58 protein-coding genes (2 of these 58 only partly in view) are annotated in these 55,969 nt (G+C 51.3%); 27 read left to right on the top strand and 31 right to left on the bottom strand.

Annotation, left to right across the window (positions count from 1 at the left end; translation table 11 throughout):
* The 4 genes from DZC79_RS08790 to sppA form a co-directional block, all read right to left on the bottom strand.
* A protein-coding gene (locus tag DZC79_RS08790; protein ID WP_118951189.1) for a RelA/SpoT family protein crosses the window boundary here: on the bottom strand, positions 1–240 show its 5' portion. It extends 2,007 nt beyond the left edge of the window; only the first 240 of its 2,247 coding nucleotides appear in the window; it begins with the start codon at positions 238–240; the stop codon falls past the left edge of the window.
* A 109-nt stretch (positions 241–349) separates the two neighbouring features.
* A complete protein-coding gene (locus tag DZC79_RS08785; protein WP_118951188.1) occupies positions 350–724 on the bottom strand; it encodes a T9SS type A sorting domain-containing protein in 375 nt (124 codons plus the stop codon).
* 352 nt (positions 725–1,076) lie between these two features.
* Positions 1,077–2,240, bottom strand: coding sequence for a tetratricopeptide repeat protein (locus tag DZC79_RS08780; protein WP_118951489.1), 1,164 nt, complete (start codon positions 2,238–2,240; stop codon positions 1,077–1,079).
* A 194-nt stretch (positions 2,241–2,434) separates the two neighbouring features.
* On the bottom strand, positions 2,435–4,228 hold the full coding sequence (gene sppA / locus DZC79_RS08775; protein ID WP_118951187.1) for a signal peptide peptidase SppA: 1,794 nt from the start codon (positions 4,226–4,228) through the stop codon (positions 2,435–2,437).
* 105 nt (positions 4,229–4,333) lie between these two features.
* Here sppA and DZC79_RS08770 point away from each other — a divergent pair, with 105 nt between their 5' ends.
* Together DZC79_RS08770 and DZC79_RS08765 are read left to right on the top strand one after the other, a co-directional pair.
* Positions 4,334–4,831 (top strand): cytidine deaminase, encoded by a 498-nt coding sequence (locus DZC79_RS08770; RefSeq protein WP_118951186.1) that lies wholly within the window; start codon positions 4,334–4,336, stop codon positions 4,829–4,831.
* Positions 4,832–5,032: 201 nt separating this feature from the next.
* Complete coding sequence (locus DZC79_RS08765; protein WP_118951185.1) at positions 5,033–6,130, top strand: fatty acid desaturase family protein; 1,098 nt, start codon at positions 5,033–5,035, stop codon at positions 6,128–6,130.
* A 125-nt stretch (positions 6,131–6,255) separates the two neighbouring features.
* On the opposite strand, the gene DZC79_RS08760 is transcribed toward DZC79_RS08765, so the two are convergent.
* Positions 6,256–7,557, bottom strand: coding sequence for an ABC transporter substrate-binding protein (locus tag DZC79_RS08760; RefSeq protein WP_157977021.1), 1,302 nt, complete (start codon positions 7,555–7,557; stop codon positions 6,256–6,258).
* Positions 7,558–7,819: 262 nt separating this feature from the next.
* Here DZC79_RS08760 and DZC79_RS08755 point away from each other — a divergent pair, with 262 nt between their 5' ends.
* The 3 genes from DZC79_RS08755 to DZC79_RS08745 all read left to right on the top strand — a co-directional run bounded on the left by DZC79_RS08755 (position 7,820) and on the right by DZC79_RS08745 (position 10,380).
* A complete protein-coding gene (locus DZC79_RS08755; protein WP_118951183.1) occupies positions 7,820–8,497 on the top strand; it encodes a metal-dependent transcriptional regulator in 678 nt (225 codons plus the stop codon).
* A 19-nt stretch (positions 8,498–8,516) separates the two neighbouring features.
* The gene (locus tag DZC79_RS08750) at positions 8,517–9,191 is read left to right on the top strand and encodes a YggS family pyridoxal phosphate-dependent enzyme (protein WP_118951182.1); all 675 of its coding nucleotides are present in this window, start codon (positions 8,517–8,519) and stop codon (positions 9,189–9,191) included.
* A gap of 79 nt (positions 9,192–9,270) precedes the next feature.
* Positions 9,271–10,380: an efflux RND transporter periplasmic adaptor subunit gene (locus DZC79_RS08745; protein WP_118951181.1), complete on the top strand. Its 1,110-nt coding sequence runs from the start codon at positions 9,271–9,273 to the stop codon at positions 10,378–10,380.
* A 70-nt stretch (positions 10,381–10,450) separates the two neighbouring features.
* Here the strand turns inward: DZC79_RS08745 and thiL are convergent, their stop codons facing one another.
* Complete coding sequence (thiL, locus tag DZC79_RS08740; RefSeq protein WP_118951180.1) at positions 10,451–11,482, bottom strand: thiamine-phosphate kinase; 1,032 nt, start codon at positions 11,480–11,482, stop codon at positions 10,451–10,453.
* 77 nt (positions 11,483–11,559) lie between these two features.
* On the opposite strand from thiL, the gene DZC79_RS08735 reads away from it, so the two are divergent.
* From DZC79_RS08735 to DZC79_RS08720, 4 genes are read left to right on the top strand one after another with little or no spacing between them, the layout of a single operon-like run.
* A complete protein-coding gene (locus DZC79_RS08735; protein ID WP_157977020.1) occupies positions 11,560–12,174 on the top strand; it encodes a hypothetical protein in 615 nt (204 codons plus the stop codon).
* A 4-nt stretch (positions 12,175–12,178) separates the two neighbouring features.
* The gene (locus tag DZC79_RS08730; protein WP_118951178.1) at positions 12,179–12,889 is read left to right on the top strand and encodes an RsmE family RNA methyltransferase; all 711 of its coding nucleotides are present in this window, start codon (positions 12,179–12,181) and stop codon (positions 12,887–12,889) included.
* Positions 12,882–13,544 (top strand): DUF4159 domain-containing protein, encoded by a 663-nt coding sequence (locus DZC79_RS08725; RefSeq protein ID WP_118951177.1) that lies wholly within the window; start codon positions 12,882–12,884, stop codon positions 13,542–13,544. Before DZC79_RS08730 ends, DZC79_RS08725 begins: the two co-directional genes overlap by 8 nt.
* A 37-nt stretch (positions 13,545–13,581) precedes the next feature.
* On the top strand, positions 13,582–13,938 hold the full coding sequence (locus DZC79_RS08720; RefSeq protein WP_157977019.1) for a YraN family protein: 357 nt from the start codon (positions 13,582–13,584) through the stop codon (positions 13,936–13,938).
* On the opposite strand, the gene DZC79_RS08715 is transcribed toward DZC79_RS08720, so the two are convergent.
* From DZC79_RS08715 to DZC79_RS08705, 3 genes are all read right to left on the bottom strand, one after another.
* Positions 13,901–14,599, bottom strand: a complete 699-nt coding sequence (locus DZC79_RS08715) for a phosphatase PAP2 family protein (RefSeq protein WP_118951175.1) — start codon at positions 14,597–14,599, stop codon at positions 13,901–13,903. The two genes, DZC79_RS08720 and DZC79_RS08715, sit on opposite strands and share 38 nt — an antisense overlap.
* A 4-nt stretch (positions 14,600–14,603) precedes the next feature.
* Positions 14,604–16,082: an LptF/LptG family permease gene (locus DZC79_RS08710; protein WP_157977018.1), complete on the bottom strand. Its 1,479-nt coding sequence runs from the start codon at positions 16,080–16,082 to the stop codon at positions 14,604–14,606.
* Between the two features lie 185 nt (positions 16,083–16,267).
* Complete coding sequence (locus tag DZC79_RS08705) at positions 16,268–16,651, bottom strand: START-like domain-containing protein (RefSeq protein ID WP_118951173.1); 384 nt, start codon at positions 16,649–16,651, stop codon at positions 16,268–16,270.
* A 251-nt stretch (positions 16,652–16,902) separates the two neighbouring features.
* Here DZC79_RS08705 and DZC79_RS08700 point away from each other — a divergent pair, with 251 nt between their 5' ends.
* Positions 16,903–17,769: a sigma-70 family RNA polymerase sigma factor gene (locus DZC79_RS08700; protein WP_118951172.1), complete on the top strand. Its 867-nt coding sequence runs from the start codon at positions 16,903–16,905 to the stop codon at positions 17,767–17,769.
* A 170-nt stretch (positions 17,770–17,939) separates the two neighbouring features.
* Here DZC79_RS08700 and DZC79_RS08695 read toward each other — a convergent pair whose 3' ends face one another.
* Together DZC79_RS08695 and DZC79_RS08690 are read right to left on the bottom strand one after the other, a co-directional pair.
* A complete protein-coding gene (locus DZC79_RS08695; RefSeq protein WP_157977017.1) occupies positions 17,940–18,608 on the bottom strand; it encodes a spermidine synthase in 669 nt (222 codons plus the stop codon).
* A 4-nt stretch (positions 18,609–18,612) separates the two neighbouring features.
* Positions 18,613–19,425, bottom strand: coding sequence for a M48 family metallopeptidase (locus DZC79_RS08690; protein WP_118951170.1), 813 nt, complete (start codon positions 19,423–19,425; stop codon positions 18,613–18,615).
* Between the two features lie 213 nt (positions 19,426–19,638).
* On the opposite strand from DZC79_RS08690, the gene DZC79_RS08685 reads away from it, so the two are divergent.
* Positions 19,639–19,986 carry a heavy-metal-associated domain-containing protein gene (locus DZC79_RS08685; protein ID WP_118951169.1) on the top strand — a complete coding sequence of 116 codons (348 nt, stop codon included), beginning with the start codon at positions 19,639–19,641 and terminating at the stop codon, positions 19,984–19,986.
* Between the two features lie 88 nt (positions 19,987–20,074).
* Here DZC79_RS08685 and plsY read toward each other — a convergent pair whose 3' ends face one another.
* Positions 20,075–20,704 carry a glycerol-3-phosphate 1-O-acyltransferase PlsY gene (gene plsY / locus DZC79_RS08680; protein ID WP_118951168.1) on the bottom strand — a complete coding sequence of 210 codons (630 nt, stop codon included), beginning with the start codon at positions 20,702–20,704 and terminating at the stop codon, positions 20,075–20,077.
* Positions 20,705–20,802: 98 nt separating this feature from the next.
* Here plsY and DZC79_RS08675 point away from each other — a divergent pair, with 98 nt between their 5' ends.
* The gene (locus DZC79_RS08675) at positions 20,803–21,465 is read left to right on the top strand and encodes a DUF1345 domain-containing protein (RefSeq protein WP_118951167.1); all 663 of its coding nucleotides are present in this window, start codon (positions 20,803–20,805) and stop codon (positions 21,463–21,465) included.
* Between the two features lie 65 nt (positions 21,466–21,530).
* Here the strand turns inward: DZC79_RS08675 and DZC79_RS08670 are convergent, their stop codons facing one another.
* The 12 genes from DZC79_RS08670 to DZC79_RS08615 form a co-directional block, all read right to left on the bottom strand.
* Positions 21,531–22,238 carry a hypothetical protein gene (locus DZC79_RS08670; RefSeq protein WP_118951166.1) on the bottom strand — a complete coding sequence of 236 codons (708 nt, stop codon included), beginning with the start codon at positions 22,236–22,238 and terminating at the stop codon, positions 21,531–21,533.
* Positions 22,239–22,545: 307 nt separating this feature from the next.
* Positions 22,546–23,724, bottom strand: a complete 1,179-nt coding sequence (locus tag DZC79_RS08665) for an acetyl-CoA C-acyltransferase (RefSeq protein ID WP_118951165.1) — start codon at positions 23,722–23,724, stop codon at positions 22,546–22,548.
* 156 nt (positions 23,725–23,880) lie between these two features.
* Positions 23,881–24,885, bottom strand: coding sequence for a T9SS type A sorting domain-containing protein (locus tag DZC79_RS08660; RefSeq protein WP_118951164.1), 1,005 nt, complete (start codon positions 24,883–24,885; stop codon positions 23,881–23,883).
* 392 nt (positions 24,886–25,277) lie between these two features.
* Positions 25,278–26,624 carry a signal recognition particle protein gene (ffh, locus tag DZC79_RS08655; RefSeq protein WP_118951163.1) on the bottom strand — a complete coding sequence of 449 codons (1,347 nt, stop codon included), beginning with the start codon at positions 26,622–26,624 and terminating at the stop codon, positions 25,278–25,280.
* Positions 26,625–26,726: 102 nt separating this feature from the next.
* Positions 26,727–27,164 carry a hypothetical protein gene (locus DZC79_RS08650; RefSeq protein ID WP_118951162.1) on the bottom strand — a complete coding sequence of 146 codons (438 nt, stop codon included), beginning with the start codon at positions 27,162–27,164 and terminating at the stop codon, positions 26,727–26,729.
* A gap of 34 nt (positions 27,165–27,198) precedes the next feature.
* Positions 27,199–27,642 (bottom strand): hypothetical protein, encoded by a 444-nt coding sequence (locus DZC79_RS08645; RefSeq protein ID WP_118951161.1) that lies wholly within the window; start codon positions 27,640–27,642, stop codon positions 27,199–27,201.
* 73 nt (positions 27,643–27,715) lie between these two features.
* A complete protein-coding gene (locus DZC79_RS08640; protein ID WP_118951160.1) occupies positions 27,716–28,426 on the bottom strand; it encodes a hypothetical protein in 711 nt (236 codons plus the stop codon).
* Entirely contained in the window at positions 28,416–29,309 is an 894-nt protein-coding gene (locus tag DZC79_RS08635) for a DUF692 domain-containing protein (RefSeq protein WP_118951159.1), read from the bottom strand. The genes DZC79_RS08640 and DZC79_RS08635 overlap by 11 nt, the downstream gene beginning before the upstream one ends.
* A gap of 127 nt (positions 29,310–29,436) precedes the next feature.
* Positions 29,437–29,730: a hypothetical protein gene (locus tag DZC79_RS08630; protein WP_118951158.1), complete on the bottom strand. Its 294-nt coding sequence runs from the start codon at positions 29,728–29,730 to the stop codon at positions 29,437–29,439.
* Positions 29,731–29,800: 70 nt separating this feature from the next.
* Complete coding sequence (locus DZC79_RS08625; RefSeq protein ID WP_118951157.1) at positions 29,801–30,079, bottom strand: hypothetical protein; 279 nt, start codon at positions 30,077–30,079, stop codon at positions 29,801–29,803.
* Between the two features lie 320 nt (positions 30,080–30,399).
* Positions 30,400–30,954: a hypothetical protein gene (locus DZC79_RS08620; RefSeq protein ID WP_118951156.1), complete on the bottom strand. Its 555-nt coding sequence runs from the start codon at positions 30,952–30,954 to the stop codon at positions 30,400–30,402.
* Between the two features lie 88 nt (positions 30,955–31,042).
* Positions 31,043–31,468, bottom strand: coding sequence for a Fur family transcriptional regulator (locus DZC79_RS08615; RefSeq protein ID WP_118951155.1), 426 nt, complete (start codon positions 31,466–31,468; stop codon positions 31,043–31,045).
* 50 nt (positions 31,469–31,518) lie between these two features.
* Here DZC79_RS08615 and tsaE point away from each other — a divergent pair, with 50 nt between their 5' ends.
* The 8 genes from tsaE (at position 31,519) to DZC79_RS21150 (ending at position 41,360) form a co-directional block, all read left to right on the top strand.
* A complete protein-coding gene (tsaE, locus tag DZC79_RS08610; RefSeq protein ID WP_198666830.1) occupies positions 31,519–31,950 on the top strand; it encodes a tRNA (adenosine(37)-N6)-threonylcarbamoyltransferase complex ATPase subunit type 1 TsaE in 432 nt (143 codons plus the stop codon).
* 106 nt (positions 31,951–32,056) lie between these two features.
* Positions 32,057–32,977: an ABC transporter ATP-binding protein gene (locus DZC79_RS08605; protein ID WP_198666829.1), complete on the top strand. Its 921-nt coding sequence runs from the start codon at positions 32,057–32,059 to the stop codon at positions 32,975–32,977.
* Positions 32,978–33,019: 42 nt separating this feature from the next.
* On the top strand, positions 33,020–34,321 hold the full coding sequence (locus DZC79_RS08600; protein WP_118951154.1) for an ABC transporter permease: 1,302 nt from the start codon (positions 33,020–33,022) through the stop codon (positions 34,319–34,321).
* Positions 34,322–34,602: 281 nt separating this feature from the next.
* Positions 34,603–35,487 carry a hypothetical protein gene (locus tag DZC79_RS08595; RefSeq protein WP_118951153.1) on the top strand — a complete coding sequence of 295 codons (885 nt, stop codon included), beginning with the start codon at positions 34,603–34,605 and terminating at the stop codon, positions 35,485–35,487.
* A 44-nt stretch (positions 35,488–35,531) separates the two neighbouring features.
* Positions 35,532–36,533 carry a fumarylacetoacetate hydrolase family protein gene (locus DZC79_RS08590; RefSeq protein ID WP_118951152.1) on the top strand — a complete coding sequence of 334 codons (1,002 nt, stop codon included), beginning with the start codon at positions 35,532–35,534 and terminating at the stop codon, positions 36,531–36,533.
* Between the two features lie 73 nt (positions 36,534–36,606).
* Positions 36,607–38,052, top strand: a complete 1,446-nt coding sequence (locus tag DZC79_RS08585; RefSeq protein ID WP_118951151.1) for an MATE family efflux transporter — start codon at positions 36,607–36,609, stop codon at positions 38,050–38,052.
* 142 nt (positions 38,053–38,194) lie between these two features.
* On the top strand, positions 38,195–40,813 hold the full coding sequence (gene topA, locus DZC79_RS08580; protein ID WP_118951486.1) for a type I DNA topoisomerase: 2,619 nt from the start codon (positions 38,195–38,197) through the stop codon (positions 40,811–40,813).
* A 226-nt stretch (positions 40,814–41,039) separates the two neighbouring features.
* The gene (locus DZC79_RS21150) at positions 41,040–41,360 is read left to right on the top strand and encodes a class I lanthipeptide (protein ID WP_157977016.1); all 321 of its coding nucleotides are present in this window, start codon (positions 41,040–41,042) and stop codon (positions 41,358–41,360) included.
* Between the two features lie 144 nt (positions 41,361–41,504).
* Here DZC79_RS21150 and DZC79_RS08570 read toward each other — a convergent pair whose 3' ends face one another.
* The 5 genes from DZC79_RS08570 to DZC79_RS08550 all read right to left on the bottom strand — a co-directional run bounded on the left by DZC79_RS08570 (position 41,505) and on the right by DZC79_RS08550 (position 45,603).
* Positions 41,505–42,146 (bottom strand): response regulator transcription factor, encoded by a 642-nt coding sequence (locus tag DZC79_RS08570; protein WP_118951149.1) that lies wholly within the window; start codon positions 42,144–42,146, stop codon positions 41,505–41,507.
* Between the two features lie 18 nt (positions 42,147–42,164).
* A complete protein-coding gene (locus tag DZC79_RS08565; RefSeq protein ID WP_118951148.1) occupies positions 42,165–42,959 on the bottom strand; it encodes a sensor histidine kinase in 795 nt (264 codons plus the stop codon).
* Positions 42,960–42,994: 35 nt separating this feature from the next.
* Positions 42,995–43,657, bottom strand: a complete 663-nt coding sequence (locus DZC79_RS08560) for a hypothetical protein (protein ID WP_157977015.1) — start codon at positions 43,655–43,657, stop codon at positions 42,995–42,997.
* Between the two features lie 17 nt (positions 43,658–43,674).
* Positions 43,675–44,151: a hypothetical protein gene (locus tag DZC79_RS08555; RefSeq protein ID WP_118951146.1), complete on the bottom strand. Its 477-nt coding sequence runs from the start codon at positions 44,149–44,151 to the stop codon at positions 43,675–43,677.
* A 531-nt stretch (positions 44,152–44,682) separates the two neighbouring features.
* Positions 44,683–45,603, bottom strand: coding sequence for a DMT family transporter (locus DZC79_RS08550; RefSeq protein ID WP_118951145.1), 921 nt, complete (start codon positions 45,601–45,603; stop codon positions 44,683–44,685).
* A 191-nt stretch (positions 45,604–45,794) separates the two neighbouring features.
* Between DZC79_RS08550 and DZC79_RS08545 the strand changes: the two genes are divergently transcribed.
* The 4 genes from DZC79_RS08545 (at position 45,795) to DZC79_RS08530 (ending at position 51,010) form a co-directional block, all read left to right on the top strand.
* On the top strand, positions 45,795–46,322 hold the full coding sequence (locus DZC79_RS08545) for an OmpA family protein (protein WP_118951144.1): 528 nt from the start codon (positions 45,795–45,797) through the stop codon (positions 46,320–46,322).
* A 166-nt stretch (positions 46,323–46,488) separates the two neighbouring features.
* Positions 46,489–47,901, top strand: coding sequence for a type III PLP-dependent enzyme domain-containing protein (locus tag DZC79_RS08540; protein WP_118951143.1), 1,413 nt, complete (start codon positions 46,489–46,491; stop codon positions 47,899–47,901).
* Between the two features lie 143 nt (positions 47,902–48,044).
* The gene (locus tag DZC79_RS08535) at positions 48,045–50,267 is read left to right on the top strand and encodes a gliding motility-associated C-terminal domain-containing protein (RefSeq protein ID WP_118951142.1); all 2,223 of its coding nucleotides are present in this window, start codon (positions 48,045–48,047) and stop codon (positions 50,265–50,267) included.
* A 95-nt stretch (positions 50,268–50,362) separates the two neighbouring features.
* A complete protein-coding gene (locus DZC79_RS08530; protein ID WP_118951141.1) occupies positions 50,363–51,010 on the top strand; it encodes a toxin-antitoxin system YwqK family antitoxin in 648 nt (215 codons plus the stop codon).
* A gap of 149 nt (positions 51,011–51,159) precedes the next feature.
* On the opposite strand, the gene DZC79_RS08525 is transcribed toward DZC79_RS08530, so the two are convergent.
* Positions 51,160–52,482 carry a citrate (Si)-synthase, eukaryotic gene (locus DZC79_RS08525; protein WP_118951140.1) on the bottom strand — a complete coding sequence of 441 codons (1,323 nt, stop codon included), beginning with the start codon at positions 52,480–52,482 and terminating at the stop codon, positions 51,160–51,162.
* Positions 52,483–52,672: 190 nt separating this feature from the next.
* On the opposite strand from DZC79_RS08525, the gene DZC79_RS08520 reads away from it, so the two are divergent.
* The 3 genes from DZC79_RS08520 to DZC79_RS08510 are packed head-to-tail and all read left to right on the top strand — an operon-like array spanning position 52,673 to position 54,199.
* Positions 52,673–53,140, top strand: a complete 468-nt coding sequence (locus DZC79_RS08520; RefSeq protein ID WP_118951139.1) for a GNAT family N-acetyltransferase — start codon at positions 52,673–52,675, stop codon at positions 53,138–53,140.
* Between the two features lie 12 nt (positions 53,141–53,152).
* Positions 53,153–53,623 (top strand): OsmC family protein, encoded by a 471-nt coding sequence (locus DZC79_RS08515; protein ID WP_118951138.1) that lies wholly within the window; start codon positions 53,153–53,155, stop codon positions 53,621–53,623.
* Between the two features lie 3 nt (positions 53,624–53,626).
* Positions 53,627–54,199, top strand: coding sequence for a DUF1572 family protein (locus tag DZC79_RS08510; RefSeq protein WP_118951137.1), 573 nt, complete (start codon positions 53,627–53,629; stop codon positions 54,197–54,199).
* Here DZC79_RS08510 and DZC79_RS08505 read toward each other — a convergent pair whose 3' ends face one another.
* Positions 54,200–55,969: the 3' portion of a hypothetical protein gene (locus DZC79_RS08505; RefSeq protein WP_157977014.1), read on the bottom strand. The gene runs 348 nt beyond the window's last position; the window shows 1,770 of its 2,118 coding nt (coding positions 349–2,118); its start codon lies off the right edge, out of view; it ends in the stop codon at positions 54,200–54,202.

Below are 55,969 nucleotides of genomic sequence, written 5' to 3'. Positions count from 1 at the left end.
GATCTCTTCCACCACGATGCGGGCCACGGCCAATGGGTGCAGGATATAGGGCTCGCCCGACTTGCGCCGGGTCTCTTTATGCGCATCGGCCGCCAGCTCAAAAGCGCGGCGCACGATCTTACGGTCGCCTTTTTTGAGCCTTTGTTTCAGGGCGCGCAGCAAGGCGCGGTATTCTCTGAGGATCAGTTTCTTTTCCTGCTCTTCATCTATAGCTTTGGTATATAAAAGCGGTGTACTCATAAAGAGGGGTATCTATAATTCTAATATACAAATAAAAACGGAAACCTGAATCGGCTTCCGTTCTAAAAATACGTTATTATGATCTTGTGTATGCCCGGAGGCATGCGTATTAGCGGTTAATGATCATTTTAGCTGACTGAATGATCTTGCCACCTTTATCCCGGGCAACAACCATGTAAATACCCTGGGGCATTTCGCTCAGGTTGTTGAAGGTGATGTCGGTGGTGCTTTTATCAATAATCGTCTGCTCGGTCAGCTTACGGCCGATCAGGTTAATGATCTCTACTTTCTCAACATCAGTCTTCAGGGAAGCGGAGAGGCGTACATTCACGCTCGTGTTGGCGGGAATGGGATATACGGTGATCGTCCTGTCCTGGTTGGTGATGATTGTCTTTTCATTTCCTTGTGCTGCAGCATCTGTAGCATGCAGGCCAACAAAGGCGATCAGGGTGAGTAAAAAAGACAGCTTGTATACAAATTTCATAGTAATAACTATTGATAATGTTTAGGGTTCAGATGGATTTTTGGCAATCAAAACATCGATCTTATTTGCAAATATAATATACCGTTTTAAAATTTCAGCATTTTCACCGGAAAAATTATAAAAAACCCTCATAGAGGTAATCTATATCTGTAAACCGGCGCTATTGTCAAAGATGATCTCCTTTACCAGATATAGACAAAAGCCGTGCCAAAGTGTTTAAACCGATATTGTGTCAGGAAGGTGAAAAAGCGTTAAACTGCTATTTTCACCTTCCTGTCCCATCTATAAGATGATCATAAGCGCTTTTACCCCTAGTTCCCGGACTAAAAAGTGGTTGTCGGCGCTGCTATTTTTACAGCTTGCTGCGCATTCTGCCAATCGCGGTGTTATAAACCGGATTTTCTTTCAGGGATTTTGCCTGCTGGTACTGGCGCAACGCCTCGGCATACTTGCCCCGCTCTTCATAAATGCGACCGATATTGTAATAGGAACCTGCCTTTACGGTGTTGGCTGTGGCGCCGCTGGCCAGTGCAATTGCTTTCCGGTTGGCCCATATGGCCTCCGCATTACGGCCCATTTTTTTGTAAGCCAACCCTAGGTTACCGTAGGCCTGGCCATAGCCAGGATCTTCCTGGATGGCTGCCGTGTAGTAGCTTACCGCCGATTCGTAGTTTCGGCTGTGGTAAGCCATTTCACCGCTGGCATTGAGCGATTCGGCGGCAGATGCATCGTAATTGCCGTTGATGTTGACCGCATCGCGGGGATGGAACATGATCCTGTTGACATCTTCCGAGGAGCAATTGACCCGGCTCAGGGTATTGACGTCCTGCATCTCGCCATCACCGTTTATTTTGAATACTGTCCATAAATTGCCGGCCTGGCCGTTGGCGGGTAAATAATAGGTCCGCACCAGCGACTGGCCGATATAGACGAATACCTTGGCCTGGCTGCCGCTCAAACGGGTAGTGTTGGGGTTGTCCCGGTCGGAATAGTCGTGTATCGCGTACACATATTCTTCCCCATTGTTGCGCTGGTTAATGGTAATGGTCTCGGGGCCGTAGCTGTCCGTATCGTCCACATCCAGGTCGGCATTGCTGCCCTGCTTATGGTTGTAGAAAATATGGTTGCTGCCATAGGCCAGGTGGGCGTCCAGGTCAGAAGGCGTAGCGCCCCAGCTCAGTACGATGCGCATCCCGTCCAGGTTTTCCATCACCGGGCTAATGGCATAGGTCAGCTTATCGCAGGCGCAGCGGGCCACCAGGGTAGAATAGCCTTCCTTCTTGATGATAACCGAAGTGCCGGGATCGTCGGCAAAGCCTGCATTGACGGTAACATTACCTTGCGCATCGGTGCGGCCGCTCACCGAGCGTTCGCCGTTTTTTTGAAAGATAACTTCAGCACCTTCTATCTTTTTGTCTTTTATGGTCGCGCTCAATACCTGTACGGTGCGTTGTTGGGCGACAATATTCCCGGTAACAGCAATAAGCAGCGCGGCTGTAAGCGTAATCGTCTTCATATTCAGGTTGATGGTTTTGCAGATCAACGACGCCGAAATTAAAGGAATAAAAAACAGCTTGTTCCGGTAATTAAAATTTGTTCTGCCCGCTCCAACATCTGTATGTTCCGGAGCGGTATTCGCAATGCAGGGAACGGATATAAAGACAGCAGGCTGCCCCGATCGGGGCAGCCTGCTGTCTTTATATTATCGTCTTAATAAATCTCCGGAACAAAGGGCATCATCATCCACACATGGTTCTTTTGCTGCTGCATGGTGCGCAGGATACGGAACCAGCGGTATTCTTTACCCATCTCCTGCTCCAGGAGCTGCTCGGCCATTGCTTTCCCGCTAACGCTGCCCTGGGAGAACATACGCATCAGGCGTTCCATCTTGTCTTCCGGCGCGGGATAAGTAACCGTACGGTAGTCTTTCAGCCTGGCAATGGCGGCGGCGCTCCGGATGGCGCGATCCAGGTTGCCCAATGCATCTACCAAGCCGTTCTTCAGGCCGGCAGTACCGGTCCACACGCGGCCCTGGCCGATGCTGTCGACATAAGCGATATCCATTTTGCGCCCGGCCGCTACGCGGCTTTTGAAGGTCATATAGATCGTGTCTACACCGTTCTGGATAAATTTCTTTTCCTGTTCGGTCATAGGGCGGTTCATATTGGGGAAATCGGCGTAAGGGGCGTTCTTTTCGCCATCGAAGGTTACGCCCAGCTTCTGGTTAAAGAAGGCCTGGGTATTGAACATCATGCCAAAGACACCGATGCTGCCGGTAATGGTATTGGGCAGCGCAAAGATGCTATCGGCCTGGCAGGAAATATAATAGCCGCCACTGGCTGCTAAATCGCCCATCGATACCACCAGCGGTTTTTTCTTTTTGAGCAATTGCAGCTCGCGCAGGATCACTTCGGAAGCCAGGGCGCTGCCGCCGGGCGAGTTGACCCGCATCACCACAGCTTTTACCTTTTCATTGTCCCTCACTTTCCTGATCTCTTTGATAAAGGTTTCGGACGCGATCTGGTAAGAAGAGCCTTGCTTTTCACCGTCGACGATCTCGCCTTCGGCTACCAGTATGGCGACCTGGTCGTCGCCGGTGCCACCCTTCACATTGCTGACATAATCGTTGATGGTAATAAAGCTGATCTTGTCTTTCTCGTTTTTACCGGTCTTGCGGCGGAGCAGGGTTTCCACTTCGTCTTTATAGCGGGTGCCATCGGCCAGCTTGTAATTGACCGCATCATTTGCTGTTTGTATCGCGCCGGTCCTGGCCCAGGTATTGATCGAAGCCGTATCGGCATGTGTATGCTCGCTGACGGCATTCAGCATCTCTTTCCAGATATCGCTTTGCAAAGCTGCGATCTGCTTGCGGTTGGGCTCGCTCATCTTGTCCATACGGAAGGGCTCGGTAGCGCTCTTGAACTGGCCGCAGTAAAAGATCTCGGGCTGAACGTTCAGCTTGTCCAGCGCGCCTTTGAAAAAGACCAGGTTGGAGGCCAGCCCTTTCAGCTCTACCGATCCCAGAGGATTGATGAAGATGCTGTCGGCAACAGAGGCAATGAAGTAATCGGACTGCGGGATGAAGTCGCCGTAGGCATAGATAAATTTACCGCTTTGCTTGAAATCCTTCAGCGCCTCGCGGATCTGCTGGGCAGTGGCCTGGCCGTTGGGCGAGCCGCCGGTCTTGAGGTAAATACCTTTGATCTTTTCATCGGTCTTGGCATAGGCCACGCTTTTCATCAGGTCGTGCAGGCCGGCAGTTTGCGAGGAGCCGCCGGTAAACAGGGCCAGGGTATTGCTTTCACCCAGCTCGTGGTAGTCGTCTGTAAGGTCGATATAAAGGATGGAATTGTCTTTTACCAGCGATTCGGCTTCTTTGGCTGCGGCGCCGGATACTGAGCGCGATATGGAGCCGATCACGATAAAGAAAACGGCAAAAAAGAGGATCCCGGCGACAACCAGCGCCAGAAAGGAGGCAAAGAAGAACTTAAAGAATTGTTTCATCTCGGGGATTCATTTTGGGCAAAGATAAAACTATGGTGCATATATTTTTTACCCCCCTTGAAGGTGGTTTATGGAAGGCTTGTCTTAATTTGCGTTATTTAAACAATGGACTCTTCTTTCTCTTTTTCCTATCATAAGTTCGCAAAGCCCGGCGATCTGGCGCCTGAAGATGCAGCACTGCTGGAAGCCGCGCAGGAAGCCACACAGCTTGCCTATGCCCCTTATTCCGGCTTTGAAGTGGGTGCGGCGCTGCTGCTGGACAACGGTGTCATTGTCAGGGGCGGTAACCAGGAAAATGCTTCTTACCCGGCCGGTATCTGCGCCGAAAGGGCGGCCTTGGCTACGCTGTCGTCCCTTTATCCCCGCATGGGCATAAAGGCCGTCGCTATTGCCTATCGCAACAGAAAGCAGCCCGGTCGCAATGAGCTGATCCTTTCTCCCTGCGGCATCTGCCGGCAAAGCCTGCTGGAAGTGTCCGGGCTGCAGGATCATCCCATAAAGCTGATCATGAGCAATCCGGCGGGGGAGGGTATCATTGTTGACAGTATTACCAATATGTTGCCTTTTGCTTTTTCCGGCGACCACCTGCACCCGGAAGGCTAATGATGCAAAAGGCTGTGGCGGCCGGCTTTCGTGTATATTTCTTTTCATTAAGCATAGGGGATAATCGATCGTTAATTGTCACAATATTGCAAGGAATCGGCATTTAATTGATAGTGTCATCAATTTATAGTTTATCTTTACCGCGATGAGGGTCTTTCCCAAGTAAAAACGATTCAATTATTATTTTATAAAAGCTCTTTAATGGCATTATTTGATTATGTGTTGGAGCCGCCCAGTTACGGATGGCGCGATGAACAAGGCAACCTGGTAAAACCTGCTCCGAAAGAGATCTTTAAAGAATTTTTTTCAAGGTTGAATATTTTTAAGTCGAGAAAGAATTGGATGACCTTCACCAGCTGGGTGCAGCTGTTCTGCCTGCTTCCCTTCCTGCTCTATTTCTTTTTCTTCGCCTTCAACTGGTGGTTTGTGCTGGCCGGCTTTGTCTACAGCATGATCTTTATGGGTACGCATGGCACCATCTGGTACCACCGCTATTGCACACACGGCGCTTATACCTTCAAGAATAAATTCTGGCGCTTTGTCACGCAGCACCTGGTGATCAAGACCGTATTTGAAGAGATCTATGCCGTGTCGCACCATGTGCACCATGCTAAATCCGATGAACCCGGCGATCCCTACAATGCCAGCGCAGGCTTCCTGTACTGCTTCCTGGCCGATGCTAATCATCAGCCCATCAACCGCAACCTTTCTGAAGAAGATTATCAGCGTGTTGTGCACCTGATGCGCCATACCGGTGTGAAGCCCAATACTTATGAGCAATATCGCAAATGGGGCAGCATCGACAGTCCCGGCCGGGTGCTGCTGAGCTGGGCGCTCAATTGGGGTTTCTGGTTTGCTGTTCTTTACCTTATCGGCCAGTACCTGCTGGGTGGGCAGGGGCTTGGCTTCGCTTCTGCAATCTTCGGCTCTGCTTTCGTATGGACCGCCGGTGTGCGTACCTTCAACTATGAGGGACATGGCAAAGGAAAGGACAAGCGGGTCGACGGTATCGACTTTAACCGTAAAGATCTTTCTATTAACCAGATATGGCCGGGCTATGTAGCCGGCGAATGGCACAACAATCACCACCTTTACCCCGCCAGCGCCCGCTCCGGGTTTCTGAATTACCAGGTAGACATGGCTTATGTCTATGTCCGCTTCCTGAGCCTGATCGGTGGGGTGGATACCTATCGCGATTCGAAGAAGCAATTCCTGGAACAATACCACTATCCTTACGTAGCCCAGAAGAAGGCCATGGCAGAAGCCAAAAAGCTGAAGCTGGAAGAGCGGAATGCCTGATCAGCAATGCACACATGTTTCTTCCTTCAGGAGTGTCAAAAGATACACATCAAAAGAAATCCCGGCGAACTCAGTCGCCGGGATTTCTTTTGTATCAACGCCCGAAGCGGAAAGCATATTAATTATTACTGCTGCTCTACCACATAGCCGCCATTCTGGTAGTGGAGAATGTAGAGCTTATTGTTTTCCAGGTAAAGGAAATCATTTTCTTTGGACCAGGCAGGTTCAATTTCGTAACGGGTAAAGGGTGCAGCGCTCACATCGCCGATATCTTTATTGAACACCACGCCATGCTGCTCGAGCAGGCTGCTCAGCCAGTACAGGGATTCATAGCCCCGGTACACCATTTCGGAGGGTGTGCCGCCATAGGTGGCTGTATACTGTGTGGATACATACCGGCCTGCAGCTGTCGTAGGGTCATAATAAAAGGGCGTCGTGTAGTGAATGCTTAACCCCATATACGCGCTCGATTGGCTCAGGCCCCTCAGCGATTTCCAGGAAGGCATGCCGAATATCTGGAAACGATAGCTGTGCGGCATGGCCGCAAGAGTATTCAGGATCTGCTCGGCATTACCGATATCGAGCACACTGACGAACACCACATTGACCTTGTTGCTGTCGAAGAGCCGCGATAAGGTGTCCGTGGTCAGCTTCAGGCGCGAGCAGTCGATAATGCTGAGGTCCTTTTCTTCGATCAGGGCGTCGCGCAGCTGGTTGTAGGCCTCTTTCTCACCGCTGGTATTGTTGGTGTGAAAAATGTATTTGGGATTCCTGCCGTACTTTTTATCCGCATAGGCAATCAGCTTGTTGATATGGGTCTTCAATGTAGGCTGGATCAGGATAAAATAAGGATTGTCTTTCGTGTTGGCATCGGCAGGGGAGAGGGCAGAAACGAAATTGATCTTCTTCTTCTGGGCATAAGCAGCCAGCGCCGGGATATCGCTCGACTGTACGCAGCCGATGACCAGGTCGGTGCCTTCCATCTTTTTGCCGGTGGTCAGCTGTGTTATGTTATCGGCAGGGTCGGTAATGTCGTGCACATACCATTCCAGCTTCACATCCTTATTTTGCAGCGCCTGCGCCGCAATGCTGAGCCCTTCATAAAAGTTGATCGCAGCCTGCAGGTGGTCCGGGGTCTTTTTATAAATGGGCTTGCCGTTCTGCACCAGGGCATTGAGGTTTAGCGGTAGCAGCACATCTACACGGTACACCGCTTTCTTTGCCGAAGAAGGATATTCGGGAGGCACCCTTTTTTTCAGCTTGGGCTCTTCTTTTTTGGTGACCGGCTTATTTTTCTCCGGTGTTTTCTTTACCGGCTTTTTGGTCTCCTTTTTAAAAATCTTTTTCCAGAATTGCGCAGGGGAAACAACAGGTGTCAGCAAGCAGCAGGCCACCACAAGAAAAAGGATCTTATAGCATTTCTTCATAGGCAAACGAAACAAAAACATGCGATATGGTTAGGATATCTTCCCGGAAAGGATATTGTATGTGCGTGATCGTGAATTGCAAATCTAATTAAATCTGAAGGAAGGACTTCCTTTTAGCATTTTTTTAAACTTGTCACACTGTGGTTATCTGTGGTTAACACTATGTTCCCAAACCCACACTTTATGATGATTGTCCTGTTACGGATGGAATAGCAGCAGCGCCTCTTTTGGATATGCCTGCGATTCTTGGTACTTTCGCCCTATGCCCGAATTCAGCTTTACAGAGGAGAACTACCTTAAAGCCATCTACTACCTGCAGCAGGATAGCCCCAGCAAAGATGTATCGGTAAACGATATTGCGGAAAAGATGAATACCCGCCCGGCTACGGTAACCGATATGCTGCGCAAGCTCTCCGATAAAAAGCTGATCCACTACGAAAAATACAAGAAAACACAGCTGAGCAAAACGGGGATGGCCGTTGCCCTGCAAATTGTACGCAAGCACCGCCTCTGGGAAGTATTTCTTCATGAGAAGCTGCATTTTTCCTGGGATGAGGTGCATGAGGTGGCCGAAGAGCTGGAGCATATCCGCTCGGCAAAGCTGATCGAGCGGCTGGACGAATTCCTGGATTTCCCGCGTTTCGATCCGCACGGCGATCCTATTCCCAACGCTGCCGGGGAAGTGAAGCCGGCTTCCAACACCACCCTGTCGCAAACCGAGCCGGGCCGCAAGCTGAAGCTGGTGGCGGTTAAAGATACTTCCTCAGCTTTTTTGCAGCACCTGGAACGATTCGGGCTGCACATAGGCGTGCTGCTGACGGTCGACGAGTTCCTGCCCTTCGATCACAGCGTGATGGTAAGCGTCGATAAAGCGCCGCCTGTGATGCTTTCCGATAAGATCGCCGCCAACCTGCTGGTGGTCGATACCGGGAAAAAATAATCAAAAAGAATCTATAGTAATGATCACAGCAGAAGCTTTCCGGCAGCTGACCCTTAGCCTGCAGGGGACCCAAACCACGCTGATCGCCGTATCCAAGCTCAAGCCCGCTTCGGATATTGAAGCCTTATACCACCTCGGTCAAAGAGACTTCGGCGAGAACTATGTACAGGAGCTGGTGGAAAAACAGGCGCAGCTGCCCGCCGATATCCGCTGGCATTTTATCGGGCATTTGCAGTCCAATAAAGTAAAATACCTTGCCCCTTTTGTGCACCTGATCTACGGTGTAGATAGCTTCAGGCTGCTGAGCGAGATCAGCAAGCAAGGCGAGAAATGCGGAAGGCAGATCCCCTGCCTGCTGCAGCTGCATATCGCATCGGAAGAGACTAAATTTGGCATGGATGAGAAGGAGATGATCGAATTGCTCGAGCATTACGAGGCGCAGCGTGCGCAGCTGGGCCATGTACGCATTGACGGATTGATGGGCATGGCTTCCTTTACAGCCGACGAGGAGCAGATTGCCGCCGAATTCCGGAATCTCAGGGCCATGTTTGAGCTGGCGCGCCAAAGCTATTTTCTCGGGCAGGAACATTTTCGTGTATTGTCTATGGGTATGAGCGGCGATTATAAGATCGCTATCGCGGAGGGAAGCACACATGTACGCATCGGCAGCCTGCTTTTCGGGCAGCGCCGATAAAATATTTTACCGGCTTTTAAACCAAGCGGCATTTTAGCAGTCCTAATCCGCCAATAACCGGCGTTCACCCTCATTCTATATGCAGCAAACATCAGTACCGGGCCGGCCGGCCAGCTTACTCCGGGGCATCCTGAATAAGAGACTAAAGCCATTGCTTCCTGTAGTGTTCCTGCTAACGGCCGCAGGCTGTCACTCTGCCAAGGACAAAAAACCGAAGCAGGACAAAGGGCCTATGGGGCTTAGGGCGGAAGCAATAGTCGTAAAGCCTGCGGAGCTCAACGCCATATATGAAAGCAGCGGCAACCTGCTGGCCAACGAAGCGATCAATGTTTATCCGGAAGTTTCGGGCCGGATTACTGCTATTCATTTTAGAGAGGGCGTCCCTGTGCGCAAAGGCGATCTGCTGATACAGCTTTTCGACGGCGATATCAGGGCGCAGATACAGAAGCTGAAGGTGCAGCGCCAGCTCCTGGTCATTACCAGGGAGCGCCAGGACGAGCTGCTCGCGATCAACGGGATCAGTAAGCAGGAATACGACAATACGGTAGCGCAGATCGCTTCGATCGATGCCGATGTGGAATATAACGAAGCGCAATTGCGCCGCCTGCAGATCAGGGCCTCATTCGATGGCGTTATCGGCCTGCGCAATGTCAGTGTGGGTGCGGTAGTGACACCGACCACGCTCATAACGATCATACAGCAGGTCAATCCCCTCAAGCTTGACTTTCCCATCCCGGAACAATACAAAGGTGTGATCCGTAATGGTGATGCTGTACGCTTCACCGTTACAGGCAGCCGCGATACCATGAGCGGGCAGATCGCCGCGATCCAGCCGGGGGCCGATGCGACCACCCGTACCATTATGATGCGGGCACTGGTGCCCAATCCTGCAAATAAGCTGGTGCCCGGCGCATTTGCCAATGTGTACCTGACGCTCAATCGCAACAGCAATGCTATCATGATCCCTTCTCAAAGCATTATCCCCACCACCAGGGACAAGAAGGTAGCCGTATTGCGCAATGGTAAGGCAGAGCTGGTTACCGTCGCCACCGGTCTGCGGGAAGTGGAAGATGTAGAGATCCTGCATGGGCTGCAGCCCGGCGATACGGTGCTCACTACCGGCATCATGCAGGTGAAGCCAGGCGTAGAGGTTAAGGTAACCAAAATAAGAGCGTACCCAATCAGGTAGACCTGGAGTGATAATAAAAGCGGGCGCTGCAAACTTTGCAGCGCCCGCTTTTATTAGATGGCGATTATTTTTATTGAAAAGCTACCCAGCCCTGGGCGATCAGCTCATGCTTGTTACCCTTGCGGGTGATAAGGTTCTTGCCTTCTTCGGGAGGGGTCATATAGCCGATCACGCTGATGAGCTCCTGCATACGCAGCTTATCGTAATCTTCCTGGCTGATGGTGAACAACAGCTCATAATCCTCACCGCCGCTCAAGGCACAGGCGGTAGGATCGAGATCGAATTTATAGGCTACTTCCTTTGTCTCGTCGTGGAAGGGGATCTTGTCTTCGTAGAGCACGCAGCCGGTGTGGCTTTGCTTGCAGAGATGCAGTATCTCGGAGCTGAGGCCGTCGCTTACATCCATCATGGCTGTAGGCCTGATATCATGCTCTGCCAGCCATTCGACGATATCCAGGCGGGCCTCGGGTTTCAACAGCCTGCCGGTTACATAGGCACGCCCCTCCAGATCGGGCTTTATGCCGGGATTTTCCAGGAAGATTTTCTTCTCTCTTTCCAGCAGCTGCAGGCCCAGGTAGGCAGCGCCGAGATCGCCGGTAACGCAGAGCAGGTCGTTGGGGCGGGCGCCGCTGCGGGTCACGAATTTATCGGGCGTTACTTCGCCAATAGCGGTAATGCTGATGATCAGCCCCTTTTGTGCGCTTACGGTATCGCCGCCGATCAGGTCTACATTGTAGTGCCGGCAGGCAGCATAGACCCCTTCATAGAACTCTTCCAGCGCTTCTACCGAAAAGCGGTTGCTGATGCCGATATTCAGGGTAATGTGCGTAGGGATGGCATTCATGGCGCAAATGTCGGAGAGGTTGACCACTACCGATTTATACCCGAGGTGCTTCAGCGGTGTGTACATGAGGTCGAAGTGGATTCCTTCTACCAGCATATCGCTGGAAATAACGGTTTGCTTGCCAAACTGGTCGATCACCGCAGCATCGTCGCCGATGCTCAATATGGTGCTGGCCTGCCGGGTCTCATTGTTGCGGGTCAGGTGGTCGATAAGGCCAAACTCTCCCAGGCTGGCTATTTCCGTGCGTTCTTCACTCATGTTGTTGATTTTGATCAGGGCAGCGTATTAGAAAAGAAAGGTCAGGTTTATTACATTTGCGTATTAAAGCAACCTTAATGCGCCTACGATCTCTATTGCCACTGCTCTTTTGCTGCGTCTTATTTGCCTGCAAAGAAAAGCAAAATTCCGCTTCCGCTGAAGAAAAAGCGACCGCAACCAGCCAGGAGCCGCAGAAGACAGGCGATACCACGGCGACTTATTTTTCTGTGATCGATTATTTTAACGACCAGTGGAAAAACAGGAATGCCGACGCCTACACGCTGCTGAAGATCGAAGAGATAAATGGCCGGCGCGACAGTGCTTACCTGCCGCTCGACAGTGCGCTGTGGGCAAGGATGCGCGCTCCTTTTGATGCAACGGACATCGGGGATAAAAAATTCCTGGGCTGGTACAGCTTCAATATGTTCACCGACGAGACCACCGAGACCACGCACCTGCACTATGAAGCGGTTGCCGACAACCTGTTTACACGTAAGCTGGATATCGCTGCGGATATGGTGACCAACCGGGTCAAGTCGGTCTATATAGAGACCCGGAGGAAGCAGGATGGCCGCGTGGTGACCCAAAAGCTGCAGTACATGCCCGATCGCATCTTCCAGGTACAAAGCCAGGAAAGCGGCGGCAGCGGGGCCGCGAAAAATACCTTGCTGGAGTACCGTTTCAAATATTGATCCCATGCTTCCTTACTTCTATCATGAAATCCTCTCCGACGGGCAGGGCACTTTTATCCTGGACGAAGCCACTTCGAAGCATTGCATCCAGGTGCTGCGTATGCAGGAAGGAGAACCGATGCTGCTCACCAATGGCAAAGGATTGCGTGCGCAGGTAAAGATTGTCGCAGCCGACCGCAAGCGTTGCGGCGTACAGGCACAAACGATAGAGACACTTAAGTCCGGACCCTATGCCTTCTCACTGGGCATCGCTTTCACCAAGAACAATAACCGTAATGAATGGCTGCTTGAAAAAGCTACAGAGACCGGTATCGGGCATATCTATCCCCTGCTGACGCAGCGCAGCGAAAAGGAGAAGTTCAATGCCGAAAGGCTGAAGGCTATACTGGTATCGGCGATGCTGCAATCGCAGCAATGTTTCCTGCCGCAATTGCACGAGCCCATGCCTTTAAAGAAGATCGCGGCAATAGCGACGGAACAAAAGCTGATCGCGCACTGCCTCGGTGGCGAACCCCGTCGTTCCCTGCTGGAGGCCATGCAGCCGCAGAAAAGCACGATGGTGCTCATCGGGCCGGAAGGCGATTTTACGAAGGATGAAGTATCTTTATGTCTCGGGCAGGGATTTCTTCCGGTTTCACTGGGCGCCAACCGCCTGCGTACCGAAACAGCCGGGCTGTACGCCTGCACCGTTTTTAATGCCTTGAACTATGCGTAAATTGCTTTGCAGCCTGTTGCTGGTATTGGCAACGATAAGTATTCATGCCCAGCAAATGAAGCTGGCCCTGCTGGTATACGGCGGTGGCGGAGACTGGTATGCCAATCCTACAGCTTTGAAAAACCTGGCACAGTTCTGCAACCAGAACCTGCATACTGCATTTGCAGCGGCCGAAGCGCAGGTGGAAGCCGGAAGCGCCGATCTGTTCAACTATCCTTTTGTGCATGCTACCGGCCATGGCCGGCTTACCTTCAGCGATGCGGAAGCCAAAAACCTGCGGCTGTACCTGGAAAGCGGAGGCTTCCTGCATATCGACGATAACTTCGGGATCGATCCTTATGTGCGTCCTGAAATGAAAAAGGTATTTCCTGAGCTGGACTTTGTCGAGCTACCTTTTACGCATCCTATCTATCATCAGCAATACAATTTTCCCAACGGCCTGCCCAAGATTCATGAGCATGACGGCAAGCAGCCCCATGGCTATGGATTGATCTATAAAGGCCGCCTGGTCTGCTTTTACACCTACGATTGCGATATCGGTGATGGCTGGGAAGATCCTGAAGTGCACAACGATAGCCCGGAAAAACGGCAGCAGGCGCTTCAGATGGGCGCCAACATCATCCGCTATGTATTCTCCGGCGGCGCAAAATCATAGAAGGCTTTATCGTATCACGCTGCTTAAAAGGAAATCCATGAGCAAGCATCTTGAGCTGGGCAAAGCAGGCGAGGAAAAGGCACATGCCTTCCTGCGTGAAAAGGGGCATCATCTGTTAGAGATCAATTACCGCTTCGGGCACAAAGAAGTAGATGTGATCTCGTTGGCTGGCGATGTGCTGATCTTTACCGAGATCAAGACACGTAGCAGCTACACGCTGGGCTTTCCTGAAGAGGCTGTGCACAGCCGGAAGCGGCAATGGCTGAAAGCCGCCGCGGAGCATTATTGCCTGCAATACCCGGTGTATGAAAAGCTACGCTTCGATGTGATCAGCATCCTGCTGCAGCAGGGACGCGTTATTGAGCTGCTTCATTTTGAAGATGCTTTTTATTGACCGCTGCAGGATCCCGGAAGGGATTGATAACAGCAAAGGAAACAAGGCAGCACAAAGTGCCTACGATGCTGCCCACATACACATCGGCATAGAAGTGCTGCGAAAGATACATGCGCGAATAGACCACCGACAAGGCGAGGATGAAGAACACTGCGCCCAGGTAACGGTAACGGCCGGGCAGCAACAGCGACAGGAAGCAGAGGAAGGCGAAGGAGCCTTCGCTATGACCCGAAGGGAAGCTAAAGTCGTAGTTGAGCGGCTGGCCGGGCACCCTGTGGATCCAGGGGGCTTCTGCAAAATATTTCAATGGCCGGGGGGCATTCACCAATCCCTTTATCGCCTGGGTAAGCAGGAATGGGCTCAGGTTACATACCGCAAGCGCAAGGGCAAATTTCCAGCTGCGCAGGCGCGGGATCAATAACAGGAGCAGCAGCGCCGTAATGATCACGGCGCCTTCCCCGATATGCGTGATCCAGGGAAAGAGCATATCGCCCAGCGGGCTGTTCCGCTGGTTGATGGTCCGGTAGACCCAGCGATCCTGCTCCCAGAGCAGCAGCAGGCCGCCTGCCAGCAGCCATAGGATAAACAGCAGGATAAAGTAGCGGGCGCCTTCCAGCGGCCGCAGGTATCTTGACTGGTACATATTGTTGAAACGTGTCATCGGCTTAATCCTTCCTTATCTTTTGTTGTCTGCCGGTCAGCTTGTTCACGAAAGCCGTCAGTTTCGTCCATCCCCTCTGGTACCACTCCTTGTTGAACAGCCCCGAATCGTTCCGTGCTGCGGCCATGATCACGAAGGCTATAGGCAGCAGCACGCCGGTTGCCAGCCACATACCATACCAGGGCGCTACGGCGCTTTGCTGGGCCAGCTTTTCGCCCGTGCTCGAAATAATGAAATAAATAATGAAAAATGCAATGGCGATGATCACAGGCATACCCAGTCCGCCTTTGCGTATGATAGCGCCCAGTGGCGCGCCGATAAGGAACAGCAGCATACAGGCAAAAGAAAGGGTGTATTTCTTATGCCAGGCGATCTGGAATTGGTTGATGTTGTCCTTGCGGAGCTTCACATCACTGGAAACGATAGCAATCAGGCGTTGCGCGCTCCTGACGTTGGACTCTGCCGTTTGCATCACTTTCCTGCGCGATGAGTCGGGAACGAGGTCGAAGAAGTTGCGCTGGTACCGGCTGATCTTACCGCTACCCTTCGCCACTCTGCGGTAGGTAAGCGAATCTTCCTTGCGTTTCTGGTAAAGGGAGAAAAAAGGATCGAGGTAACGGTTCAGGTCTTTGGCCGAAAGTTCCAGCTTCTTGTTCATGCTGTCGATATTATTGTTCAGCTGGCTTACGTTCATCATCTCGTTATTGCCTTTGAACAGCTCTTCTTTGGTACGGCTGAAAGCAAATTTGGACAGGTCGAATACCTTGTACCATTTGCCGAACTCCATGCGGGTTTGCGAATGGTTGTTCTTGGTATTGTCCTCTTCATAGCGGCAGCCGTCGTTCAGCTCAAAGATCAGGTAACGTTTATCTTTGGAAGGATACATACGGCCGTTCTTGGCCAGTATTGTTCTGTCATTGCCCCTGCCCGAAGTGTGGTCGTAGATCACGATATCGCGTATGGTTTGCCCGTCCTTTTCTTTCTTGCCCACCCTTATAGCAAAGCCGTCGATGTCCTTATTGAAGAACCCTTCCCGTATGTTCATGGCCGGCTTCTGATTGCGCATATCGTACAGGAGAGAATACGATTTAAGGTTGGTAACGGGGATGACATAGTTGTTGAAGAAGAACGCCAGTACGGAAATGACAGCGATGAAAATGATCAGCGGCCGCATGAAACGGTATAGCGATATGCCGGCCGATTTAATAGCCACCAGCTCAAAGTTTTCGCCCAGAGATCCGAAGGTCATGATAGAAGCCAGCAGGATACCCAGCGGCAAGGCGATAGGGAACAGGGTAGTAGACATATACAGCATCAGCTGCAGGGTCATCAGCACACCGAAGCCTTTCCCGATCAGCTCGTCCATATAGAGCCAGTAAAACTGCATGGCCAGCGTGAACAGGACGATAAAGAAAGTTACCACGAAGGGGCCCATAAAGCTGCGCAGTATCAGGAAGTCCAGTTTTTTCAGGCGTACATTCATCAGGAACAGAATAGCCGGCAATACATTGTCCGGCGCTGCAAAAATAAAGAAGCTGCTTTAAAGGGCGCAGGAAAAGTATCCGGCGCTGAAAATCCGGTGGCCGGATATAAAAAGAAGCTGTCCAGTTGCGGACAGCCTCTCTATCTTTTAACGTGGCCGAAGCGTTTTTAGTATCTGGTGCCTTATCAGCTGCCTATCCTGTGTTTCAGATCGTTGATCTGTGTATTCCAAAGCTGCTGCTGATCTTTGATCTCGCCTTTGTCCGCAAAATCGGTGATCTGTAGTATGGTTTCGTTGGTTACCGGGCTTTGCGCAATCCGGAATTCAAAGAATTCTTCGTCATCGTAATATTCCCAGCGATAACGCACAAATTCATTTTCTTCAAAACTAACACGGTCCGCTTCATCGGTAGCATTGTTCCAGCTGAAATAGAAAGTATCTTCCCGCTGATCTACTTTATCTGCAAACCACTCCTGTAAGCCGTTAGGGGTAGAAAGAAATTCATAGAGTATATTGGGGGAGCATCTGATAGGGAACTCAACCGTAAACATTGATTTTTTACTCTTCATAAATAAAGCGGTCTTAATGATTCATTGTCTTGCAATAATAGAAAAAGCCCGGAATAATCAAAGCTTTTTCCTCCTTTTATTTTATTTTCATTTGTAATGCCCTTGAAACCCTTGTTCAGTGCGTGTTAATGTTTGTTTAATTTTTTTTGGATTCATAGTGCCGAATCCTTAGCTTTGTTTACATGTTGCCTAATTGTTAATCGAAAAAAATTATCTCATTTGTAACCAAAAATTTACACACACTCATGTCAATGCGTCAATTGAAAATCACAAAGTCAATTACCAACCGGGAGAGCCAATCGTTGGAAAAATACCTCCAGGAAATCGGTAAGGTTGACCTTATTACTCCGGAAGAGGAGGTACAACTTGCGATCAGAATCAAGCAGGGTGATCAGAAAGCATTGGAGAAATTGACGAATGCCAATTTACGTTTCGTAGTCTCTGTGGCAAAGCAATACCAGAACCAGGGCCTCTCTTTGAGCGACCTGATCAACGAGGGAAATCTGGGGCTGATCAAAGCAGCGCAACGCTTTGACGAGACACGTGGTTTTAAATTTATTTCGTACGCCGTATGGTGGATCCGCCAGTCGATATTACAGGCGCTGGCCGAGCAAAGCCGTATCGTACGTTTGCCGCTCAATAAGGTAGGATTGACAAACAAGATCAGCAAGGCGTACTCTATGCTGGAGCAGGAGTACGAACGCGAGCCTTCTTCCGAAGAGCTGGCCAGCCTGCTGGAGATCGGACTGGAAGAAGTAGAAACAACATTAGGCGTGGCGGCCCGCCACGTAAGCATGGACGCCCCCTTTATCGATGGCGAAGACAACACTTTGCTGGATGTGCTGGAAAATGCCAATGCATTGAAAGCCGACCGGGAGATCGAGCACAGCGATTCGCTGCGCATGGAAGTAGCCCGCTCGCTCAGCACGCTCACCGATCGCCAGCGCGATGTGCTGACCCTCTATTTCGGCATCGGTGTAGAGCATCCTGTTTCTCTAGAAGACATAGGAGAACGTTTCGGATTAACCCGCGAAAGAGTACGCCAGATCAAGGATAAGGCGATCACCAAACTACGCACAACCAACCGTTGCAAACTGCTGAAATCCTATCTCGGGTAGAAGCATTCCCTCAAAACAAACAGACAACATAGGAAATTAAAAAAGCGTCCGGCAACGGGCGCTTTTTTATTAGTGGGCAGGAGGTGAGTTGGCTGATAGTATCAGGTATCAGGTCTTACATCCCGAATCTAATATCTAATATCTAATATCTAGCATCTAATACCTAATCTCTATCCCACAGCGATCAATATCCTGTTCTGCTCTTTTTCGATCACATCTACATTGCTGAAAATGCTTTTGACATTGCTCAGGTATTGATACAGCTCCACTTCATCGTTGACGATATAATTCATGATCCAGATACCACCGGGCTTCAGCAGGCGCTTGCTGTTGACCAGGAACTCCCGCTCCGTGAAGAGGGACGGTACCTCGCGGCCATTGAAGATATCAACGCATACCATATCGTAACGGCGCTTGTCTTTTTTGACAAATTCTGCTGCGTTGATACATTGCGGATCGAGATTATGTACGCCTAAGGCAGAAAGATTTTCAAGCGCCCATTTCAATATCTGCTCATCATATTCTACCAGGGTGAAGCGCGGCATAAGCTTGTACTTTTCTTTCAGTATCTGCACAATACTGCCCAGGCCGGTGCCCAGTATAAGACAGTCGGAAACCGCCAGCAGCTTGCTTTTGGGCAGGTTCTTAAAGGCAATGCGGAAGGGCTGATAGCGATTGCCGTCGGAATAAAGCGCCTCTTCCGTAGCCAGCTGCCACTGGTTGCGGTAAAGGATGAACTCCAGGAATTTGGTCCGGCTACCCGGGGTGCTGGCAATAGTTACGGGTATCAGGTAGCTTAAAGCTCTTTTTACAGGTGAAACTTTGAAAAAAGGGTGCACGAGGTTATGGTTTTTTATAGTACTGCATCGCTTTCGGTATCTGGCTTTTAATGTTGTTGATGCGGGTCTGGTCGCTGGGGTGGGTGCTCAGCAGCTCGGGCGGCTTGGAGCCTCCCTGGGCCGCCATGCGCTGCCAGAAGCTTACAGCTTCATTGGGATCGTACCCGGCCATGGCCATAAAGATAAGGCCCATTTCATCGGCTTCGCTTTCATGCTTCCGGGAGAAAGGCAGAATGCCGCCCACATTGGATGCCACGCCGTATGCAGAATTGTAGAGCGCCTGGGTTTCGGCAGGTTTGCTGGAAACAGCGACAGCTACGGCAACACCGCCGAGCTGCTGCACCAGCCCCTGGCTCATGCGCTCGGCCCCGTGCTTGGCAATGGCATGGGCGATCTCATGACCCATGACTACAGCCAATCCTGCTTCGGTTCTGGTAATAGGTAAGATGCCCGAATAGACGACCACTTTACCGCCAGGCATACACCAGGCATTGGCCTCTTTGGAATTGACGAGGTTAAACTCCCATTTATAGCCTGCCAGCACATTGCTTTGTCCTTTGCCTGCAAAGTATTGATTGATGGCCGCGGCGAGCCTGTTGCCCACCCGTTTTACCATTTCCGCATCATTGCCGGCTATAGGCTTGTTCTGCGACAGGAAGGTGGTGTATTGTTGTGCGGAAAGGCTATTGATGGTACCATCGTCGACCAGGTTGAGGGAAGAACGGCCGGTAACCGGGTTTTTATAGCAGCCTTGCAGCGCAGGCAGGAACAAAAGGCCGGACAGGGCCACAGCGGAAAAAAAAGAATTAGGCTTCATTTTGACATGTTTTGCTGGAGTGTGAACATTTAGAGCAGTATATAGGTTCAAAATAAAGGGATAGGACAGAGCCAAAGTAATGAAAATAAATGAAACCAGTATGTAAACGTTACATAGCCGGGGATAAGTATCCGGAAAAATAGCTGGATTGGGGGACCCATTGCCGCCAGTTGTCGGTTTCTGGCTATCTTAGCAAAAAAGGATGAGCTTATTATGAAAAAAATATTCTTCCTGTTGACCGGTATCCTGGGCATAGCTTTTTCTGTGCAGGCGGGGAACAAGATCACCCGGATCAAAGTGAAAGCATCAATCTACTGCGACCATTGCCAGAAGTGCGAAAGCTGCGGCAAGCGCCTGGAGACCGCTGTATACGGGGTTAAAGGCGTGAAGCGGATGGATATTGACGCCGGCAGTAAAACCATTGGAGTGATCTACAACGCCGATAAAGCCACACCGGACCAGATCAGGGAAGCCATTGCTGCTGCGGGCTTCGATGCTGATGGGCTTAAAGGCAATGCCAAAGTTTACGAGCAATGGGATGACTGCTGCAAGCGGGACTAAAGGAGACAATCTTCCAGACAGAATAAAAAAAGCTTTCCCGGGGAAAGCTTTTTTTATTCTGTCTGATCTGATCAGGAACAGGACTGCGTTATTTGTTGCGTTTGGTTAGCTTTACCTTACTTTCATTGCCGGCAAGGAGCCTGCTGATGTTCTTATGATGCGTGAGCACGACCATACAGGCCGTTGCAATAGCAAAAAGCTTGTAGGACATTTCGGGCGCCTGATCTTTAAAAATAAAAAGGATCAGTACAGGGAAAGCCACGCTGGCGGCCATAGAGCTGAGCGACACGTAGCGGGTCAGGAACAGCATTACCAGGAACACAGCCACCAGGCTGACGGCGACGATAGGATGTATAGCAAGGATCATTCCGAACAAGGTAGCAATGCCTTTACCGCCCCTGAAGCCGGCCCATATCGGGAAAATATGACCAACTACTGCGCAGAGACCCAGACCTACCTGGAGATTGGTCATTTGCTCGGAACCGGGACTATGGACAGAAAGATAAGAGAGGTATACTGCTGCAAAGCCTTTGAGCATATCGACCAGCATAACGCCGATGCCTGCTTTTTTGCCGAGCACCCTGAACGTATTGGTCGCGCCGGCATTCCCGCTGCCATGATCTCTGATGTCCAGTCCGTAAATCCGTTTACTCACCCAAACTGCGGTAGGAATTGACCCGATCAAATATGCAAGCGTTAAAAGGAATATGATATTCATTTACCGTTAAGTCGTTATTGGAAGCGGCAAATATAAGAAACTATTTCAGCAATTCCTCGTAATCTCAAAATCATTACCTTAGGATTACAATTCAGCATATGTCATCCATTAACCGGCTAAGTGCCCCCAAAAAGCTGATCGTCAGCCTGATCACCGGCGTAGCCTGCTATGCCTTGCTCCTGCTTTGGCCCCATAAGGTCCTCCTGCATTTCCTGGCATCCTGGGACACTTTCTGTGCCTGTTTCCTGGCCTTGAACTGGATCACGTTCTTCACCATAGCGCCTAAGGAAATACGCAAAGAGGCACGCAGCCAGGACGAAGGCCGTGTGGTGGTCTTCATCATTGCCCTGGTCGCCACGCTGGCGGCTTTCCTGGCCGTTATCCTGCTCGTGCTGAACCGGAAAGCAGGTGGGGAGACGGCTGTATTACCGCTGGCAATTGCTTTTGCGGGCATGATCCTGTCCTGGGGATTGGTACATACCGTATTTGCCGGTCGTTATGCGCATATCTATTACGCCGATCATAAGGAGGATAAAAACAAGCATGCCGGCGGGCTCATTTTCCCGGGCGATCAGCCGCCTGATTTCCTCGATTTTGCCTACTTCTCTTTTGTGCTGGGCATGACCTTCCAGGTGTCGGATGTTGCCATCAGCACACGGCGCCTGCGCCGGCTGGCTTTGCTGCACAGCCTTATCGCTTTTGCTTTCAATACGGTTATTGTGGCGCTCACGATCAATGTGATCGCCGGTCTCTCCGGCTAAGCCATAAACAGCTGCAGGCCGTGCGTGGCAAGGCCCGCAGCTGTTTCACAGAAAGGCCTTCTGCCTTAATACTTTTTGAAAAAGTAAATGGCCTGGTGCTCATCTTCGAGCAGGAGCTCGAACGGGGTTTGTCTCAGCACCTTAAAGCCCAGGGGCTGGTTAAGTGTAGTAAGGACTTTAATCTCCGGCCCTTTGATCTCTTTTACTTTATACTCCAGGTTGGCGGCAGTAAGCATGGCGCCCCTGGTCCCTTTCACCGGCTTGCTGTAGAAATGGATCTTCTTGGGATACTGGATCTTGCTGATGTCGGCTTCAGCGCCTTCGCGCAATACTTTTTTGTACAGGCGCCATATGCCGGGCAATTGCTTTCCGTTGATCTTGTATACCGGTTCAGCAGGAATGGCATTTTCGGCAGTAAAGGCATCAGCATCAGCGCCGGTCATGTCTTTCGGCGCCCTTGTGAAAATATGGGTCAGCTTGCCGAACTGCAGCCGTATTTCTTCCGGCTCATTTTTTGCGACATGAAAAGTCCGTTTTTTAACGTCGATCGAATCGCCGGCCACGGTGCCACGGTAGGCATAGCCGCCGATCACCACATCGATCACCTGGCGGTCAGTGGTATTAAGCCATACGGTATCGGTGTACCGGACTTCCTGCTGGTCCTGGTTCAGCCGGGAGCTTTCTTTCCAGCGGTTGGGGGAGTACTCTTGCGCGGTTAAGGGTTGGACATAAAGCAATGCGCCCAGGAGGGCGGCAGGGAGAAAGGGTTGCATAGATAAAAGGGTAGGTTTGGGTTTAAAATAGTCGCAAATATAAAGGATGATTGCGGATAGGCTTAAGGAAAATGAGGAATTGATGCAAAGGTAAAATGCTGTCTTTATAAGGCTTATCCCCGTATCCGGGGATAAGCGGCCGCGGCAAAGATAAAGGCGGGACAGCAGTAGCCGGCGGCGTTTTAAGATGTGCAGCAGCGCCGTATAAATCCGTACAGCACCCGGGTATATCCGTAGCGCTATGGCCTGTCTGTCAAAAGGAAAAGCTGCCCCGGGGCAGCTTTTCCTTTTGAATATTGCAGCGCGATTATAACCTTTCGATCACAACGGCGCTGGCGCCGCCGCCGCCGTTGCAGATACCTGCAGCGCCGATCTTGGCATTCTTTTGTTCCAGTACATTCAGCAGGGTAACGATGATGCGGGCTCCGCTGGCGCCCAGGGGGTGACCCAGGGAAACGGCCCCGCCGTTCACATTGACCTGCTCCGGCTTCAGCTTCATCAGCTCACAGTTGGCCAGGCCGACCACGCTGAAGGCTTCGTTCAGCTCAAAGTATTCTATGTTTTCCATCTTCAGACCGGCTTTGGCTACCGCTTTGGGAACGGCTTTGGCGGGTGAGGTGGTGAACCATTCAGGAGCCTGTTCAGCATCGGCATAACCGCGGATCACAGCGAGGGGCTTCAGGCCCAGCGCTTCCGCTTTTTCGCGGCTCATCAGCACTACGGCGGCGGCACCGTCGTTCATGGTTGAAGCATTGGCGGCCGTTACCGAACCACCTTTTACGAAGGCGGAATTGAGTGTCGGGATCTTGTCAAACTTTACATTGAAGGGCTCTTCATCTTTGGCAAATACTACCGGATCGCCTTTGCGCTGCGGTATCTCTACCGGTACGATCTCGTTGGCAAAACGACCTTCGTTTACAGAAGCCTGGCTGCGCTGGTAGCTCTGGATTGCAAAGGCATCCTGCTCTTCACGGCTGATCTTCATCTCTGCCGCTGTATTTTCTGCAGCATTGCCCATAGCATAGTTGTGGTATACATCGGTAAGGCCGTCTTTGGCCAGGCCGTCGATCAGCTTTACATCGCCATATTTGCTGCCCCAGCGCAGGTTAGGGCTGTAGAAAGGTACATTGCTCATGCTTTCCATGCCACCGGCAACCACGACTTCCGCATCGCCCAGCATAATGGCCTGCGCGCCCTGGGTAATGGCTTTCATGCCGCTGGCGCACACTTTATTCACTGTAGTGCAATTCACTTCGTCGGGCAGGCCGGCAAATTTAGCCGCCTGGCGTGCGGGCGCCTGTCCCAGGTTGGCCTGCATTACCGCACCCATCAATACGTCGTCAACTTCCTTTGGGTCCAGCTTGATCCTTTCCAGGGCGCCTTTGATCGCAAAAGCACCCAGCTGCGTGGCCGAAAAATCTTTCAGTGAACCGCCCCAGCTGCCTATAGGCGTCCGTACTGCGGATACGATAACTACTTCTTTCATTATTGGAATTTTTTTGAAACGGAGCAAATGTAGGCAATTTGCTGAACTGTCGTTCACTAAATAATGCAACAGTTATATTGATAAAATCTCTACGTGGAAGCGGCAGTCCCGCCGGGGCTGCCGCTTTTCATCAATTTACTCATAAATACTGTTTTTCTATGGTTTCACTATTTTCATGATGCTGGACCCATCTTCTGTAACGATCTCCACCAGATAGTTACCCGCGGGAAGAGTGCTTATATCGATAGACGCGCCATCTGCATTCAATGTGCCGGTTTGTACAGAGCGGCCATCCCAGGTGCGGATCCTGTAAGCTGTGGCTGCGCTGATACCTTTGATGCTAAGGCGGTTGGCGGCAGGATTGGGATACAGGGACAGGCCTTCCTGTACTGAGGCCGTACGCACAAGAACGACAGGAGACAAACGGAAAGAACCATCCTGGTCGATCATACGTAAACGATAGAGTATATTGCCGGCCTGCCCATTTATAGGATCGTTAAGCTCATATTGATATTGTCCGTTGTAGGGGATCGTGGCTACTTTTCCAAATGCGCCGCCCACGCTGCGTTCCAGTTCGAAATGTGAAAACCGTACGGCGTTGCCGGTTTGCCAGCTAAGGCGGGCGGTACGATGGTCAGCCAGGGAGCCTTTAAAGGAAATAAGCTCGACAGGAACGGGGTTTGCGGGTGTCACAGTAATATTTCCGACAGCATTATCATTGGCCACATTAGTATTGCCGGTGGGAGGATTGCTTTCGGCAAGCAACTGGAGCGGCGCCTGGCCAGCATTGGCGCCGGTAACCTGTACCGTTATGGTGACAGGCATTCCAGGAGGCAACATTTGTGCAGTTTCCAGTAGCAGGGATGTCATCACGCCTGGAGTTACATTCCAGACAGGGGTGAACAACATGTTTACTCCATTGAGCGAAGCCTGGTTTACGGTAAGCATTCCGGGGAAAATTATATTCCAGGTAGCTCCGCCGGGTGGTATAGGATCCGTCCCCATATTTTGGAGAGTGAAGGAGACAGTTGCCGTAGCACCTACTGCTATGGTATCGGGACTGGCAATAATATTGATTGCAGCAGGATCGGCATTGGCATTCTGAGCCCTGGTTACTAATGATGCCGAAAGAATGGCGAGTAACAGTAGTGCTTTTTTCATTTTGAAGATGTGTTTTAAATGTTACAGAATAGCATCATTATAGGATGGGTAAATGCAAAACAGCCCCGATGGGGCTTCTTTTGCATAACCAGCTTTTAATAAAAATCGGGAATTGACGACCGGGCATAATTTTTTCTAAAAAAATTATGCATCAATCAGTGGGTGGTTTTTGGAGCGGCCGGTAAAGGCTCGTATGAATATTCTTTATATCAAAAACTATGCCAGAACCGGGCGCCATTTTATATTTTCCAGGCCGAGATCACTGCATGAAAAGGGCGCCGGCAATTAGAAACGCAGGTAGTGAATCGTGCGCATCCAAAAGGAGAAGCGCAAAAAAAACGGGAGGTTATCCATTGGACAACTTCCCGTTCAACAGGTATTACAGCTTGTTGTTATCGTTTGCCAAACATATTGGGCATACCCATTCCCGGCATACCCATGCCCATCCCTTTGAACTTGTTCATTTGCTTCATCATATTACGCATCTGCTCAAACTGCTTCATGAATGCATTCATCTCTGAAATATCCTTACCGGCGCCGGTAGCGATACGTTTGCGGCGCGCAGGAGTAATGATATCGGGGTTGCGGCGTTCGGCAGGGGTCATGGAATCGATCATCGCTTCAATGCCTTTGAAGGCGTCGTCGCTGATGTCGATATCCTTGATGGCTTTGCCCACACCAGGGATCATGGCCAGCAGGTCTTTGATGTTGCCCATCTTTTTGATCTGGCCCAGCTGGGTCTTGAAATCTTCGAAATCGAATTTGTTGGCCCGGATCTTTTTCTCGATCTTCTTGGCTTCTTCTTCGTCAAACTGGTCCTGGGCGCGCTCTACCAGCGATATGATGTCGCCCATGCCCAGTATACGCTGGGCCATACGCTCGGGGTAGAACACATCGAGCGTATCGAGCTTCTCGCCCATGCTTACAAACTTGATGGGCTTGTCTACCGTGTATTTGATCGACAGGGCCGCACCGCCGCGGGTATCGCCGTCGAGCTTGGTGAGCACCACGCCGGTAAAGTCGAGACGGTCGTTGAAGGCCTTGGCTGTATTTACGGCATCCTGGCCCGTCATGGAATCCACAACAAAGAGGATCTCAGAAGGATTCACGGCAGCTTTAATATTGGCCACCTCGGTCATCATCGCTTCGTCTACCGCCAGGCGGCCCGCCGTATCGATGATCACCACGCCATTGCCGTCCTGCTTGGCTTTGGCGATCGCATTCAGGGCAATCTGTACCACATCTTTATTCTCCGGCTCGCTGTAAACGGGCACTTTGATCTGCTCACCCAGCACATGCAGCTGGTTGATCGCGGCAGGACGGTACACGTCGCCGGCCACCAGCAGCGGTTTTTTATGCTTTTTGCTATGGAGATAATTGGCCAGCTTGCCCGAGAAGGTTGTTTTACCCGAACCCTGAAGACCGGCGATGAGGATAATCGTGGGTTTGGAAGAGAGATCCAGCTCCACTTCTGTGCCACCCATCAGCTCGGCCAGCTCGTCTTTGACGATCTTGACCATGAGCTGGCCGGGCGATACAGCGGTCAGCACCTTTTCGCCCAGGGCTTTGTCTTTTACCTTGTCGGTAAATTCCTTGGCAATCTTATAGTTCACGTCGGCATCAACCAATGCGCGGCGTATTTCTTTTACGGTAGTGGCTACATTGATCTCGGATATACGTCCTTCGCCCTTGAGGAGCTTAAACGCCGAGTCGAGCCGTTCACTGAGGTTATCAAACATTTGCGGTAATCCTTTTTGAAGGCTGCAAAGGTAGTTAAATTGTTGTATTGTTTAATAAGGTGGTCCGGTTAGGCAGCGCCGGCGCCGGGATATTTCCGGAGATCAGCGCCGGGCTTGCAGGATATAGCACTCGCTCACCCAATAGTTGGGAGAGCTCCGGTAATTCTTTGTGAAATTGAATAGGAAGCGCTTGCTGGCTTTGCTGAAATAAAGATAAGCTAAAATAGACTCGTAGCCTGAAGGACTTACCTTGAAAATAAGGCTGTCGGGTGTATCCCGCACCAGATTGAGATTGATGGTGGCTTCCTGATGGTTACCCCCGGTCCAGGTTGCCTTGATCTTTCCTGGCATGATGCGGTCAATGGTTATGGCTCCCTCATAATCGATCACCGTCGAGTCCACATCATGTGAACTGCTTGCGCCGTAATACCGGTAATGAGTGAGGGCGGTATAGTTGCCGCCAATACCGCTGTAGGGACCATCGCTCTTGCTGCAGGCTGCCAGCAGCAAGAAGGGTAAAAAGAAAAGTAATTTTTTCATGGCACTTGTGTCTGTATCACAGGAGCAATAGCTCTCAGGGCTGCCCTTGTATCGTATAGGTGATGGTGTTCCAGGAGGTAACCCGGTACTTTTTTTCATGGCTGAAGGTAAAATGTTTGATCGCTTTACCGAAACGTAGTCGGGCATTGTCACTATCGAACTGACCATAGCTGCTGCTATTGCTGTAGATGAGGCTGTCGGCCGTATTCTGGTCCAGGTGCAGTATTACATTTGTGCTGCCTCCACTAGGATCGGGGTAGGCTACTGTTATCGAGCCGGAGCCGGCATTGGTAATTTGCACAGAGGCCGTATAATCGGTATTCGATTCGCCATGCTCGCTAATATTGCGCACCCAATAGGAATGACAGTGTATCTGTGCCTGGTAGCTTCCGGAGACCTCTTTTGCGGCCTTGTTTTCGCTTTTGCTGCAGGCTGCCAGCAAAAGCAGCAGCGGCAAGCAGTAGATTAATTTTTTCATGGTCAGGTATAGGAATACAAATATAACGAAATCGCTACAAGATAAATTGCGGGCAGATTAAGGCGGGTATAGGTTAAATCAGGATCTCTTCATCCACCAGCTCTTCGGGAATATCTTCTACCGGCCGTTTCTCGATAAGGGCCATAGCGGTGGGTGTATCTACTGCATAGCAACGGAGCCTGCCGTTGTAGTACAGCACGTAATATCCCGGCGCTACCGGCACTTCCGGCTGGGGCAGCGCCGGATTGTAAGTGACCATGGTCTCTACCAGCGCGGTAGCATCATAGGTAAGATGAACGATCCTGGCGAGCGGGTGTAGCGTGAAGAATTCGTCGTTGACATAGCTCTGCTCCCCGGTATCGAAACGGATATCGTTGAGCGCATCATCGATGCAAAGCACGTCTTCCAGGTAGGGTAGGTCTAGTGTACCATCTGCTATTTTTTGCCTGAGGAAGGCGCTGAAGAAGCCGACCTCGTCCCTGAACTGGAAGGAGGTGCGGGGATAGGTTTTCCAGAACTCATGCAGCAGGGGCATCAGCTGCGGACTGATGATCTTGAGGGTGTAGGCCATCAGCATGGAAAGCGGTGTGAGGCGGTTCATCTGGTACAGCATGTAGTTGGCCTTCATTCCTTTCTGCCGTATCATGTCCAGCAGCCGCTCCCGTTCCCGTTCCGTCAGGTTATATTTCTGTTCCAGCAGCAGCGGGTCTTTATGATAGGCCTGGCCGGTCAGGGGGCTGGTGATGATCTCGGCCAGGGCTTCCTGGAACGACTTAAGCGACATGTTGCGGTGTTTTATGTTTATTCCAGATGTTTCTTGCTTTATTGAGCTGGCTGGCCACGCTTTCGAATCCGACTTCCGGAATATAGGATTCATCAACCTCGAAGGTGATGCCGCGGATCTGCGTGCAGCGGGGCAACACATAGTCCAGCAGCTGCCATACTTCTTCGGGACAGGGGCCTGAATGGGAATCGAGATATATACCTGCTGCCTCATTGCCCCCGGCAATATGGATCTCCTGTACAGTGCCCAGGTCGAGGGCATCGACAAAGTCGTAGGGGTTGAAGCCGAAGTTGCGGCTGTTGACGTATACATTGTGCAGGTCGAGCAGGAGGCCACAGCCGGACTCGCGACACAGGTTCTTCAGGAACTCGGGTTCCGTAAGCTCTTCGTCCGGGATCTCTGTAAAATAAACATTGTTCTCGATGAAGAAAGGCGTTCCTACTGCTTCACGGATGAGCCGTATCTTGGCGGCGATCATTTCGAGCGATTCGTTGTCGTAAGGTACCGGCAGCGCCAGGCAGGTATTGTATTCCGGCGTTTCGCCCTGTATCAGCTTTGAATAAGAGAGATGGTCGCTGTGCCAGTGAAACCCGAACTCTTCGTGCAGGCGCAAAACATTATCCAGGTATTCCTGGTCGAAATAATCAGCCGAACCCAGCGAAAAGCCGATATGGTGGGCCACCATGGGCCAGCGTTGGGCCAGGCTCCGGATCATTTCCCATTCTTTGGCTACTTGTATAAAGCGTCCCGGCTGGCCGGGGCCTTTGTCCTGGAGCAGGATATCGGGCGTGAGCTCTATATAATTGAGGGTATCGGGGTGCAGGTCGAAATAAGGATTCAGCGCGATATTGTAAATCATGCCTATCCCGGTAGGGGTATTCATAGTTATGGGTTTTGTTTGGAAGACTAATATACCAAAAATATAACTCAGACAAGTTGCCCCCGTTGCGGCGGCGGATAAAAAAGGAGCCTGACGCTTGTCGCAGTCAGGCTCCGGTAACAGATATTGCTTAGCCTACGGGACCAATAGGTTGTGCCGGCTCCAGCTGGCAGTCTACGGTCTGGGCGATAACGGTACAGTATTTCTGACCTACTGAATTATTGACGCCCGAAAGGCAGGCCGGGCAGCAAGGCATCACGGTACCCTGCGTATCGCATGCAGCTAGGCTTTTGGGGCAATCGATGGTTTGTGCCACCACCGGACCGGTGTCGCCTATCTGTGCTCCGCCTTTAACGGCTGACATATTCATTACGGTGTCTTTTGCGAGCTTCAGCTGTTTCAGCTCGAGATGCTTTTTTTTCATAGAAAAAATTTTGGGGTTTACGTTTGGTTGATGAATGCATTTGTTTTTACACCTGGCTTATCCTGAGGGATCAGCCGTTTTGCAGTGTACAGTCCAGGGTTTCAGCAATGATGACACAATATTGCTTTACCACGGTATTGTTGGCGCCGGAACGGCAACCGGGGCAGCAAGGCATTACAGTGCCCTGGGTGTCTGCACAGGCCAGTTCCATTGTCCGGGCACAATCGGTGGTTTGGGCAATGATGCTGCCGGTATCGTTAATGGGTGCACCGCCTTTAACAGACGACATGTTCAATACCGTTTCCTTGTTCAGCTTCAGTTGCTGGAGTTGCAGATGTTTTTTCTTCATTACAGAAAGATAGTTTAGGGTGGTTTACAATGGTCTTACTCTTTTCATGGATTTTCAGTGCCTCCGTTCCTGTAGAATGCGCATAAAACAAGATAAACAAATGTAATATTTCCCCCTTAAATGTAGCGGCATTCCTGCTACTATTTTATACATTTTGTTAAATTGGTATGTTTCTCCGCGGATGGCGCTGCTCTTCGTCAAAAAACGGGGCTTAAAAGTGCATGTTTTATGTGTGACAATGATGCCTGGCAGTAAAAAAAGAATACCTGCCTTGCTATCCATGAGGATAGTAAGCAGGTAATTACCGAAAAAATGATGGTTTATAGCCTGTAGGAAATTCCCAGGTTTAATGGAAAAGCCAGGGCATCGGTACGATTGAAAATGTAACGGGGGGAGAGATTGGCGAATACGCCGAGATGTTTGTGAAAATAATGCGTTACACCTGCATCTATGCCGATGCTGAAGCCCGGGTTACTGTTGCTGCTGAGCATCATGGTCTGGCTGACACCGGTCACAATACCTGCGTTCATGCCAATGGAGACCTCCAGGATCCTGTGGTGAAATACTTTAGCGACAAAGGCCGAAAAGGAAAGCGCCGGATCATAATAGGCGAACCGTTCCTTGTATTCGTTGCCCCTGGCATCGGTATAGGTCAGCTGACCCTTAACCTGGAAGAGATCGGCCCTGACGCCGGCTTTTAGCGATCTTAAGCCGATCGCCGCGGAAAGCATACCGGAAGGGGCGGCCATAGGATCATAGGAATAGCCGTTACCCGATAGTCCGGCAAAGGTGATACCACCGCCGCCGGAGAAGGTTAATTCGCGGGCCTGGCACAGGGCAGGGAGCAGGCAGATAAGAAGAAGGAGCTTTTTCATGCCTGTAAAAATAAGCAAAGCCTTTTTGGGATGGACTTTAAAACATAATAAAATACCGGATTCCCGGTAGGCTGACCTAAGGCCAGGGTTAAGGCTGGCTGCACTTATGGCAAATTCCTTTTACCGTAAGGCTCATTTCTTCTGCTGTATAGCCGCCTGGTAGCTGGAGGGCGGGTATGGCTGTCCGGGGCAGGCAGGTGGTCTCTTCGCATTGGCGGCAGTAAAAATGGATGTGCAGGTCGTGATGATGCGTCCCGGGCCGGCAGTCATCGGCGCATAAGGCATATTTGGTGGCGCCGGTGCCGTCTTCGATGCTGTGGATAAGGTGGTGTTCCTCGAAGGTCTTCAGGGTACGGTATACCGTTATCCTGTCGGTATGGGCCAGTCCTTTTTCCACATCGGCCAGGCTCACTGCGGCTTCCCGGCTCACAAGGTATTCCAGCACCCGCAGCCGCATAGCGGTGGGGCTGATCCGTTTTGCTGTTAGTGTCCTTTCCAGGGTGGCGTTTTGCATAGCTGAAGCAATTGTACAAGCGGTACAAATTTTCCTAATTTGCACCGGTTATGCAAATTTCTTACACTTTATCCAATATACAAGCTGCGGCAGATCAATTCTGGCAATATGCGCATCCGTTCCGCGTGATCACTTTCAATGGCGGGCTAGGCGCTGGTAAAACTACTTTTATCCGGGCGCTGTGCGCGTTCCTGGGTGTAGGCGATATGGTGAGCAGTCCTACCTTTTCACTCATCAATGAATACCATTTTAAAGACCAGGAAGGGAACGACCGCCTTATTTATCATTCCGACTGGTACCGGCTGCGCGACGAGGAAGAAGCGATACAGGCCGGCATGGAAGACATGCTGGCCAGGGAAGAGGCCTGGTGCTTTATCGAATGGGCCGAACGGGCGCCGGGCCTGCTGCCCCGGCATTATCTGGAAGTCCGCTTTGAGACGGGGGAGGGCGATTCCCGGACGTTGGTCTTAGAAAAACGCTAGTTTGTCGAAAGGGTGGGTTCTTTTGCCGTTGCATCGGCTACTTTTACCCTCAATACCAAAAGCCAATCAATCAAGTATTCAAATCAACAAAGGAGGTAAACCTGTTATGCTGCTTTCTGTAAAAAACTTAAAAAAGTATTATGCTACCCAAAAGGCTGTAGACGATATCAGCTTCAATATCGCGCAGGGCAGCATCTTCGGTTTGCTGGGGCCTAATGGTGCCGGTAAAAGCACCCTGCTGCGCATGATCACCGGCATCTTCTATCCCGATTCGGGGCAGATCCTGTTCGATGGCCAGGACTTCGACATGCTGAAGCATGTGGGTGAAATGGGCTATATGCCCGAAGAACGGGGGCTGTATAAAAAAATGAAGATCGGCGAGCAGGCAGTCTACCTGGCGCAGCTGCGCGGCCTTAGTCGCGCTGAAGCGGAAAAACGCAGCCGTAGCTGGTTCGAGCGCCTCGACATGAATACCTGGTGGGATAAAAAGGTGGAAGACCTGAGCAAGGGTATGAGCCAGAAGCTGCAGTTCGTGACCACCGTGATTCATAATCCCAGGCTGCTGATCCTCGACGAGCCTTTCAGTGGCCTGGACCCGGTTAATGCCAATGTGCTTAAAGACGAGATCTTCCGGTTGGCCAAAGAGGGTACTACCGTTATCTTCAGCACGCACCGCATGGAGCAGGTGGAGGAGATTTGCGATCACATTATCCTGGTCAACCAGGGTAAAAAGATACTGGACGGTACGGTAAAGCAGGTAAAGCAGGATTTTAAGGAAAACATCTTCAGTATTACGCTTGACCAGGTACCTCCGGTTTTACCGCAGGGTGTCGAGGTGCTGAAGCAGCAGGAAAATACACTGACCTTCCATCTGCAAGAAGGACAAAATGCCAACGGCGTGCTGCAGCACTTTATCGGCCAGGGCTGCACCATCAGCACCTTTGCCGAGCTGCTGCCTTCGCTGAACGATATTTTTATCCGCCTGGTGCAGGACACTTCTGCAGCGCGGGCTTTTGTTGAAGTATAAGCCTATTCTTCCCGACCAATTAACCAACAAATTTTCTGATCTATGAATAAAACTTTGATCATTATAAAAAGAGAGTACCTGACCCGCGTCCGGAAACGCTCTTTTATTGTGCTGACCTTATTGATCCCCTTCCTGTTTATCGGCCTGGCCGCGCTTACGGGGCTCATTGCCGTAGGTGGCTCTACCGGTGATAAGAAGATCGTTGTGCTGGACAAGAGCGGCATTTTTGAGAAAAATCTGAAGAACTCCAAGCATGTGCATTACGAATTCGTGCAGGGATCTCTGGACTCGCTGAAGCATAATCTGGATAAGAAAAAATACGATGCGCTGCTGTATGTGCCAGGCATTGACAAGCAGCTGAATTTTCAGCTGCTGTACAACGAGCAGATCGGCATCACTACCGAGGCCCGTATTACCGACGACCTGAACGATATCGTACGCAACGAACGTATGAAAGCTGCCGGTATCAGCAGCGACCAGCTGAAGGTGATCGAAGCCGAAAGCGTCAGTCTTAAGGTTGCCAATATCCAGGATGGTAAAGAGTCAAGCAATGCAACAGCCATGATCATCGGCTACGCTTGCGGCTTCCTGTTGTATATGTTCATGCTGTTCTACGGTATGAGCGTGATGCGGAGCGTGATGGAAGAGAAGACCAATCGTATCGCTGAGATCATCGTGAGCTCGGTGCGGCCCTTCCAGCTGATGCTGGGCAAGATCATCGGTGTGGCTCTTGTGGGCCTCACCCAGGTGCTCATCTGGATCGTACTGTTCGGCCTGTTTGCGGCGATCGGCATCCCGATGATGACAGGTAGTATGGCGATGCAGGTCGACCCGGCGGCAATGAGTGAAGCGACCAGTCAGGCTGCGGATAACGCCAAGTGGATGCAGGTGCTGCATGCACTGCAGGGTACGAACTGGTGGCTGATCGCAATATGCTTTCTCTTCTATTTCCTGGGGGGCTATTTTCTGTATGCCGCGCTGTTCGCCGCTGTCGGTAGCCTGGTGAACGAAGATCCGCAGGAGTCGGGACAATATACCTTGCCCATTACCATTCCTATTATTCTAGGCTTTGTGATGATGTCTTCGGCCATTGGTAATCCCAACAGCGGTATCGCCATTTTCGGCAGCATTTTCCCGCTCACCTCTCCCATCGTGATGATGGCCCGGCTACCTTTCGGCGTAGCGGCCGATCATCCCGAGCAGCTGATCGCCTCGATGCTGTGCCTTGTGGGCGGCTTCTTTGCCACCACCTGGATGGCCGGGAAGATCTACCGTACTGGAATACTGATGTATGGTAAAAAGATCAGTCTTAAAGAAGCCGGCAAATGGCTGATGCGTAAATAAAATGAATTGACTAAGGTGATATAGGAAACAAATCACCTTGAAGCCTGTCGGAAGGGCAGCTATGGTGCTTCGGTCGGGCTTGTATAGGCATAGTCGCAGGCAGGCCTGCGGAGAAACAGCAGATCAAATGAGTAGGGGCGCAGCATGCTGCGCCCCTACTCATTTGATCTGTCTTGGATAGCCATTATATTGAGGGAATATATTGTATGTTAACGGTTGCGGTCTTGATTGCCGGAATGGGATAATATTTACCTTTGCGGCGTTTTAACTACGTGCAATCCATGTACAGGCGCATACTCAACCGCTCTTTTTTACTATTAATCTTTACCGGTCTGGCCTTGCAGCTCCAGGCGCAGGAGAAAAAGAAGAAAAGCTACCTGGGCTTTGTCGGCAACGGCAGCCTATATTTTAGCTGGGGCTACAATACCGAATGGTATACCGGTTCCACCGTGCATGTCAACCAGCCTTCGCTGAACAACGATTACAAGCTGGTAGGGGTAAGGGCCCATGATCGCAGGGGCTGGGACGATAATTTTTTTCATACCGCGCTCACCGTGCCGCAATACAATTACCGGCTGGGCTATTTCTTTAATGAAAAGCAGGACTTTGCTATCGAGATCAATTTCGATCATACCAAATACATCATTACCGACGGGCAGCAGGCACACCTGAAAGGAAAGCTGAACGGCGAGCAAACGGACCGTCACATTGACTATTCCAGCAGCAACGGTTTTTATTACTTCCTGAACAACGGCGCCAATTTTCTGTTGTTCAACCTGGTGAAGCGCTTCCAGGTATACCATACCGACGATAAGAAGTTTAAGGTCGACCTGCTGGCGAAGGCCGGGGTAGGGCCGGTGATCCCACATGTGGAGAATGCCTTTTTCGGAAAGGACAACGACCCCGGCTTTCAGCTGGGCGGCTGGAATATGGGCGTGGAAACCGCATTGCGCGTAACCGGCATGAAATATGTGTACCTGGAGTTTGCACAGAAAGTAGACTATGCCCGTTATAGCAACCTTAAGATTTATGAAGGCACAGCACGTCAGTCATTCGGTACCTATGAGCTGATCCTGAGCCTGGGGATCAACCTGCCTACCGGTAAAAACAATCCGCAATACAAGTCCAGGGCCTATATGCAATCGTTGCAGGAGGTCCGGCAATAGCTTATTGTCCAAACTAAACTATACAGCGAAACTTTTTCCCCGATATGAAACTCGTAACATACAAGCACAACAACTGGGAGCAGGTAGCTTTCTACATCAACGGCGACCTGTACAATATGGATGAAGCCGATGCCCGGCTGCCCAAGACCATGATGTCCCTGCTCGAAGATTGGGAGCGGCTTTCGGCGATCGCCCGCGAGGTGGAAGCCAATATTAAGAATGGAAGCCTTAAGGTCAACTCCAGGGAATTCAATAGCGTGGAGGTGCTGGCGCCTTTGCCCAGGCCTACCTCCTGCCGCGACGGCTACGCTTTCCGGCAGCACGTCGCTGCAGCACGCCGCAACCGCAAGGTCGATATGATCCCTGAGTTTGATCAATACCCGATCTTTTATTTTACAAACCACAATGCGATACAAGGCCCCGGCAATATCGACTGCATGCCCGATCACTTCGAAAAGCTGGACTTCGAGCTGGAAGCAGCCGTGATCATCGGTAAAAAAGGCCGGAACATCAGGGCCGCCGAAGCGGATAGCTATATTGCAGGCTATTGCATCATGAACGATATGAGCGCCCGCCGCCTTCAAATGGAGGAAATGCTGCTCAACCTGGGCCCTGCCAAGGGAAAGGATTTCTCTACCGTGATCGGTCCCTGGATGATCACCCCCGACGAGCTGGATGCCTTCCGCATTCCGGCGAAGGACAACCATACCGGCGCCAGCTTCAACCTGAAGATGACCTGTAAGGTGAATGGCGTACAAGTGAGCGAAGGCAATATGGGCGATATGGACTGGACCTTTGCCGAGATCGTCGAACGCTGCGCTTATGGCGCCGATATCCTGCCCGGCGACGTGATCGGCAGCGGTACAGTGGGCACCGGATGCTTCCTGGAGCTGAACGGCACTGGTAAGCTGAACGATCCCAATTATCCCGAGCAATGGCTGCAGCCCGGCGATGTGGTGGAGATGGAGATCGAAGGCATGGGCCGGCTCACCAATACTATAAGAAAGGTCGACACCGATTTCTCGCTACTGGCTCTGAAGAAATAAAGCTTAAGAAACCGCGCAATACAGCGCGGTTTCTTAATATTGTACTTTATCTGTCGCTAATACCCCAAGTTGCTTGCGTCGTTTCTTCGTCCAAAATATCTTTTTCCTTATCCTGGTCAATCTTATCGTAAAGCCCCTGTGGATTTTCGGTATCGATCGTAATGTGCAGCTGGCGGTAGGGCACCAGGTATACGGACAGTACCAGGCGCTGCTTAATTTCAGCATTATTTTCCAGGTGCTGCTCGACTTCGGCTTGCAGAGCTACAACAACCGTGCCGTAGCCCAAGCGCCGCATACCCTCCGTACCTTATTCCCCAATATCCTGGTAGCCAAGGGAATTTTGTCTGTTGGTTACATGGCGCTTATCGCTATGCTCGGTTTGGTATTGGGCTACCGTGGACAGGCATTTTACCTGCTCATCATCCTGGGCCTGGTGCAGGTGCTCAATTCGCTGGTACTATACCTGCGCAGCAATGTATCGGCCATGCACCGCTTCAAGACCGATGGCCTGCTCTCGGTGCTGGACCGCCTGGTCATGATCCTTATCTGTTCGGTGCTGCTCTTCCGGGATAGCCTGGCGGCGCATTTCCGTATCGAATGGTTTATTTACGCCCAGATCGTATCCTACGCAATTACCTCCCTGGCGGCCTTTTTCATCTGTTCGCGCTTCGACCGCATCGACTGGAAGCATTACGAGCTGCGTAAGGTATGGGTGATCTGCCGCAACAGCGTGCCTTATGCCGTGCTCGTGTTCCTGATGGCCATCTATATGCGTTCCGATGTATCGCTGATGGAAAGGTTGCTGCCCAACGGACAATATGAAGCCGGTGTGTATGCCGCGGCTTATCGCCTGCTCGATGTCGCCAATAATATTACCGGTGTATTGTTTGCAGGCATGCTGCTGCCCATGTTTGGCAGTATGCTGGTGCGCGGAGAGCCGGTACAGCCCCTTATCCGGCTTAGTGTGGACCTTATTGTACCCGTGGCGATCACAGCCCTGATTACGACGGCTTTCCTGGGGCACGAGATCATGATGCTGCAGCTGAAAGGAAAGGCCAATGTTTATGATGGTCATGTCTTCTCTGTACTGATGCTTGCTTTTCCTGCTTTTTGCATCAACTATATCTACGCGACCTTACTGACCGCTAACGGCAGCCTGAAGCCGCTTATCGGCGTGGCCTCGGCGGCTGTGGCCATCAATCTCGGGGTCAACCTGATGCTGATGCCGCACTACGGTGCGCTTGGCGCTGCAATCACCTGCTGCATCACCATGTATTTTGTAGCGGTTACCAATATCCTGCTATCGCAAAAGATCATACAGCTGAAGACTGACGGCCGCTGGCTGCTTCGCTACCTGGTATTTATAGTATTGATCGCCTTATCGGTAAAGGCAATGCTGCTGCTGCCGGCGGGCCTTATCGCCCGCCTTGCCGGCATAGGTCTGGCTGCGGGTGTCGCGATGCTGCTTTGCGGTTTTGTTCCTTTCCGCAGGATTGCGGAAACTTTCAGGAACAAATGATATTTTTCCGCGATAAAACATTTTTCCAAATAAAAACGTAATCTTGCAGCGCTCCGGGTCAAAAATCGCGATTTTCCGGAGCATAACCTGTTTTGAAAAAATAAAATGCCGGGCCCGTCTGGCGGCCCGTGAAGAGCAAAAAATGGCTAAAAACCTTTTAATAGTGGAGTCGCCTGCAAAGGCAAAGACGATCGAAAAGATCCTGGGAAAAGATTTTGAGGTCAAATCAAGTTTCGGACACATCCGCGACCTGGAGAAGGAAGGAATGGGTATCGATGTGGACAATGGATTCCTGCCCAATTACATTGTTTCCGACGATAAGAAGAAAGTCGTTGCAGAGCTGAGAGCAAAAGCGAAAAGCGCCCAGGAAGTATGGCTGGCAACGGATGAGGACCGGGAAGGAGAATCGATCAGCTGGCACCTGTGCGAGGTGTTGGGACTGAACCCGGCCGATACCAAGCGCATTGTTTTCCACGAGATCACCAAACCCGCTATACAGAAAGCGGTGGCCCAGCCCAGGCTGGTCGATATGAACCTTGTCAATGCCCAGCAGGCGCGCCGGGTACTGGACCGCCTTGTAGGCTTTGAGATCTCGCCTGTACTCTGGCGCAAGCTGAGCGGCCGCGGCCTTTCGGCAGGCCGGGTACAATCGGTGGCCGTAAAGCTGATCACCGAAAGGGAACGCGAGATCAATAATTTTAGAGCGGAAAGCAGCTACCGTACCGAAGGTATCTTTGAAGCCAAAGATATCAGCGGACGCAATGTCCATTTCAAGGCTGAAGGACGTAAATTCGAGACCAGCCAGAGCGCAAGAACCTTCCTGGACCAATGTGTGAACGCTACCTTCAAGGTGGACGATGTGCAGGTAAGGCCAGGCAAACGCTCACCAGCTGCACCTTTCACCACTTCAACGCTGCAGCAGGAAGCCAGCCGCAAGCTGGGTTATTCCGTATCGCGGACCATGCGCCTGGCGCAGCAGCTATACGAAAACGGTCATATTACCTATATGCGTACCGATTCGGTGAACCTCTCCGAAACGGCGCTTGAAAATGCCGAAGCTACCATCCTGAACCAATACGGCAAGGAATATCATCAGCGTCGGCAATACCAGACCAAGAACCAGTCGGCGCAGGAAGCGCACGAGGCCATACGGCCTACGGAAATGGGCATCAGCCACATCGGCGATGCTGAAGGTCAGAAGCTCTACGACCTCATCTGGAAACGCACCCTGGCCTCCCAGATGGCAGATGCACGCCTGGAAAAGACTACTGCCAAGATCGGTATCTCTACCGTGCCCGATCAGCTGACTGCTACAGGTGAAGTATTGAAATTCGACGGCTTCCTGAAAGTATATATCGAAGGCAAGGACGATGAAGATGAAGAAGAGAACGAAGGTATGCTGCCGCCGCTCACTGCCGGTCAGCAGCTGCCGCTGGTCGAGCTGAAAGCCACTGAACGCTACAGCCGTCCCGCGCCCCGCTATACGGAGGCTTCTTTAGTAAAAAAGCTGGAAGAGCTGGGCATCGGCCGCCCATCTACCTATGCGCCCACCATCAGTACCGTGCAGCAGCGCGGCTACGTGGAGAAGCGCGATAAAGAAGGCATACAGCGCGAGTACCACATCCTGAAGCTGAAGAACAATACCATTACCGAGCAAAAGGCGCAGGAAAATACCGGCGCTGAAAAAGGAAAGCTGTTTCCCACAGATCTGGGCATGGTCGTTACCGACTTCCTGAACGAGCACTTTACCCAGGTCATGGACTATAGCTTTACGGCCAATATCGAGAACGAGTTTGACCAGATCGCAGCAGGAAAGAAGATATGGAACCAGATGATCGGCAGCTTCTACGGTCCTTTCCACAAAACAGTGGAAGATACTATGGAGCATGCCGAGCGGGCCAAAGGAGAGCGGGTGCTGGGTACCGATCCGGAAAGCGGAAAGCCGGTAGTGGCGCGCCTGGGTCGCTTTGGTCCTATGGTGCAGATCGGCAGTGTCGAAGATGAGGAGAAGCCGAAATTTGCTACCGTAAAGTCCAACCAGAGTATAGAGACCATTACGCTGGAAGAAGCCCTGGACCTGTTCAAGCTGCCCTTTACGTTGGGCGATCATGAAGGCAAGGAAGTGAGCGTGGGCGCCGGCCGCTTCGGCCCTTATGTCAAATGGGGTGAGCAGTTTATTTCTATTCCCCGTGGCGAAGATCCGCTGACGGTCGATATGGAGCGCGCCCTGGCGATCATCAGGGAAAAGCAGGAAGCCGATGCACCTATCGGGTACTACGAAGGCAAGCCTGTGAGCAAAGGCAAAGGGCGCTTCGGTCCCTTTATCAAATGGGAGGACCTTTTCATTAATGTACCCAGAGCCTACGACTTCGACAACCTGAAGCAAAGCGATATCGACGAGCTGGTGAGCAAGAAGCTGGACAAGGAAGCTAACCGTTATATACAGCAATGGCCCGAAGAAAAGATCGCAATCGAGAATGGCCGGTGGGGGCCCTTTATCCGTTTTGGCAAGCAAATGCTGAAGCTGGGAAGGAAGGCCGACGGTGAAAAATATACCGCCGAAGACCTGACCGGTATCTCCCTGGATGAAGTGAAAAAAATGATCGAAGCCATCGATCCGACTGCCTTCGAAAAGAAGACGAAAAAAGCCGCAACCAAAAAGGCAGCCGCTAAAAAATCTACAGCGCTTAAAAAGACAACGGTAAAGAAGGCCGCAGCCAAAAAAGCGACGCCAAAGAAAGAGGCGGCGAAGAAAAAATAAGGTCGGATAAATAAACGCAGAAAAGCATCTCCCCCGGAGATGCTTTTCTGCGTTACGCTACATTGCGATCTTATCTTGCCCGGGCCGTTTACAAACAAAACACTACCGCTTGTGGAAAAGGTCACCGGTAAAGGTAGGGTAACTGGTCCCGGTTATTATCTTGCAAATATCAAGCTGCAATCGGCAGCATCTCCGGAGATTTTTAACCCTTTTAAAACTAATGATGATGAAAAAGAAAACGCTTTTGTCGAACAAAAAGCTGACACTGAACAAACATGTTATTACAGATCTGAGCAGCCTTTCTATGCGTCTGGGTGGCGGTGATCCGCCGTATCAGTCGCTCCAGTGTCCCTCCATGAACTGTACTGCGGCCGTTTGTGACCCCAATGGATCTGTTGGCTGTCAAAGTGTGTTCCAGTGCCCCGGCGGCACTACTCCCGGCGTTAATGGCTGCGTATTGGAGGAGAAGCCCAGCCTCCGCATTGTATGCCCACCAACGCCGGTAACAACCAATTGTACGCTGGACGGTTGCCATGTGAGTCAATAAGGAATAAAATACGCCGGCCGGTAAGAAAAGCATCTCCCCGGAGATGCTTTTGCTTTTATCTGCTCTTCAACTCTATCAGGTTTTAAACCCTGATAGAGTTGACCCCGAAAGGTTTTAAAACCTGATAGAGTTGAAAGGGCAGCCTCACACCTTTACGATCCCGTTCTTGATCGCGTACATTACCAGCCCCACACGGGTCTTCAGCTGCAGTTTCTCGCACATTTTTTCGCGATGCCCTTCGATCGTTTTCGGGCTCAGGAACATCTTGTCGGCGATCTCCTTATAAGTCAGCTCGCTGGCCATATATTGCAGCAGTTCCGTTTCCCTTTCGGTGAGGCCGGGGGTGGCTTTCTTATCGCTTTCGTTGTCGTTGATCAGGGAGGCGATATGGCGGGTGACCATGGGAGTATAATAGAACCCGTTCTGATGCGTTTCCTGTATGGCGCGGGCCAGTTCGGCAGGTTCAGTATCCTTGAGCAGGTAGCCCCTTGCGCCGCTGCGCAGCATGCGGATAATGCATTCTTCGCCATCGTACATCGAGAGCGCGATCACCTTAACCTGGGGGTGATGGATATGCAGCCAGCGCGTAGCCTCGTAACCGTCCATCAGGGGCATATTGATATCCATCAGGATCACGTTGGGCGCTTTGCCGGCTTTTATCTTTTCCTGCAGGTCAAGTCCGTTATCGGCTTCGAAAAGGACCTGGAATCCCGGGTCGGTCTTGATAAAATTGCTCAGGCCGCTGCGCAGCAATTTGTGATCGTCTACCAGTGCTACTGAAATCATAAGTCAATGTTGGTGGTTTTATGGCCGTTCACTTCCCAGGCGATCTACTTTAATGGTTACGGAAGTACCCGATTCGACAATGCTGCTGATCGTTACGGTGCTGTTGATCATGGCGGCCCTGTGGTTAATGTTGAGCAGTCCCACGCCTTTGGGCGTAAGCGCGGTATCGAAGCCGTGGCCGTTGTCGGTAATGGTAATCGTGAGCGCATCCGGCTCATAATCCAGCATCACGCTGATCTGTGTGGCGCCGGCGTGCTTTACAATATTATTGAGGCTTTCCTGTATGATACGATAGAGGATGAGCCGCCGCTCAGCCGCCAGGAAGAAAGGATTGCCTTTCACTTCCATACTGGCTTCAAATTTGCGTGTTCTGCGCAGCATACCCAGCTCCCGTTCTATCGATTCAGCCAGGTCTTTTTCTTTTACATAATCGGTATTGAGCGTCTTGGAAATATCGCGCAGGTCGTTGATAGCCGTATTGAGCAGGCTTTTGGTTTGCGAGATGCTTTCGTTGGAAGGCCCTTTGCTGTTAAGCTCGATCACCGACATATTCAGCTTGGCGAGGCTGAGCACCTGGCCTATGTTGTCGTGCAGTTCCTGTGAAAGACTGTGGAAGGTCTGTTCCTGGGTTTCCAGCTGAGCCTGCATCAGCTCCTTTTTGAAATTCTCTTCCAATAAGGTTCTTTGCTGGAAAAACTCCTGCTGCTTCTTACGGTAAACGATAATGAGAAAGATAAGGGTAAAGCCGAGGAACAGCAGGATGGCTGATCCGCCCAGTATAGTTATTAAGATATCACTGGCTTGCTGCGACACGGGGAGCACTGGTTTTTGCTATAGAACAGCCCGCCTCAAGCGCCGATATACACGCGCGGGTTTATCGGAACAGATTGCTTCCGATCCCTGCAAAAGGCGACAAGATATAGGGCATAAAGGGTCAAATTTAAGGCATAGTTGATCGATTTCAAACTTTGCCATAGCTCAGGATTAATGTGCTCCATATAGTTGCCCAATCCGAAGAGCAGCATGGTGCCGGGATAGAAAAGAATATTGCCGCAGTTGGCCCAGAAGTTCCCGTCCGACTTAAGGCTGTACTGAAGCGGCTTCTGGATCAGCTCATAGAAGAAAAGGCCGCACCATAAGGTCATGCATACGCCCAGGTACACTCCGTCGAGATAGTTGCGTTCCCGGAAAAAGTTGGGATTGACCTGCCAGGTAACAAAGAGCGCCGTGCCAAAGACCGTAAGCCCGGCATATAGGAAGCTGCGTTTTTTCTTTTCCAGCAGCAGGTAGTAATACGCAAACTGGAATAGCAGCTCTACGTTAAGGTTAATATGCGTCAGCACTCCGGCTGTGCCTTTGTCAGCGTGCTGGCGGAAGAGTTCTATCGTAAAGCCCCAGCACAGCAGCAGGGACAGCACTTTCATCGGCGGGCTCAGGAAGCGCCATCGCAGGAATGCCGCGACCAGGTTACAGCCGATCAGGGCAATATAAAGGTACCATAGTTGTGTCACGGTGTTGTGGCTTGGGATTAACGGAGCAGGGTATCCAGATCGCACATCATCGTACGGTTACCCCAGGATTGTTCTCCATGTACGTTGCCGGAGATATGGCCCGGAAGAATATTCAGATTCTTGTCGGCCGCCAGCAGGGAGATGGTAAGCTGGTCTTTACCGCTGTCGGAGGTGTGTATGCCGGGAAAAGCAGCGACATAGCCATCTTCCGGTACAGCATTGAACAGCCTTCCCACCTTATTGCGGTCCATATACACCGTAAGCATCTCATCCTTGGGATCGTCGGTTACGATACCTCTGCCTGTGGCAACGAGCTTGTCGCGAAGGCGCTGACAGTACTCCTTGATGTTCGTGTACGACTCTCCTGCAGGGAGGTTCTGGTTGTTCTGAACCTGGAGCTCCAGAATGTTTTTTACGGTTTGATAAACGATAGGATCGACCCGGCCGGTGAGCAGGGCCAGTACCTGGGCGGCATCAGAGGAGGTAAGTGCCATAAGTAAATTGTTTTATCGGTTTCAGAAAATACAAAATTAAACCTTTGGCATGGAGTTGAACCGAGGGAATTTCACCTGAATTAAAAAGGGGAAATTTCCCCATGCAGATTCCGGTCATATCCTTTGCCTATGGCTAACGGCCATTCTATCTTTGCATCATCAAACCAACCAAACCAATATCCCTGAAAAGAAAAATAATGAAGCCCGAACCAAATCCTCTATAACTCCTTCAAGAACCCAGCCCCAACAGCCCCTATGCTTTGTAACCGTGATTAAGCCCCTATAAACCACTTATTGCCGGAGCCCCAGCCCCATCCCTACCCAAGTGTACCGGTCAATAAGGCGCCCAATAGCCATGAAAACGTAAATTGGTTGCATCTACAACGGTTTATTTCGGTTAAATGTAAAGAGCCCGCCTCCCCGGCAGGCTCTTTTGCCGTTATTCCGCCATGCCGGTCGGAACGCGATAGCGATCTGAACGGCAACGTATGAACGGAATACGCATTAGCAGTCTGAATGGCAAAAGGTTGCTTACAAAGCGGCTTTGGCACCCTTGCTGCTCCGGCGCATGAGCAGCGCCACCTGCAGCATCAGCGAGGTGAAGATAAGACCCATGCCCAGGTAGAAGCCCGCGCCCAGCTGATCGTTTTCCCTGAAGATAAGAAAGGCGAGTATGATGCCATATACGGGCTCCAGGTTAACGGAAAGTGTGATGGTAAAAGCGGAAAGACGTTTGAGCGCGCTCATGGCCAGCGATTGCCCCCATACTGTGCAGCAATAGCTCAGCAGAAAGATCCAGAGATAGTCCAGTCCGTGGGGTAGCAGCGCTTCGTCCGGCTGCTGCAGGATATAGAAGGGGGCCAGGAGGCAAAGGAAAAGCAGGCCGGTACTCATTTCATAGAAGACCAATGTCCGCGGCGGATATTTTTCTGCCAGGGGCTTATTCAATACAGTAAAGATGGCGCTGATGACAGACGCGACTACACCCAGCAGTACGCCCAGCTCAAAATTGGCCATTGGGTGGGCTGTGTCCTGATGCCTGGGCTGAAGGGCGTAGATGCAGTATACACCGCCCACGGCCATAAAGCTGAGCAGTATTTCCACCTTATTGAACCGGCCTTTGTTGAGCAGGGGATCCAGCAAGGCGGTGAATACGCTTGCCGTAGCCAGGCACACCATGGCTATAGAGGCGTTGGCATATTTAATGGAAGCGTAGAAAGCCACCCAGTGCACGGCATACATCATGCCGATGCCGACAATGCGGCGCAGGTCGGGCCGGGTGAATTTTACCCATTCTTTTCTCTGGCTGACGATAAAGGCCAGGATTGCCGCGGTAATGATCATGCGGTACCATACCAGCACCGGTGCGGAAAGAGAAATGGCTTTTCCCAGCACCCCGGTAAATCCCCACAATAAGACAGCAAGATGGATCTGGGCGAAGGCACGTTTCATAAAAAAGAAGACCGGTGGCGGGATGAGGTGCGAAATTAACCGCTTTTTTCGGGGCGACGGAGAATTTATTTTACAGCTGAGACCAGGCGGATTATAAAGTATGACTCCGACGGATACTGCCGCCGGCTGCTCAACCGGGTAGAAATGGCATGATTTTTGGTATTGGTTAAAGAAAACTAAAAGGCCAACCAATGAAAAATGCACTTCTCCTGATCTGGATAGCAGTCCTGACCCTGTCCGTTTCGTCTTGCAGCAAAACAAAAAAGCTCGCCCGCCAGCATCACGAGCTGGAAGATACCTACCAGACCCTGAAGCGGGAAATGTCGGAAGCTGAAGTTACCCTCGAAGGGGAAAAAGTGAAGGTAGTGCTTCCCGAAGCGGTCCTGTTCAATGTGAATTCGGCTGATTTGAATACGGAATACCTGCCCATTCTGGGCCGCATGGCCACCATTCTCAATAAATACGATAAAACCAGCGTGCTGATCACCGGGTTTACCGATGTGACCGGGACAGAAAATTATAACCTTGAGCTGTCTAAAAAGAGGGCAGAAAGCGCCAAGGCGGTGCTGGTGAAAAATAAGGTGAACAGCGGCCGTATTTTTACCTGGGGGCTGGGCGATAAAAACCCGGTGGCCGACAACAGTACCCTTAGCGGCCGTAAACAGAACCGCAGGGTAGAATATGTCATCCTCTACGATTATAAGCCGGAAAAAGAATAAACAGTGCCTATCCGCGCTCAGCCCCTGCCATCCTGTGGCAGGGGCTTTTTTGTTAACACGGCAGCAGGGAAAATTTACGGACATTTATCCCAAAGTACTTGTACATTTGCAACGCATTTTTTTTTAGCAATATTTATCTTTTCAAATTCTTTTACTGCTGCCGTAAATGAACAATACCTACAGCGATCTGGTCGACCAGACCTTTCACTTTCCCCAGGAGGGGTTCAATGTGGAAAATAACTATCTCCGCTTTAACGGCGTGGATATCAAAAGGCTTATCGATAAGTATGGCACGCCCTTCAAGCTGACCTATCTGCCTAAGATCGGGCAGCAGGTAGCGAAGGCGAAAAAGATGTTTAATGATGCGATCAAAAAGCATCGCTACGATGGCAGCTACTATTATTGCTATTGCACCAAAAGCTCGCATTTCTCCTTTATCGTGGAAGAAACGCTGAAGCAAAATGTACATCTCGAAACTTCGTTTGCTTACGATATCGAGATCATCAAGCAGCTGTACAAGCGCCGCAAGATCACCAAGGACACGTTTATCATCTGCAACGGCTTCAAGACCAAGCCTTATACCCGCAATATTGCCCGGCTGATCAACGACGGCTTCAAAAATGTGATTCCCATCCTGGATAACAAAAATGAATTCGACGATTATAAGAAGCTGATCCGGGCAAAAGAACCTGTGAAGATCGGTATCCGTATCGCCGCGGAAGAAGAGCCTGCTTTCGACTTTTATACCTCCAGGCTGGGTATCCGCAGCAGGGATATCCTGGAATTTTATGTCGACAAAATCAAAGGCAACAACAAGTTCCAGCTGAAGATGCTGCATTTCTTCATGAACAAAGGCATCAAGGATGACGTGTATTACTGGAGCGAGCTCAATAAAGTAGTTAACCTGTATTGCCAGCTGAAGAAGATCTGCCCCGAGCTGGACAGCGTCAACATTGGCGGCGGCTTTCCCATTAAGCACTCGCTGGGATTTGAATACGATTATCAATACATGGCCAATGAGATCGTAGCGACCATTAAAAAAGTATGCAAGCAGCATAAGGTGCCGGTGCCCGATATCTACACCGAATTCGGTTCCTTTACCGTAGGCGAGGCCGGGGCTGTAGTGTACAGCGTGCTCGACGAAAAAATGCAGAACGACCGCGAGATATGGTATATGATCGACAGCTCTTTCATCACCACTTTGCCTGATACCTGGGGTATAGGCGAAAAATTCCTGATGCTGCCCATTAACCGTTGGGACGAGGAGTACCAGGAGGTGCACCTGGGCGGCCTTACTTGCGACAGCCACGATTTTTATACCTCCGAAGAGCATATCAACGCCGTATTCCTGCCCAAGGCCGGCAAAGAGAAGAATGACGAACCGCTTTATATCGGTTTCTTTCATACCGGGGCCTACCAGGATCAGCTGGCGGGCTACGGCGGCATTAAGCATTGCATGATCCCTTCGCCCAAGCACGTGGTAGTGGAGTACAACAAAGAAGGCGAGCTGGAAGACTGGCTGTACGCCAAAGAGCAATCCCCTCAAAGCATGCTGAAGCTGCTGGGATATATCAGGTAAGCTACTTTTTATTCATCATACGACAAGGCCGGCGAAACACTCGCCGGCCTTGTCGTATATGCGAATTGCATTAATTTACATTTTTTGACATGAGTTAACATTCCTGGATTATATGTTTGGTAGGATTAAAAAGCCAACCTGACATGATAAATAAAATACACATCGGGCTATTGTGCTGTCTTTTTCAGGCGGTGACCGCTTTTGCACAGCCGGCTCATCAGCTGGCGGCAAATAAGAAATGGGTCTTTGGCAACCATGCCGGTATGGACTTCACACCGGCGACGCCTGCCGGCTTCCCGGCCAATATACTGACAGCCGAAGGTTCCTCCTCCATAGCCGATGGCAACGGGCAGCTGCTGATGTATGCCACGCTGGATACCATCTGGGATCGTAACGGCGCCATCATGCCCAATGGTGGCGGCCTGCTGCCGGCGGTGCCGCTTACAGGGCTGGGTGCTCCCGGCAGCTGTGATGCCCAATCGCTGATTGTTCCTTTTCTTAAGGATGCTAAGAAGTATTACGTTTTTTCCCTGACCAGCTACAGCACTTCCGCCAACTCCGTGCTAGCCGGCAATGATCCTGCAGCCGGCCGCCTGTATTATTCTGTCGTCGATATGGGGCTTAACGGCAGCTTCGGCGATGTGGTGGCCGGGCAAAAGGGAATACAGATCGACTCTATGCTGTGCGATCGTCTGGTGGCAGTAAAGGGCGGCGCCTGTAATATCTGGGTGGTCGCTATGCGTAATGACGGCAGCGCAATCCATGCCTTCGAGATCACTACTGCCGGCATCAACCCTAATCCAGTAGTGTCGCCCTGCAGCAATACGGTCGGCACATTGGACATCAGTCCTTTGTTTCAGATGAACAGCGGGAGTATGCGGGCTTCGTCCGATAACAAGACCCTTGCAGTAAGCCTTAGCGGTGTCGCCTTGGAGCTGGTCCTTTCTCCTTTTGCACTCAATTTTTACGGCGGCAGTTTCCAGCTTTACGATTTCGACAATGTAACCGGCGCCGCTTCCAATCAACGTACCATTCTCCCGCCGCCCAGCACGCTGTTTTCCTTTGATCAGCAAGTCTACAACATTTGCTTTTCGCCTGACGACACTAAGTTGTACCTGACACACGGCGTGCTCGTAGGCCTGGGGCTAAGTCAATACGACATTACTTCGGGTGTGCCGGCTACTATTGCTGCATCGGCAGTAGCGCTCAACAGCGCAACGATCGGCTGGGGGAGTGGCCTGCGTCTTGGCTCCGATGATAAAATATATGTCTCCGGAACCGACATGTCCCAGCTGGGCCTTATTCCCTCCCCATCGCTGCACCGTATCGAATCACCCAACTTGGCCGGTGCAGCCGCCAACCTTGTATTGAATGCGGTGAATCTTGCTCCCGGTTCCTTTGCCGGCCTGGGATTGGGCAATCCTACGGTAGGGCTGCCGCCGGTAGACACCACCTTCAATGTCCACAATATAACCGTATGTGCTCCGGAAAATACTACCAACCTTTCTGTGCCTTCCGATCCGGCATATACATACCTGTGGGACGATGGCAGTACGGCCAATACTCGTACGGTGCCGGCTTCCGGCACTTATTGGGTGATGTACGGTCCTGTCTGTCCCAAAATTTTCGATACCTTCAAAGTAGAAGCGGTCGATGTCCGCTTCAGCCTTGGGCCTGATACGACCATGTGTACCAAGGATTTTGCTTACCTGCTGGATCCGGGGGTGGACGGCGCCAGCTATCTCTGGCAGGATGGCAGCACTAACCGGGAATACACCGTTACAAAGGAAGGGCAGTATTTCGTCAATGTCAGCCGCTCCGGTTGCACTGCTTCGGATACAACAAATGTAAGCATTGTGGATCTGAAGCAGGACCTGGGCGAAGATACGGTCGTCTGTAAAAAGCAGCCCTTTGCGATAACGCTCAACGCTTACGCCCCTCCCGGCGCCACCGTTCAATGGAGTACAGGGAGTACCGATCTTTCTATTGTGGTTAACAGCACCGGTAAATACAATGTAAGGGTAAGCAAAGACGGATGCGAAGGCCAGGACGACTATGTGGTCAGCGATGAGCTGTGCGATTGTATCGTTGGGATGCCCAATGCTTTTTCACCCAATGGAGACGGGCTGAACGATATATTTGCCCCGGTCATCGAAGCGCAATGCAAAGTGGCCGGTTATTTGTTCAATGTGTTCAACCGCTGGGGACAGTTGGTGTTCAGCACTACCAAACCCGGCGCCGGCTGGGATGGTATGCATAACGGACAGCCCGCAGAGTCGGGTAATTACATGTTTACGATCGAATATGAGAAGGGAACCAAACACAATCGCTATACCCTGAAAGGCGACGTTACCCTTATCCGGTAGTAACTCCTGTAGTCCCCGCCTGGCTTCGCTTGCGGAAGTCGGGCCACCTTTGGCAAAACTTTTGCAAGGCTGGCCGGAATAGCTATATTTACGGCATGAAGCACCTGTACACCACCCTTATCTGTTGCCTTTTGGCCACCCTGGCCTGTGCTCAGAAAACCGAACCCCTCTACGAAGCTTATTTCTCTCATCCCGACGAGATGATACAGGATGAGAATGGCGGCTATCATTTTAAAGTCGGCTCGCAGATCGTCGCTATGAGCGACGATGGCTATTACAAGCTGATGAATGCCGAAGGCGTTGTGCTGGAGGAAGGCGATACCGACGAAGGCGACAGCGATTTTCAGCGTCATGGCAAATGGATTGAGTATTACCCTTCCGGGAAAACGAAGGCCAGTGGCAGCTATTACCACAACCAGCCCTATGGACACTGGCAGCTGTTCGATGAGCAGGGTAACTTGTCATCGGAATATGATATTATGGTCATTGCCGCCGATGACGGCACAACCGGTTATTGCAAAGCCGGAACCGAATTGGTGTACCACAGCAACGGGAAGATAAAGGAGGAACACTTCTTCAAGGCTGAGCCTTATAACGGCGAAGACAGGATATTGGTGGAAGACCCTGAAACCGGCAAAAAAGCATGGAAGAAGATCGCCGTGAAAGCTTATCGCCCCAGGCCTTTCGGCACCTGGAATTATTACAGCCCGGAAGGCACGGTGGAAAAGCGGGAAGATAAATAAGGCAGCATGCCTGGAATGCTTAAGCAAGGACAATAAAAGATAAGTTAGTTTCTCTGGACGCATAATAATAACAAGGTCCGGAAAGGCACATAAACCAAGAGACCGCAGCCATGCTGCGGTCTCTTGGTTTGTATTATATCTGTAATCGCTTATTCGGTATCTACGGCTTCGCCAACGACCAGTTTTTTCAGGTATTCGGTAGTCACCGACTTCGGACGCTCCAGGGGGAAGCCCAGCGCCCTGTCCCAGCAGAGGCTGGCCAGCACACCCAGCGCACGGCTCACACCGAACAGCACGGTGTAAAAATCTTCTTCCACCAGGCCGTAGTGCTTCAGCAGCGCACCGCTATGGGCATCCACGTTGGGCCAGGGGTTTTTGATCTTACCAGTGCTTTCGAGAATGGCGGGAGCCACTTCGTATACGTTCCATACGGTTTGCACCAGCGGATCGTCGGGGCAATGTGTTTTGCCGAATTCCATTTGCGCAGTAAAGCGGGGATCGGTTTTGCGCAGTACAGCATGTCCGTAGCCGGGCACCACCTTGCCTTCGCTCAGGGTCTTTTTGATATACTCGGCGATCTGCTCTTTACTAGGTGATTGGGTATTCAGCGCCTCCTGCATTTCTTCGATCCAGCGGATCACCTCCTGGTTGGCGAGGCCGTGCAGGGGGCCGGCCAGGCCATTGAGGCCGGCAGCGAAAGATAGGTAAGGATCGCTGAGGGCAGAGCCCACCAGGTGGGTCGTATGCGCCGAAACGTTGCCGCCTTCATGGTCGGCATGGATCGTCATGTACAGGCGCATCAGTGCCCAGAAGCCTTTGTCCTCGAAACCCAGCATGTGGGCGAAGTTGCCGGCCCAGTCGAGCATGCCGTTGGGCTGGATGTGATCGCCATCCTTATACTTACGGCGATAGATATAAGCAGCCACGCGGGGCAGGCGGGCGATCAGGTTCATGGTGTCTTCGTAAACGAAGTTCCAGTGGTCTTTTTTATTAATGCCTTTGGCATATTCCTTGGCAAAAATAGACTCACGCTGCAGCGCCATCACACCAATGCTGAATTGGGTCATGGGATGCGTATTTACAGGAAGGGCTTCAATAACATCAAAAACATAGTTGGGCACATGTGAGCGGCGGGCCCATACTGCAGACAAATGGTCAACATCCTCTTTGGTCGGCAACTCTCCCAACAGCATCAGGTGGAAAAGGCCTTCGGGCAGAGGTTCGGTACCGCCTTCGGCTTTGGGCAGCTTTTCACGCAGCTCAGGAATAGAATAGCCCCTGAAACGGATACCTTCGTTGGAATCCAGCAGCGAGGTCTCGGTAATAAGGCCGGTCATACCACGCATACCCTGATACACCTGGGCAATGGTAATTTCTCCTATCTTGTAATCACCGTGCTCTGCGATCATCTTCTTAATATCAGCATTCAGCGCATCGGCTTTCTCCTTGAATAGGTCCTTAATATAACCCATAATATAAACGGAAATTTTGAGTAAGAAAAAATTTGAACGAGCACAAAGATAACAATTTGGCCTGAACGAAGGGGAAGCGGCAGCCGATAATTTGGTTTATTTTACTATTAATTATTGATAATTGTCATTGCAGGATGCAAAATATTCTTTATACCGGTAGTTTGCTCCGGTATCGGCATTACATTTGTGTATGACAACGCCGGACGATTTTCTTTTCGATGAATTTTCCTTTGGTGATTACCGCTTCTCCGCCGATAAAAGCAGGATCGATATCGCCGCGGTCCACGCTTTCCTCGATAAGGAAAGCTACTGGGCAAAAGGTATACCTTACGAAACCGTGCAGCGGGCTGTTGAAGGTGCTATCTGCATTGGTATCTACGATGCTGCAGGGCGGCTGGCTGGCTTTGGCCGCATGATCACCGACCGCGCTACCTTTGCTTACCTCGCCGATATTTTTGTGATGCGCGCCGATCGCGGGAAAGGCCTGTCCAAAGAATTGATGAAAACCTTTTGCGCCCTCGCCGATACCTTTCAGCTCCGCCGCTTCCTGCTCACGACACAGGACGCGCACGATCTTTACCGGCAGTCGGGCTTTGAGTTGTTCCCTTATCCCGAACGCCTGATGAGTCGTCCGGGAATGGTCTATCAGCAAGCTTAATAACAACCAGTCATGAGTCAGCAGCATCATTATCAAACGACGATCGAATGGACCGGCAACAAAGGCGCCGGCACTACCGGCTATACAGGCTACGAACGCAGCCACACGATACAGGTGCCCGGTAAAGTAAGCATAGCAGCTTCTTCAGACAAGGCTTTCAGGGGTGATGCTGCGCGGCACAATCCCGAAGACCTTTTCCTGTCTTCACTGGCCTCCTGCCATATGCTCTGGTACCTGCACCTTTGCGCCGATAGCAAAGTAGTGGTGGAAAGCTATACCGACGAGGCCTCCGGCACGATGACAACGGAAGCCGACGGCAGCGGCCGCTTTACAGAAGTGACCTTGTCGCCACGGATTACCGTAAGCCACGCCGATATGCTGGACCAGGCCTACCGGCTGCACCATAAAGCCCATGAAATGTGCTTCCTGGCCAACTCCGTTAACTTCGATATCACTATTCAACCCAAGATCAAAACCCAATAGCAAATGAATGCATCAGAAAATTTCCTGGCGATCAGCAGCAAGATGTTCGGCTACTACAAAGGCCTGGCCGATAAAGCTATGGCTACGCTCAATGAAGAGGAGATCCATTGGCGCGCCAATGATACTTCCAACAGTATCGCGATCATCGTGCATCATATGTCGGGCAATATGCTTTCCCGCTTTACCGATTTCCTGACTTCCGATGGAGAGAAGGAATGGCGCAACCGCGATGCAGAATTTACCGATGTCTATACTTCAAAAGAAGAAATGCTGGCGGCATGGGAAAAAGGCTGGAGCTGCCTGCTCTCAACGCTGGAAGGCCTGAAGCCCGATGATATGATGTCGATTGTCTACATCCGCAACGAAGGGCATACCGTGCTGGAAGCGATCACCCGCCAGGTAGCGCATTACGCCTACCATTCGGGGCAGATCGTGTACCTGGCCAAAATGATCCGCGATAAAGACTGGCAGTCGCTGTCCATCGCCAGGGGACAGTCGGCTGCTTACAATCAGGAGAAATTCGACCAGGAAAAAGACCGCCGTTTCTTTACCGACGGTAAGACCGCTTCCTCTTGATTACCGCGGACGCCAGCTGTAAAAATAGACGCCGTTGAGGCTATCGATGGGCTGCAGTTGGTTTCTTTCAACGAGCTGGTTGGCACGCCAATAGGCTTCGTTCTTTGCCGGTTCGGCCTCCGCGTTGGGAATGGTGCGTTGCGTGGAATCCCTGAGCAGCGCCCTATGCACCACTACGAGGATCGGCTTGCTGTTCAGCTTCGATCGCATGGCGGGGCTGCAGCTGTCCCCGCTGACCAGCGCGTAGAATGCTTTCGAAAAGGCCGGCGGCGTACGGCTCATCTTGCAGCTCATCAGCGGCAGGTGGCTGTACAGGCCCAGCTGGAAGCTGAACCGGCTGACTTCATGAATGTCGTCGAAAGTTACCGAATAGTCCTCCGAGCCTGCATTATAGTAAGGAATAGGCAATATGGCCTGGTACTGGTCGAAGGGAATACGCAGCGACCGGAACCCGGCCATTTCTTTTTCCCCGAAAACCGAAAGCCGGTTGACAGAGCCGTATAGCTTAATGCCGTAATCCAGCGTTTCGATACCGCCCAGCAGTACGATGCTGCTGATAATAAACAAGCGTGCGTAGCGGTTCACCTTCAGGTAAACCCGGGCCAGGGTATAGATTATCCAGATATAGAACGTCCAGTAGAAAGGCCATGCAAAGCGCGTCAGGCTACGGAACTGCTCCACTACGCGGGTAGCCTTATGTACGTAATAGAAAGGATTGAGATAGTTGTGCAACGGCGGAATATCATAATGGCCGAGCATCATATACAGCACCAGCGCGCTGATCACATAAAAGGTTGCTATCCGGTAGATCTTAATCCCCTTCGTTTCTACGGGCGGCGCATGCAGTGGCGCGCCGCCGCGCTGCAGCAGCATACGCAGGCCGGAATAGCCTGCCAGGAAAGCCAGCGCCAGCGCGGGGATCAGCTCGATAACGGAAAATTCGACCGGTCTGCGGAAGGGAAAGGTCAGCTTCAAGCGGTCCATCAGCGGGTAGTACTTTTCACCGAAGGACATGATCAGCAGCAGGATGCCGGAAAAGAAAATGCCGAAAGTAAGCGGATTCCTGAAAAAATCTTTCTGGATCTCCATGATCATCAGCCGGAACGGTCTGTAAACAACGCTGAAAAAAAATAAGGCGGCCAGGGCATAGAGCCCGGTATTGCCCAGGTAGGCCATCAGCTCGACACCGTCTGCATTCTTTTCGATCCATATGGGAAAGAACAGGCGATGAAAGGAGTAATGTGTGAACAGTAGGGAGAAATTGGTCTTCTGCTCCATCCAGTCGTAGCCCATGGCATAGGGCTGGCGCTGGCTGAAGTAGCCATCTGTCGCCAGCAGGATACCGAAGGCCAGCGCCGCGCTGATAACCGGCACGGCAACCGAAGCGAGGAGCGCTACCCGCCCATTGCGGCTCCGCAGCTTCCGTATGCCCGAAAAGAAAAGCATGCCGGCCATGAACACAGGAATGATCGCCAGGTAATAGCCATGGGCCATAAAGCAGCAAAAGCCGAAGAGGCCCATAAGCAATGCGATCAGCGCTTGCCTGCCATAACGGCCTTCAGCGCGTTGCCACCAGAGGAACAGGGCGATGGCGATGAGGCAGAAGGAGGTGAGCGAAAGATTGTAATGATGGCTGAAGATACGGCCCAGCTGGAAATTGGTCCAGGGCAGGATAAGCGCCATAAGCAAGGCCAGGAGCGGGCTCTCGGTCAGCCTTCTGAAAATAAAGAGCACCAATAGCCCGCACGCCAGGATATTGGACAGGATAAA

Origin of the sequence: Taibaiella helva (assembly GCF_003545695.1) — a bacterium.
Taxonomy (GTDB): domain Bacteria; phylum Bacteroidota; class Bacteroidia; order Chitinophagales; family Chitinophagaceae; genus Taibaiella; species Taibaiella helva.
The sequence above is the reverse complement of the archived record's forward strand: the minus strand, read 5'-3'. Positions and strand labels throughout refer to the sequence as shown.

Excerpts from the sequence above, each read along its gene's own strand:
- DZC79_RS08715 (WP_118951175.1), bottom strand. The coding sequence starts at position 14,599 with ATGACACGTTTCAACAATATGTACCAGTCAAGATACCTGCGGCCGCTG.
- DZC79_RS08520 (WP_118951139.1), top strand. The coding sequence starts at position 52,673 with ATGACAACGCCGGACGATTTTCTTTTCGATGAATTTTCCTTTGGTGAT.
- DZC79_RS08605 (WP_198666829.1), top strand. The coding sequence starts at position 32,057 with ATGCTGCTTTCTGTAAAAAACTTAAAAAAGTATTATGCTACCCAAAAG.
- ffh (WP_118951163.1), bottom strand. The coding sequence starts at position 26,624 with ATGTTTGATAACCTCAGTGAACGGCTCGACTCGGCGTTTAAGCTCCTC.
- sppA (WP_118951187.1), bottom strand. The coding sequence starts at position 4,228 with ATGAAACAATTCTTTAAGTTCTTCTTTGCCTCCTTTCTGGCGCTGGTT.
- DZC79_RS08645 (WP_118951161.1), bottom strand. The coding sequence starts at position 27,642 with ATGAAAAAATTAATCTACTGCTTGCCGCTGCTGCTTTTGCTGGCAGCC.
- DZC79_RS08545 (WP_118951144.1), top strand. The coding sequence starts at position 45,795 with ATGAAAAATGCACTTCTCCTGATCTGGATAGCAGTCCTGACCCTGTCC.
- DZC79_RS08635 (WP_118951159.1), bottom strand. The coding sequence starts at position 29,309 with ATGAATACCCCTACCGGGATAGGCATGATTTACAATATCGCGCTGAAT.
- DZC79_RS08665 (WP_118951165.1), bottom strand. The coding sequence starts at position 23,724 with ATGAAAGAAGTAGTTATCGTATCCGCAGTACGGACGCCTATAGGCAGC.
- DZC79_RS08620 (WP_118951156.1), bottom strand. The coding sequence starts at position 30,954 with ATGAAAAAGCTCCTTCTTCTTATCTGCCTGCTCCCTGCCCTGTGCCAG.
- DZC79_RS08530 (WP_118951141.1), top strand. The coding sequence starts at position 50,363 with ATGAAGCACCTGTACACCACCCTTATCTGTTGCCTTTTGGCCACCCTG.
- DZC79_RS08770 (WP_118951186.1), top strand. The coding sequence starts at position 4,334 with ATGGACTCTTCTTTCTCTTTTTCCTATCATAAGTTCGCAAAGCCCGGC.
- DZC79_RS08685 (WP_118951169.1), top strand. The coding sequence starts at position 19,639 with ATGAAAAAAATATTCTTCCTGTTGACCGGTATCCTGGGCATAGCTTTT.
- DZC79_RS08525 (WP_118951140.1), bottom strand. The coding sequence starts at position 52,482 with ATGGGTTATATTAAGGACCTATTCAAGGAGAAAGCCGATGCGCTGAAT.
- DZC79_RS08650 (WP_118951162.1), bottom strand. The coding sequence starts at position 27,164 with ATGAAAAAATTACTTTTCTTTTTACCCTTCTTGCTGCTGGCAGCCTGC.
- DZC79_RS08595 (WP_118951153.1), top strand. The coding sequence starts at position 34,603 with ATGTACAGGCGCATACTCAACCGCTCTTTTTTACTATTAATCTTTACC.
- DZC79_RS08615 (WP_118951155.1), bottom strand. The coding sequence starts at position 31,468 with ATGCAAAACGCCACCCTGGAAAGGACACTAACAGCAAAACGGATCAGC.
- tsaE (WP_198666830.1), top strand. The coding sequence starts at position 31,519 with ATGCAAATTTCTTACACTTTATCCAATATACAAGCTGCGGCAGATCAA.
- DZC79_RS08755 (WP_118951183.1), top strand. The coding sequence starts at position 7,820 with ATGCCCGAATTCAGCTTTACAGAGGAGAACTACCTTAAAGCCATCTAC.
- plsY (WP_118951168.1), bottom strand. The coding sequence starts at position 20,704 with ATGAATATCATATTCCTTTTAACGCTTGCATATTTGATCGGGTCAATT.
- DZC79_RS08705 (WP_118951173.1), bottom strand. The coding sequence starts at position 16,651 with ATGAAGAGTAAAAAATCAATGTTTACGGTTGAGTTCCCTATCAGATGC.
- DZC79_RS08535 (WP_118951142.1), top strand. The coding sequence starts at position 48,045 with ATGATAAATAAAATACACATCGGGCTATTGTGCTGTCTTTTTCAGGCG.
- DZC79_RS08750 (WP_118951182.1), top strand. The coding sequence starts at position 8,517 with ATGATCACAGCAGAAGCTTTCCGGCAGCTGACCCTTAGCCTGCAGGGG.
- DZC79_RS08550 (WP_118951145.1), bottom strand. The coding sequence starts at position 45,603 with ATGAAACGTGCCTTCGCCCAGATCCATCTTGCTGTCTTATTGTGGGGA.
- topA (WP_118951486.1), top strand. The coding sequence starts at position 38,195 with ATGGCTAAAAACCTTTTAATAGTGGAGTCGCCTGCAAAGGCAAAGACG.
- DZC79_RS08700 (WP_118951172.1), top strand. The coding sequence starts at position 16,903 with ATGCGTCAATTGAAAATCACAAAGTCAATTACCAACCGGGAGAGCCAA.
- DZC79_RS08630 (WP_118951158.1), bottom strand. The coding sequence starts at position 29,730 with ATGAAAAAAAAGCATCTCGAGCTGAAACAGCTGAAGCTCGCAAAAGAC.
- DZC79_RS08590 (WP_118951152.1), top strand. The coding sequence starts at position 35,532 with ATGAAACTCGTAACATACAAGCACAACAACTGGGAGCAGGTAGCTTTC.
- DZC79_RS08720 (WP_157977019.1), top strand. The coding sequence starts at position 13,582 with ATGAGCAAGCATCTTGAGCTGGGCAAAGCAGGCGAGGAAAAGGCACAT.
- DZC79_RS08780 (WP_118951489.1), bottom strand. The coding sequence starts at position 2,240 with ATGAAGACGATTACGCTTACAGCCGCGCTGCTTATTGCTGTTACCGGG.
- DZC79_RS08745 (WP_118951181.1), top strand. The coding sequence starts at position 9,271 with ATGCAGCAAACATCAGTACCGGGCCGGCCGGCCAGCTTACTCCGGGGC.
- thiL (WP_118951180.1), bottom strand. The coding sequence starts at position 11,482 with ATGAGTGAAGAACGCACGGAAATAGCCAGCCTGGGAGAGTTTGGCCTT.
- DZC79_RS08540 (WP_118951143.1), top strand. The coding sequence starts at position 46,489 with ATGAACAATACCTACAGCGATCTGGTCGACCAGACCTTTCACTTTCCC.
- DZC79_RS08690 (WP_118951170.1), bottom strand. The coding sequence starts at position 19,425 with ATGAAGCCTAATTCTTTTTTTTCCGCTGTGGCCCTGTCCGGCCTTTTG.
- DZC79_RS08710 (WP_157977018.1), bottom strand. The coding sequence starts at position 16,082 with ATGAATGTACGCCTGAAAAAACTGGACTTCCTGATACTGCGCAGCTTT.
- DZC79_RS08765 (WP_118951185.1), top strand. The coding sequence starts at position 5,033 with ATGGCATTATTTGATTATGTGTTGGAGCCGCCCAGTTACGGATGGCGC.
- DZC79_RS08600 (WP_118951154.1), top strand. The coding sequence starts at position 33,020 with ATGAATAAAACTTTGATCATTATAAAAAGAGAGTACCTGACCCGCGTC.
- DZC79_RS08735 (WP_157977020.1), top strand. The coding sequence starts at position 11,560 with ATGCGCCTACGATCTCTATTGCCACTGCTCTTTTGCTGCGTCTTATTT.
- DZC79_RS08760 (WP_157977021.1), bottom strand. The coding sequence starts at position 7,557 with ATGAAGAAATGCTATAAGATCCTTTTTCTTGTGGTGGCCTGCTGCTTG.
- DZC79_RS08660 (WP_118951164.1), bottom strand. The coding sequence starts at position 24,885 with ATGAAAAAAGCACTACTGTTACTCGCCATTCTTTCGGCATCATTAGTA.
- DZC79_RS08555 (WP_118951146.1), bottom strand. The coding sequence starts at position 44,151 with ATGGCACTTACCTCCTCTGATGCCGCCCAGGTACTGGCCCTGCTCACC.
- DZC79_RS08625 (WP_118951157.1), bottom strand. The coding sequence starts at position 30,079 with ATGAAGAAAAAACATCTGCAACTCCAGCAACTGAAGCTGAACAAGGAA.
- DZC79_RS08510 (WP_118951137.1), top strand. The coding sequence starts at position 53,627 with ATGAATGCATCAGAAAATTTCCTGGCGATCAGCAGCAAGATGTTCGGC.
- DZC79_RS08515 (WP_118951138.1), top strand. The coding sequence starts at position 53,153 with ATGAGTCAGCAGCATCATTATCAAACGACGATCGAATGGACCGGCAAC.
- DZC79_RS08675 (WP_118951167.1), top strand. The coding sequence starts at position 20,803 with ATGTCATCCATTAACCGGCTAAGTGCCCCCAAAAAGCTGATCGTCAGC.
- DZC79_RS08725 (WP_118951177.1), top strand. The coding sequence starts at position 12,882 with ATGCGTAAATTGCTTTGCAGCCTGTTGCTGGTATTGGCAACGATAAGT.
- DZC79_RS08670 (WP_118951166.1), bottom strand. The coding sequence starts at position 22,238 with ATGCAACCCTTTCTCCCTGCCGCCCTCCTGGGCGCATTGCTTTATGTC.
- DZC79_RS08730 (WP_118951178.1), top strand. The coding sequence starts at position 12,179 with ATGCTTCCTTACTTCTATCATGAAATCCTCTCCGACGGGCAGGGCACT.
- DZC79_RS08640 (WP_118951160.1), bottom strand. The coding sequence starts at position 28,426 with ATGTCGCTTAAGTCGTTCCAGGAAGCCCTGGCCGAGATCATCACCAGC.
- DZC79_RS21150 (WP_157977016.1), top strand. The coding sequence starts at position 41,040 with ATGAAAAAGAAAACGCTTTTGTCGAACAAAAAGCTGACACTGAACAAA.
- DZC79_RS08785 (WP_118951188.1), bottom strand. The coding sequence starts at position 724 with ATGAAATTTGTATACAAGCTGTCTTTTTTACTCACCCTGATCGCCTTT.
- DZC79_RS08570 (WP_118951149.1), bottom strand. The coding sequence starts at position 42,146 with ATGATTTCAGTAGCACTGGTAGACGATCACAAATTGCTGCGCAGCGGC.